Below are 56,618 nucleotides of genomic sequence, written 5' to 3'. Positions count from 1 at the left end.
GTCGAGACTTGCGTGAGAGGGGCCGGGGATGTCCGGCAGACAGCACCGAGAGACTGAGATCGCTCGGCGGATCAGGGCCAGGGGCCTCGCCGCGGGGCGCACCACGGCCCAGATAGCCGATGAGATCCATGAGGCGTGCACTGCGCAGTTCAGCACGACCCGCATCAAGGCGCATCGTCTGGCGTACGGCATTGCGCTCGCCGACGTGATCGAACAGGTGCGCGCCCTGTTCGAACGCGACAACAAGCCGATGCCCGGCATCGGCGAGACGCTGCTGTCGGCGTACGAGAGCGGCTTGAAACGCCCCGGCCCCGAATACCTGCACTATCTGTGCACCGTCTATCGCGTCGAGCCGCTCGCCCTCGGCTACGACGCGCCCTGCATCTGCGGCCACAGCCACCGCGCCCCGAGCGCCGGCATCGAGATCAAGGAGCGCTGCGGGCAGCAGGAGCGCGACCTGACGATCAAGCCGATGGACCCTGAGCCCGACGCGGAGGAGGACGAGAACATCCTCCGGCGCACCCTTTTAAACCTGCTCAACAACGACAGCAAGGGCGTGGAGCTCGACGGGCCGGTGCTGGGGGCGTGCGAGGGCATCCGGCGCAGGATGGACGAGACGCTGGTCTCGGCCACCGTCTCGGCCGCGATGCTCGACCAGTGGGAGGAGGCGACGGTCAGCTTCGGCCGCCAGTACACGACGACGGCGCCGCTGCGGCTGCTGTGCGACGTGCTGCTCGAGCTGAGCGCCGTGCGCACGGCGATGTCCCGCCGCCAGCCGATCGACCTGCAGGAGCGGCTGTGCAGGATGGCCGCCCAGCTCGCCGGCCTGAGCGGGATGATCCTCATCAACCTCGGCGATCACCGGCTGGCCCGCTCGTTCTTCCGCACCGGGCGCACCGCCGCCGACGAGACCGGCGACCGCGCGCTGCGGGCGTGGATCTGCGCTCGCGAGTCGCTCGTCCCCCTCTACTTCGGCGACGCCCGCGAGGCGCTCAACCTCGCGAAGAAGAGCCGCGACATGGCGGGCTCCATGCCGTGCCCCGCGCAGGCCATGGCGCCGGTCGTCGAGGCCAGGGCGCTGGCCGCGATGGCCGCGGGCGAGAACAAGAAGGAGATCGTCGATCAGGCCAAGCGCGCGCTGGCGCGGGCGCGCAACGCGTTCGCCCACATGAAGGCCGAAGACCGCGAGGACGTCGCCTTCGGCTACACCGAAAAGCAGCTCTACTTCTATCAGGGCGACGTGCTCACCAAGCTCGGCCAGACGATCGAGGCGGAGGTCGTGCTCGGCCAGGCGCTCACCAAGTACGAAGACCACATCCTCGACCAGACGCTGATCAGGCTCGACCAGGCCCAGTGCAAGCTGATCGACGGCGAGCTGGGGGAGGCGGTGGCCATCGGCACCCGCGCGCTCAGCCTGGTCGGCGACGAATACTTCACCGACCTCATCGTCCGTCCTGCGCTCGCGCTCGGAGAGGCGCTCAAGGCGGCCGGCGCGCCAGGGGTGGACGAGTACTTCGCGCAGCTTCGACGACCCAGACAGCACCAGATGCAAGGGGGCGATAAATGAAGCTGAGGATCAGGCGCTATCGCTGGTCCGACCTCGACACCCTGCTCGCGCTGCACCGGATCTGCCTCGCCGAGGTGGGCCTGGTGCCGGGAGACGGCGTCTACTACGAAGACGACTTCCCCCGCATCCAGGAGGTCTATCTCGCCTGCGGCGGCGACTTCCTGGTGGGCGAGGTGGGCTCGCGGGTCGTGGCGATGGGCGGTCTGAAACCCATCGACACCTCCACGGCCGAGGTCTGCCGGCTGCGCGTGCATCCCGAATATCAACGGCGCGGTTACGGCGCGGCCATGCTCGCCGCGATCGAGCGGCGCGCCGTCGAGCTCGGCTTCCAGCGGGTGCGCGGTGACACCACGCTGAATCAGGAGGCCGCGCTGGCGCTCTATCAGCGCCGGGGCTGGCGCGAGCTCTCCCGCGAGCGGGTCGGTGAACACACCGTGATCTACGGAGAGAAACGGCTCGTCCCGCGTACCGTAATGGAAAGCTGAACAGCCCCGCTCACATACGACCCCAAACACCCCCTCCTGGGGTCGCCACCTCTGCTTTTCCCGGTGACCATTTCCGGGTCTCCCGGCGTGACATGCCCGCCGGTTCCTTTTAAGGCCGTTCCGCGGCCCCGCCCGACCGGGCCCGATATCTGAGCGGAACGTGTCCGAGACGCCCCCTTCAGCCCTCACGGATGAGGTTGTACGAACCCGCGGGTGAGGCTCTTACCACCGAGGTGTAAGCAACCCTCACCGGCTGCGCCCTGTACATCTGACGTCGCGATTAGTAGTGCCATGCTTTTGCCATGGCAGTCTTGCCCGCTCCCCGCCCCCTACTGGGAGCCGCGCTTCTCTTGTTCGTCAGCGCCGCCTGGGGGTCGGCGTTCCCGCTGATGAAAGATCTCATCCCCCGTTTACCGGTGGAGGATCTGCTCGCCGAGCGGTATCTCATCGCGGGTTTCACGCTGATCGTCATCAGGCCGCGCGGCCTTCGGGGGATGTCGCGCCGCTCCTGGTTTCACGGCGTGATCCTGGGGGTCTTGTTCGGGGTGGGGCAGACGGCGCAGGCCATGGCGCTCAACGACCTGCCGTCCGCGGTGTCGGGGTTCGCCGTGGGGTGCAGCGTGGTCATCACGCCGCTGCTGTCGCTGGTGCTCTTCCGCCAGCGGGTGCCGCGGCGCATCTGGGCGGGGGTGGCGCTCGCACTGGCCGGCATGGGGGTGTTCACGCTCGTACGCGGCATGGACGCCGACGACATGTCCGTGTCCGCGCTGGGGGTCACGCTCCTCGCCGCCGCTCTCTACTCGGGTCACACGCTCTTTCTCGCCCATCTGTCCAAGCGGCCGTCCGGCTTTCCCGCGTACGGTCTGACCACCGTCCAGCTGCTCACCATCGGGGTGCTGACCGGTGGTTTCGCCGTACGCGACGGGGTCAGCCTGCCGGGCGGCCTGACCGACTGGCTGATCCTCGCCCACCTGTCGGTGGTGTCGTGCGCGCTGGGCTTTCTCGCCCGCTCGTACGGGCAGGCCCACGTGCCCGCGATGCCGAGCCAGATTCTCATGTCCACGCAGCCCGTCTGGGTGGCCGCGATCGCGGTCATCTGGTTCGACGAGCCGATGGGCTGGGGGATGGTGCTCGGCGGCGTGCTGATGGGCGGGGCGACGCTGCTCGCGCTGCCCAGGCCCGCAGGGTCGCCGCCGCCGGAGGAGCGGCGCCGCCGCCACCTGCTCTCGGTCGCCCGCAGGGCCGCTCACGTGCTGGCCGAGCACCGCGTCAAGCGCGAGGACCGGCTGCGGCTCAAGAGCGGGCCGGTGCCGTACATCAACAGCGGCGCCTGCACGGACGTCGCGTCGTGCCCCTGGCGGACCCGCTCGCTCAAGGGCGGCGCGGAGCCCAGCCTGGAGCGCCTGCTCGACCGGGCCACCCGCATCGTGCGGGCCAAGAGCTCGCCGGGGCCGGGATGCTGCCAATCGATCACGCTGCTGGGACGGTGCCTGTGCGATCTCATGGAGGATTCCGAGCGGTCTCATACCACACGATTGCAGCGCTGGTTTCGCTCCTAATGGGTTACATATACCATTCGAAAGGCAAGTGCATTTTATCCATTAGCCTCCCACTTAATTCGGATAAATCTTGCTATTCGGTGGGGTGTCCCAATAATGGGTGATTAACCCCGAGTGGAGAGGCACGCCATGAAGCGCATCGTCGTCCGCAAGCCTGGTACCGCGAGGCTCGCAGGGACCTCCAGCGTCATTCACAAGGGGTGACTGAGGAGAGGTCCCACCTCAAGGTCGAGGGCGGACCACCCGCCCAGAACGGGGCCGCGCGGCTGCTGATGCCGATGATCGACGCGCATCGCAGGCCGCGCGGCCCCTACACCTTGGCCGCCGCCCTCCTCGGCCACCTGGTGCCGGCGGCACTGCGGGACGCTCCAGAACTGGTGGCCGCGCACGACATCGAGATCCTGGCCGCCGCGCCCGAGCTGGCCGGCGACGTGCCCGTGCGGCGCGGCACGATCGACGCCGGGCTCTCCGACGAGGAACGCATCCTCGTGCCCGCACCCCGCCGCACGCTGCGGCTGGCCAACGGGATCGCCGAGTTCGTCCGCGACGCCGTGCCGCCCGGGTCGGCCATCGCCGTGTGCAACGCGGCCGCCGCCGACCCCACCGACGCCGAGCTGCTCGACGTGCTGATGCGGCGCGTACCGCCCGGCATCCTGGCGATCACCGTCTACTCCGGCGGCCCCGAACCCCCGCCGGGGCCCAGCGACCCCGAGGAGCTGTGGCCGCTCGTCGATCGCTGCATGCGCGAAGGGTTCCTGCACGCGGCCATCGAGCTGGGCCGGCTGGGCATGGCGCGCACGGAGGCGGGCGGATCCCGCTGGTGGGACTTCGCCCAGCGCACCGCCACCGCGCTCGGCGGGCTCGGGCGCACCGACGAGGCCCGCGCGCTCTGGGACCGCGTACGCGTGGCCGGCCAGGACCCCGCCATGCACGCCGCGGCCGCGTACGGCACCGCCATGCTCGACGCCCGCCACCCCGACCCCGCCCGGCGCGACCTCACCCGCGCCCGCGCCTGGATCAACCTCGCCATCGCCATCTCCGGCCTGCTGCCCGACCCCGCAGAGCGCGCCTTCAAGCTCGGCTTCGACCGCAACGGCCTGGCGCTCGTCGAGCTGCGCGAAGGCCGGATCGACGCCGCGCTGTCCCTCGTCGAATCCGCCATCGAGCTGGCCCGCGAGCTCGGCGCCCGGCACCCCGTACACCGGATGGTGCTGCTGGCCAACCGCGCCCAGTTACTGGCCGCTCAGGGGCGCCACAAGGAGGCCCTGGAGGACTACGCGGCCGCGATCGCTCTCGACCCCGGCTTCCCCGACTACTACCTGGAACGCGGCAACCTGCTCTTCCGGCTCGGGCGGCATGAGGAGGCGCTGGCCGACTTCGAACAGGCCATCGCCGCCGGGCCGCCGCTGCCCGAGGCGTACTACAACCGGGCGGAGCTGCGTACCGTGCGGGGCGACATCGACGGAGCCCTCGCCGACCTGACCCGCGTGATCGAGCTCGACCCCGGCTACCTGGACGCCTACATCAACCGCGCCGGGCTGCTCGCCGCGCTCGACCGCGACGACGCGGCCAGGGCGGACGTCGAAGCCGGGCTCGCCCTCGCACCCGGCAACCCGCACCTGCTCACCGTGCTCGGCCAGCTGGAGACCGCCGCCGGCCGCTTCCCCGAGGCCGCCGCCGCCCTCGGCCTCGCCGTGGAACACGCCCCCGACCTGGCCGCGGCCTGGGGCAACCGTGGCATCCTGCGCTACGCGACCGGCGACCTGGAAGGCGCCCTCGCCGACCTCACCCAGGCCATCACCCTCGACCCTCAGCCCGACCTGTACACCGACCGCGCCATCGTCTTACGCGCCATGGGCCGCCACCCCGAGGCCGCCGCCGACGACCACCGCGCCGCCGCACTGTGACGCCGCCCACGCGTTGACTCGCCGGCAAGGCACGGACCGGAGGCCGCGCCGTGCGCCCACCGCGCTTGCCTGCCCGACATCGCCTCGCGCCGCCCGCCCTCGCCGCGCCTGGGCGACGTCGTCTCGCGCCTGCGGTCGCCTTTCCGCCCTTGTCCGCGAGACCGTTGGCGCGATCCTGTCCGCGCCCGGCGGGGCGGCCCTGCACGGCACCGAGCCCATCGCATCCGTGGGGCGCAGGCGGGGAGGGCCGTCGCCGATTCACCCGTTCTCATGTCCCGCCCCGCTCGGCGTGGGCAGGGCGGCGCGTTCTGCGTGGTGGGAGCATGTAGGGCATGGGGCGGCGAATCGGGCGGGGTGCCGCGGTGTGCGGGGCGCTCGGCGCGTGGTGGTGGGCGAGCGTGCGGCTGGCCTGGGCGGGCGTCGGGTGCGGGGACTGGGGGTGCCTGGTTCCGGCCATCGGCGTGGTCGCCGCCATCAGCCTGGCGCTGCTGGCCGTCGCGGCGTACGCGCTGGACGGGGCGGACGTGCGCCCCGGACGGCGGGTGGCGCTGGTCGCGGCGGGGATGTACGTGGTGTTCAGGCTCGCGGCGGAGCCTTTGCCGTCGTGGACGTCCACGCTCGCGCACCTGGCGGCCACCGGTGCGATGTTCGCCGGGGCGGGTGCGCTGGCGGCGTACGTGACGGAGCCCCGGACGTCGCGTGGAGGGCGGATCGCCGCGATCGCGGGAGTCATCGCGCTGCTTCCCGCCGCTCTGGCGATCACCCTCACCCTGTACGACCTGTGACGAACCCTCTTATCCGTGTACGGCCGACGGCCCGGATGGCGCGGGGCGGGCGGCCGGTGGGTCTACGGTTGGGGCGTGAGCTTCAACGAGTTGCTCGACGACCTCGACCAGAGCGCCGGAGCCCAGGCGGCGGGCATCAGGCGCGGCTACGGCGGGCCGCCCGCCCGTACGGTCGAGGTCAGCTCGGGCTTGACCAGGCTGCGCTGCGCCTCCCTGCTCAAGCCCCTGTACGCGTGGGTGGCGGCCGGCCGCATCGCCGACGCCGAGCGGTGGCGCCGGCATGCCGAGCCCGCGGTGGTCGTCTCGTCCAACGCCGACACGCTCGCCCTGTGGCTGTCGGTCGGGCCCCGCGTCATCCTCGACGACCTGTACGAGCGCACCGGCGTGCGCTGGAGGCCGCCCAACGGCGACCCGTCGCGGTTCGGCTCGGTCGAGGTCGCGGCCGGCGAGGTGGCCGCCGCGTACGCGGTGCTCGCCCAGGCCGCCGCGACCGGCGACCCGGTGGCGGCCGCGGTGCTGGGCTGGATGACGGAGGTGCCGGAGTCGCAGACGTTCGGGGCGCGCCAGGCGGTGGGCAGTGCGGATGCCGCGGTCAAGTGCGGCTGGTACGGCGGCCCCGACGAGACGTGCCTGCGTACGCACGCGGTGGCGGTCGTGCCGCAAGGAGGCACGAGGGTGAGCGTGGTCGTGGCCATGACCGCGCTGCCCTACACCGACCCGTACGAGCGCGAGGTCTACCGCGAGCGGGTCAACACCGGCATGTCCGTGGAGGACCGGCACGAGAAGCTGGCGGGCGAGCTGCTGCGCGGCCTCATGACGCGGACGATGACCGAACTGGGCCACACCGAGCGCTGAGCGTCGAGCCGCGGCCGCCCCGAGCGCCCAGCCCGGAGCCGGGTCAGGCCGGACGCTGAGCGGTGAGTCAGGTTGCGTTGAGCGTGGGGTCAGGTCGAGCGCTGAGCGCGGGGTCAGGTCGGGCGCTGATCGGGGAGCCAGGTCGACGTTGAGCGTGAGGTCAGGCCGGGCGCTGAGCCCGCTTCAGCTCCTCGATGATCTGCGCGAGCTCCGGCGGGTCGACGCCCTCCGGCAGCTCCTCGGCCCACACATGGCCGCGGAAACCGGCGACCTCCTCGTCGGTCAGCGCACTGGGCACCACGGCGGGCCTGGCCTCGTCGAAGCGGGCGAGGTAGAACGGCTCGCGCCGCACGTACCGTACGCCGAGCCAGGTGAAGTCGCGATCGATCTCCACCATGTGCTCCGACACCGCCGCGCCGGGCAGCCCGGTCTCCTCGGTCAGCTCACGCTTGGCGGCCTCCAGCGGGCTCTCGCCGGGTTCGAGCCGGCCGCCGGGCGGCTCGAAGATGTCGATGCCGGCGATCCAGTCGTACCAGTGCATCAGCAGCACCCGGCCGTCGCGGTCGAGGCAGACGACGCGGGCGGCGGGGGTGTCCTGGACCTCGGTCATGCGTCCTCGGCGATCACGAGCGCGAGCAGCCCGGGGAAGCGCTCGTCGAACTCGGCGCGGCGCAGCCGGTTGAGGCGGCGCGCGCCCTCGTCGCGCTGCTCCAGCAGCCCGACGTTGCGCAGGACCGAGAAGTGGTGGCTGAGCGTGGACTTGGCGACGGGCAGGTGGTTGAACGTGCCGCAGGCCCGCTCCCAGTCGGGCACCTCGGCCAGCTCGCGCACGATGCGGCGGCGGATCGGGTCGGCGAGCGCCTCGAGGGCGGCCTGGAGCGTGACCTCGGCGGGCGCGGTGTGGGTGAGCCCGCGGGCCCTGCTCGACGTGGTACGCACGTTCTGTTCCATCTCAGTCGAACATCCTACCTGCGGGTTCACCGCTTCATGGCCCCGTCGGCGATCGCGTCGGCCGCCTCGCCGATGGCCACGCCCACGATCTCCAGCCGCCGCACCAGCTCCCGTTCCTTCATGGCCTCGGCGGACAGCTCGCCGGAGAAGATGCGGGAGATCTCGTACTGGTACATGCGCCGGATGGCGCCGCCCGCCTTCTTCGCCTCCAGCGCGTCCTGGGCGACCACCGAGGGCCGGGAGGTGAGGTTGCGCACGGCGTTCTCCAGGGCGTCGATGCCGACGATGACCTGGTCGAGCAGCGGCGTGAAGCGGATCTGGTCGGGCACCCGGTACAGGTGGGACTCGCGGACGAAGTCGCGCAACGAGTCGAGCACGTCGTCGATCGAGCGCGAGAGCCGGAACAGGTCCTCGCGGTCGATGGGGGTGACGAGGGCGGTCTTGAGCTCGTCGATGAGGCGGGCCCGCTCCTCGTCGCCGAGGTGCTCGATCGAGCGCATCTGCTCGTGCGCGCCCGTTCTGCCGACCTCTCCGCCGATCATGGCCATGGCCAGCCACGCGCCCTCTTTCGTGGCCTCGAGCTGGCCGAGCAGCGCCTCGGACAGCGCGCTGTCCATGCGCCCTGTCATGAGGTCCCGGATCCGCCTCAGTCGTTTCACGTACGCACCCCCACTAACGAGATCGTCACGACAGCCTCACGCCCGCGAATCCCTTCACCAGTAGTGCGAGGCCCCATCCCAGGAGCCCGCTGGCCGGCAACGTCAGCAGCCAGGCCGCCGCGATCTTGCTCGCGGCGTACCAGCGGACCCGCCCGCCGCCTTGCGCGACGCCCGCGCCGATGAGCGCACCGGCGATGGCCTGGGTCATGCTCACCGGCATGCCGGCCGCCGCGGACGCGATCACGGCCGTGCCGGCCGACAGCTCGGCGGCGACGCCGTGCGGGGGCCGCGAGACGATGATCTCGCGGCTGAGCGTGCGGCCGCCCCTGGGCAGCCCGTACATGGTGCCGATGCCGAACAGCAGCGCGACCAGCACCGTGTACTGGACGGGCGCCCCCGTGAACCCGGCCGCGACCATGAACACGGCCAGCATCTTCTGGGCGTCGTTGGCCGCGTACGCCAGCGTCTGCAGCAGGAACCCGGCCCAGTGCCAGCGCCACAGGCCCCTGGCGGTGGTGGCGGCGACCAGCACCCGGATGAGCACCCACGCCAGCAGCCCGCCGACGAAGGGCGCCGCGATGCCGAACGCCAGCACCAGCGCGACCGACCCGCCGGAGACCGGCAGGCCCCAGCCGAGCCCGGCCCCGGTGAGCCCGCCGACCACGGCCAGCGTCAGGCTGGTCGGGCGGCCTTTCGCGCTGAGCACGGTCACCACGATCAGCGCGGCCACGACCGCGATCGTCATCGCGGCGCGCCCGCCGGGGTCGTCGAAGGAGGCCAGCCGGTTGACGAACGTCAGCGCCACCTGGTGGGTGAGCAGCGGCACGGTGGCCACCGCGACGACGAGCACGGCGACCCCGGTCACCGGCCGCACGGTGGGCAGTTTGAGCCCCGTCGCGACCAGCGCACCGCCGTCGTTGACCCCTGAAATCACGGCGAACAGACAGGCCACCACGATCAGTACGACGGCGTCCAAGGAAACGTGCTCCATCTCCGCCCCGCCGGCCTGCGACGAGGCAATTCACGCCACCTACGGTATCGGTCCAGGTTTCAACCGACTTAACTACCCTGGAACAGAACCAACAGCATCACTGCCTCGGGACTTCCCGGGTACCCTCGACGGTGACCGCCCAGCCCGGAGGATCTGACGCTCGGGGGCGGCCCATTGTTCGAAGTCCGCGAGAGTGAAGGCATGACCAGCCCCGCCGAATACATCCTGACGCTGTCCTGTCCCGACCGGCCCGGCGTCGTGGCCGCCGTCTCCGGCCTGCTCGCCGGACACGGTTGCAACATCATCGAGAGCCAGCAGTTCGGCGACAGGGTGGGGCAGCGCTTCTTCATGCGCGTGCAGTTCTCGGCGCCGCTGGGCGAGGACGAGCTCAACGCCGCTTTCGCCGCGCTCGCGCCCGACTTCGCGATGGAGTTCACGGTCCGCGACGTGGCCAGGAGGCCGCGCGTGATGATCATGGTGAGCAAGTTCGGCCACTGCCTCAACGACCTGCTCTACCGGGTACGGTCCGGGACGCTCGGCATCGAGATCGTCGCCGTCGTCTCCAACCACCCTGACCTGCGGCCGCTCACCCAGTCGTACGGCATCGACTACCACCACCTGCCGGTCACCCCCGAGACCAAGCCCAAGCAGGAGGCCGAGGTGATGGCGCTGGTCGAGCACTACCAGGTCGATCTGGTGGTGCTGGCCCGCTACATGCAGGTGCTGTCGGAGGAGCTCTGCGAGAAGCTGGCGGGGCGGGCCATCAACATCCACCACTCGTTCCTGCCGTCGTTCAAGGGCGCCAAGCCCTACCACCAGGCCCACAACCGCGGCGTCAAGCTCATCGGCGCGACCGCCCACTACGTGACCGCCGACCTCGACGAGGGCCCGATCATCGAGCAGGAGGTGGTCAGGGTCAACCACAGCCACTCGCCCGAGGACCTGGTGGCGATGGGGCGCGACGTCGAGTGCCTGACGCTGGCCAGGGCGGTCAAGTGGCACGCCGAGCAGCGGGTGCTGCTCGACGGCCACAAGACGATCGTCTTCCCGCGCTAGGACCGGTACGTCCTGGAGCCCGGCCCTTGAGCTCGGTTCTATAGCCCGGTGTGCCGGGCGAGGAAGGTCAGCGTGTCGGCCCACAGGTCCGCCGACCTGCTGACCGCGCGGGCACCGTGACCCACCTCGGCCTCGTTGCGCAGCAGCACCGGCTTCCCCGAGGCGGAGGCGTGCTGCAGCGCCGCGCACATCTTCCAGGCGTGCAGCGGGTGAACCCGCGTGTCGGACTGGAAGACCGTGAACAGCGTCGCCGGATAGTCCACTCCCTCCTTGACGTGGTGGTAGGGGGAGTAACCCAGCAGCCACTGGAACTGCTCGGGGTCGTCGGCGGAGCCGTACTCGACGTTCCAGGTGGCGCCGAGTCCGAACTTCTCGTACCTGATCATGTCGAGCAGCGGCGCCGAGCAGACCACGGCCGCATACAGCTCGGGACGCTGCGTCAGCGCCGCGCCCACCAGCAGGCCGCCGTTGGAGCCGCCGGAGATGCCGAGCTGCTCCCGCGTGGTGACGCCGGTGGCGATGAGGTGCTCGGCGGCGGCGTGGAAGTCGTCGAACACGTTCTGCTTGTCGGCCAGCATGCCCGCGCGGTGCCACTCCTCGCCCTCCTCGCCGCCGCCGCGCAGGTTGGCGATGGCGTAGACGCCGCCGGCCTCCACCCAGGCCAGGATCGAGGCGGAGTAGCCGGGGGTCATGGACAGGCCGAAGCCGCCGTAGCCGTACAGGATGGTGGGCCGCGGGCCGGACGCCTCACCCGCCGGCGAGATGATCAGCATGCGGACGTCGGTGCCGTCCTTCGAGCGGTAGACCACCTGCTCGGTACGGACCGGCGGCACCTCCACCACGCCCGGCGAGGCCGCCCACAGCGTGGTCTCGCCCGTCCGCGCGTCGTAGCGCTGCACGGTGGGCGGGGTGGTGTTGTCGGTGTAGCCGAACCACGCCTCGTAGCCGCCCTCGGGACGCTCGGCGATGCCGCCGATCGTGCCGAGCCCCGGTGTCGGCACCTCGCCGATGCGCTCGCCGGTCGCCAGGTCGTGCACGGTGATCTCGCTGATGGCGTGGCGGGTCCAGCCCACCAGCATGACCGGGCGCTCCAGGTCGTCGAGGATCGCGAAGTCGGACAGCACCGCCTCGGGGTCCTCGGGGATCAGGTCGCGCCAGCTCTCGAAGCCCGGCTCGGACGGGTCGGTGACGCACACCCGGCCCCGCCGCGCCTCGCGGTCGGTGTGGATGTACAGCTTGCCGTCGCGGCCGAACACCAGCCCGGTCTGCGCGTCCACGCCCTCCTGCACGACCCGCAGCTCGGGCCGGTCGATCGGCGAGGCCATCAGGTCGGCGACCCACAGGTCGTTGCGCGGCGCGGTGCCCTCATGGGCCGAGATCTGCAGCCAGCGGCCGTCGCGGGAGACCGAGACGCCGTAGTAGTTGGTCATCTTCAGGCCCTGCCCGAAGATCATCACGTCGTCCTCGGCGGAGGTGCCGACGCGGTGCAGGTAGACACGGCGGTGGAACTGCCGCTCGTCCTCGGGCACCTCGTGCGCCGGCAGCCGGCGCACGTAGTAGAACGCCTCGCCGCCCGGCAGCCAGGCCACGGGGGAGTAGCGGCAGCGGTCGATCGGCCCCTCCACGCGCTCGCCCGTGGCGACGTCCATGACGTACAGGACCGACTCCTCGTTGCCGCCCACCGAGAGCTGGTAGGCGAGCAGCCGCCCCTCCTTGTCGGGCTGCACCGCGTCGAGCGTGGTCAGCCCCGACGGGTCGATCGCCGTCGGGTCGATCAGGGCGCGCTCGGTGCCGTCCGGCTCGACCACGTAGTAGACGGCGTGCTCCTTGTCGGGCGTACGCCGGGAGAAGAAGTAGCGATCGCCGCGCCAGGCCGGCACCCCCACAGAGCCGGACTTGAGCAGCTCGGCGATGCGGTCCTTGAACCGCTGCTCACCTCGCTCCTGGGCGTACAGCTCGGCCTGCGCGTTCAGCCACCCCTTGGTCTCGGGGCTGTCCGGGTCCTCGAGCCAGCGGTACGGGTCGGGGACGGGGGTTCCGTGCAGGATGTCGACGGTGTCTTCGCGGCGTGCGCTCGGGTACGGCTCTCGCGTCATGGACCGAACCCTACTGCCAACGGGCATGCGTAAAGTGCTGGTCGAGCGGGCATAAAACGTATCGTGCGTCCCACTGGTCATTCCAGGGTGAGATTTTTTGGGGTGGCGGGGACCGCGGTGCAAACGCCAAACTGGGTGACAGGACGGTGCCGTGGTGACCACCCGTCGGGCCGTCCGGCGGAGGTCCATTGTGACGGAAGCACGAGTGCCCCAGGAGGGGTCGATAGCCGGGACATGCCGCGGCATGTCCCCTTTGATACGCGCGCAGTACGGAGAGGCCCGATAATGCGCCAGGTCCTGCTGCTCAACGCCACCTACGAGCCCTTGACCACCTTGTCGCTGCACCGGGCGATCGTCCTGGTGCTGCGGGACAAGGCCGAGGTCGTCCACCGCGACGGCCGCGGCGCGGTGCTGCGCTCCGCGAGCCGCACGCTCGACGTGCCCTCGGTGATCAGGCTCCGCAGATATGTCCGTATCCCCTACCGTTCCCGCATTCCGCTGACCAGGGCCGCCCTCATGCGGCGCGACGACTACCGCTGCGCCTACTGCGGGCAGAAGGCCGAGACGATAGACCACGTGATCCCCCGGTCGCGAGGCGGCACCCACACGTGGGAGAACTGCGTCGCCTCGTGCACCACGTGCAACCACAGGAAGGCCGACAAGTACCTCGAGGAGCTGGGGTGGACGCTGCGCGTGCGCCCCGCGGTGCCGAGGGGCGCCCACTGGCGGCTCATCGGCGCCTCCCTCGTCGGCGACCCGCAATGGGCGCCTTACTTGGAAGCCGCCGCATAAGTCCGGCATAACACCACATTGAGGGTGGAGGCCGCGCCTGACAGCATGGTCAGGCATGTGGACCTTCACCTCGGACGTCGAGGAGTACGCCGCGGTCGCCGAGCCCTTCCTGCTCGGCGACCCGGTCCGCAATACCGTCGCGCTCACGGTGCTGGCCGCTCTGCGCGCGGGCATGCCCGCCAAGGGCGCCCGTTTCGGCTGGTGGACGGTCGACGGCGAGGTGCGCGGCGCGGTCTTCCACACGCCGCCGCATCCCGCCGGGCTCTTCGCGGTGCCCGTGGAGGCGGTCGCCCCGCTGGTGGCCGGGTTCGGCGGCGATCTGGCCGTGGCCGTCGGCCCGCTGGACGTGACCGCCGAGGTCGCCCGGCTGCTCGGCGCGCCCAAGCGGGTGGTCTCCGAGCGGCTCTACCGCCTCGGGACGCTCGCCGTGCCCGACGTCGCGGGCCGGGGCCGTCCCTGCGTGCCCGGCGACTTCCCGCTGCTGGTGAGCTGGTATCACGCCTTCGGCGAAGAGGTCGGCATGGGCGAGGGGGACGAGGTCGAGCGGGTCGCCAGGCGGCTGGCCGGCAGGGAGCTGTTCGTGTGGGAGGCCGACGGCGTTCCCGTCGCCATGGCCGCGCTCTCGCCTGCCTGTGGCGGGGTGTGCCGCATCGGGCCCGTCTACACGCCGCCGTCACGCCGCAAACGCGGTTACGGGGCCGCCGTCACGGCGTACGCCAGCCGTACGGGGAGGGACGAGCGCGGGGCCGAGGTCGTGCTCTTCGCCGACCTGGACAACCCCACCAGCAACGCCATCTACCAGGCCATCGGCTACGAACCGGTCGGCGACTACGCCCATGTCATGTACGCCTGACGCGGTTACCATGGCTGCATGCCGCGTTACGACTTCAGATGCCGCGCCTGCGGCTCCACCTTCGAGGTGTCCCGTCCGATGTCGGCCTCCGACGACCCGGCCGTCTGCCCCGAGGGCCACGACGACACGGTGAAGCTGCTGTCCACGGTCGCGATGACCGGCAGCGCCGCCGCGCCCCGAGCGGGCGGCGGCTGCTGCGGGGGCGGGTGCTGCGCCTCCTAGCCGGTCTCCCGGCCGGTTGTCACTGTGGTCCTCCGGCCGGTCGCCGCTCCGGTCCTCCGGCCGGTCACCGTTCCGGCCTCGCGGCCGGTCATCGCTGTGGTCCTGCGGCCGTGCTCCGGTCGCCGCCGGCCAGCCCGTGGCGGCGGCGACCGCCATCCTCGCCATCCGCTCGACCGTCGCGACGCCCGCCTCCATGGTGGGGCTGCGCTCCGACAGCACGGCGATGACGAGGTCGTGGCCGGCGACGATGAGCCGGCCCACGCTGTTGACCGTCCACAGCCCGCCGTGCTGCTCGGCGGGCAGCCAGCCGTTCTTGAGCGCCGCCTCGCCGCCCGCGGCCGCCGCGCTGACGCCCCACGCCTGCGACGGCTCCACCGACGACATCAGCTCCAGCGCGTAGCGGCGCGCCCGGTCGGGCAGCGGCCCACCGGGTACGAGCAGCCGCTCCAGCACCTCCACCTGCTCCGACGCCCGGCTGCGGGTGTAGCCCACCTCCGTGGCCGCGCCCGGTTCGATGTGTCTGACGCCCAGCCTGCGCAGCGTGCGGGCCAGGCCGTCCGCCCCGCCGACCGCCGCGTAGAGCTCGCGGGCGCAGTGGTTGTCGCTGTGCCGGATCATCTGCGAGACCAGGCGCCGCTCGTACGCGCTGAGCCGCCGGTCCCGCGCCCGCATCAGGAACGCCAGCAGCACGTCCACCTTGGCCACGCTGGCCAGCAGGAACGAGGCGCGCTCCCGAAAGGCGTAGCGGGCGCCCGTGGTGCGGTCGTGGACGGCCAGCGCCGCCCGGCCGGGACGCCCGCGCAGATAGCGCTCAAGCCGCCGGTCGAGGGCCCGCCACACGTCGGCGGGCGGCGCGCTCTCGGCCGGCGCCGGCGCGTGCTGGACGGGGAGGCTCGGGGGCGGCGCCGCCTCCTTGGTCCCGGCACTGCCGGGGAGGGCGAGCAGCAGGGCGGCGAACAGCGACAGCTCCCGTACGCGCATGTGCGGGAGCCTGCCAGCCGCCACTTCAACGGCCGGGACGTCGCAGGTCAAGCCCCGGCCAGATCTCGCGCCGCGCCCAGGGGTGACCGGGTGTTACGCGGCGTTGGACGCGCGCCGCTTGCGGCGCTGGAACGGCAGGAAGCGGTCGGCGAGGTGCGGCCTGGACGGCGTCAGCGTCGGCTCGACCGCGATGATCCGGTCGAACCTGAACGCCCTGATCGCCCGGCGCATCCGGCACACGCCGACGAGGTACCAGTATTCGCGGTGCACCAGGCACGTCACCGGCTCCACGTCACGGACGGTCACGTGACCGGAGGCGTCGCGGTAGTGCAGGCGGACGTTGAGCCGGCTGGTGATGGCGTCGGCCATGAGCCTGGCCCGCGCGGCGACGTCGGCGGGCAGCGGCTCGGTGAGGGTCGTGAGCGTGGTGGCGATGACGTCGTCGTCGAGGTCGAGGTGCTGGAAGGCGTGCTGCAGGCCACGCCGTGCGGTGACGGCCTGCGGCCCCGCCCCGAGGTGGGCGAGGGAGAGAGCGAGGGCGGCGATCTCGGCGGTCGTCAGCGGGCGGGAATCGTGCTTCACGACTGTCGTCATACCCCAACAATAGAGATGACCGCCGACAGTTTTCGAAAGTCTGTCCGGAAGGACAGTCCTCTCATCAGGCGCTGCAGGAAGGGTGGTCCACAGCCGGTCCGGCCGGAGGCGCGGCAGGTCGAGCGGGATGAGGCCCGCGCGGAAGGCCAGGACGAACGACGAACGGTTCCGAGCCGGACGCCACGACCGCGTTCATGGAAGAACCCCCGCCGGAGGGCGGCGGGGGTTCGTTCCGTCAGAGGTCAGCGGGAGAGCTGCGAGAGGTCGCGAGAGGCGCCCGTGGAGGCGGACGTCGTCATCGCCGCGTACGCCTGCAGCGCCGCGCTCACCGGCCGGTTGCGGTCGCGCGGACGGTAGCCGCCCAGGTCGGCCAGCAGCCGCTCGCGCCGCCGCGCCAGCTCGTCATCGGAGACCCGCAGCTCCAGGGTCCGGTTGGGGATGTCGATGTCGATGATGTCGCCGTCCTCGATCAGCGCGATCGCCCCGCCCTCGGCCGCCTCGGGGGAGGCGTGGCCGATGGACAGACCGGAGGTGCCGCCGGAGAAGCGCCCGTCGGTGATCAGCGCGCACGCCTTGCCCAGGCCCTTGCCCTTGAGGAAGGACGTCGGGTAGAGCATCTCCTGCATGCCGGGGCCGCCCTTGGGGCCTTCGTACCGGACGATGACCACGTCGCCGGCCTTGACCCGGCCGCCGAGGATGCCGTCGACGGCCTGCTCCTGCGACTCGAACACCACGGCGGGGCCGCTGAACTTCCAGATCGACTCGTCCACGCCGGCGGTCTTGACCACGGCGCCGTCGCGGGCGATGTTGCCGTACAGGACGGCCAGGCCGCCGTCTGCGGTGTAGGCGTGCTCGATGTCGCGGATGCAGCCGTTCTCGCGGTCGAGGTCGAGGGTGTCCCAGCGGTTGTCCTGGGAGTACGCCTTGACCGTGCGGACGTTGCCGGGCGCCGCGTGCCACAGCTCGACGGCCTCGGGCTTGACCGACGGCGAGCGCACGTCCCAGGCGGCCAGCACGTCGCCGAGCGTGCCGCCGGCGACCGTGTTCACGTCGCGGTGGATCAGCCCGGCCCGGTCGAGCTCGCCCAGGATGGCGGGGATGCCGCCGGCGCGGTGAACGTCCTCGACGTGGTACTTCGCGGTGGCGGGGGCGACCTTGCACAGGCACGGCACCCGCAGCGAGAGCTCGTTGATCTCCTTGAGCCCGAAGTCGACCTGCGCCTCGCGGGCGGCGGCCAGCAGGTGCAGGATCGTGTTGGTCGAGCCGCCCATGGCGACGTCGAGTGCCATCGCGTTCTCGAACGCCTCGCGGGTGGCGATCGAGCGCGGCAGCACCGACTCGTCGCCGTCCTCGTAGTAGCGGCGGGTGGTCTCGACGAGCTTCCTGCCGGCGTCCTCGAAGAGCTGCTTGCGGGCCTTGTGGGTGGCCAGCACGGTGCCGTTGCCGGGCAGCGCCAGGCCGATGGCCTCGGTCAGGCAGTTCATCGAGTTGGCGGTGAACATGCCGGAGCACGAGCCGCAGGTCGGGCAGGCGTTCTCCTCCATCTGCAGCAGCTCGGCGTCGGAGACGGAGTCGTCGGCGGAGGCGATCATGGGGTCGATCAGGTCGAGCTTCTTGCCGGGCGTCTTGCCGGCCTCCATGGGACCGCCCGACACGAAGATCGTCGGGATGTTCAGCCGGAACGCCGCGAGCAGCATGCCCGGCGTGATCTTGTCACAGTTGGAGACACAGATCAGCGCGTCGGCACAGTGGGCGTTGACCATGTATTCGACGGCGTCGGCGATCAGCTCGCGCGACGGCAGCGAGTAGAGCATGCCGCCGTGGCCCATGGCGATGCCGTCGTCGACCGCGATCGTGTTGAACTCGCGGGGGATCGCCCCGGCCTCCCTGATCGCCGCGGACACCACATCGCCCACCTCGCGCAGATGCACATGACCGGGGACGAACTGCGTGAAGCTATTGGCCACCGCGATGATGGGCTTGCCGAAATCGCTCCCGGCTACGCCGGTCGCCCGGAGCAGGGCCCGGGCACCGGCCATGTTCCTGCCATGGGTGACTGTACGTGACCTGAGGGCGGGCATTGGCGCTTCTCCCATCGCTTAGTGAGTCTTCACATGGTACGACCACCGCCCGGTAAATGAGACGACTGTCCAGACGGCGGACAGCCGTTATCCGATCGTGCCCTTCAAGATCGACGAGGCCATGACAAGCGGCCGCCCGCCTCGGAGAGCGAGGCGGGCGGCCGGTGACGTCAGCGGGGGATCGCGGGGATCCCGGCGGAGAGCAGGGGCTCGCCGAAGGGGCGTGGGGGGATCAGTCCTCGCCGTAACGCGGGGGCAGCACCTGCGCGGCGATCTCGTAGATGCGGTCGATCTCGGCGGCGGTCAGCGCCCGCTCGCGCTTGGTGATCCACTTGCGAGCCCGGTGGCCCTCGTAGACGTCCACGTCGCGAATGGTCATGATCTTCCATGGGACCGCGGGGCCGTAGATGGCCAGCGACGGCACGACCGAGATCTCGCGGCCGAACTTCTCGCTGATCAGCTTGCTGGCCTCGGACGCCTCCCACTTGGCCTCGGAGAGCCGGTCCTTCTTGTCGAACGGGCCGTGGAAGAGCTTCTTGCCCATCTGCACGCGTACGGGCAGACGGCGATCCCACTTCTCGGAGTCGACCGCGTAGACGCCCGTGGGACCCACCACCAGATGGTCGATCTGCGCCTCGCTGCCCGGAATCGCCCGGGCGTGCAGCGTGCGGTAGCCGCTGCGTTCGAGTCTGCGCAACTGCGCTTCGGTGCGGCGCTCGGCCACCGACGTGCGCCGCCACGCGGGCACGGACGAGTTGGACCGCGAACGGTAGATCGCCTCCGCGATGGCCGCGATCACACCGGCGGTCACTCCGATCCGCCAGTCGCGCACGAGGAAGCCCACCACGATCGCGACGGCCACGCCCAGCAGGACGCGGTTGCGCAGGCGGCGGACCCGTGGTTGCTGCAGCAGGCTGAGCACGGACGCGCGCTCGACCGGCGCGTACGTGGAAGTGGGCGCCGAAGGCTTCGCAGCGGCGGTCTGCTCGCTGCTTTCTGGCCGGTCGCTCACCCAGATGGGCGAGGTGTTGTGACCGTCTTCACGCTGGTTGTCGGAGTCCACGCAACTCACCGTAGCCCGGGGTTTCAATCGATTCCTAGTGTTGCCGCGTCCATAGTTTTATGGCCCGGCTCATCGTGTTCCACGCAGGTTTTCGGGGTATGTCTTCTGTTCTTCTCTAGAGATGCCCGAGGGGTCCGAACGTGCCTGAACTCCATGAGCTCTCCGCGCTCGATCAAGCCCGCTCCATCCGTTCGCGCGACATCTCACCCGTCGAGCTCACGCGCCACTACCTCGACCGGATCGAACGCATCGACCCGGGCATCGGAGCGTACGTGACCGTGACCGGCGAGCAGGCACTCGACCAGGCACGACGCATGGAACGCGAGCTGCCCGACGGACCGCTCGCCGGAGTGCCCGTCCCGGTGAAAGATCTTAACCTGGTGAAGGACGTTCCGATCGGTTTCGGCTCGGCCACATACCGTGACTTCGTGGCGCCCGTGGACGACACCATCGTCGTACGCCTGCGCGAGGCCGGCACGATCATGCTCGGCAAGACCGCCACGCCCGAGTTCGGCCTGCCCTGCTACACCGAGACCGCGGTCGGACCGCCCGCCCGCTCCCCGTGGGACTTGCGCACGTCGGCGGGCGGATCCAGCGGGGGAGCCGCCGCGGCCGTGGCCGCCGGGCTCGCCCCCGCCGCCCAGGGCAGCGACGGCGCCGGCTCGATCCGCATCCCCGCCTCCGTCTGCGGCCTGTACGGCATCAAGCCCACGCGCGGCCGCATCAGCTTCGCCCCGATCATCCCCGACCTGGCCGGGCTGTCCACCAACGGCCCCATCGCGAGGACCGTCGCCGACGCCGCCGCCCTGCTCGACGTCATGGCGCACAACATGCCCGGTGACCTCTACCTGGCGCCGCCGCACGAGGGCACGTTCCTGGAGTGCGCCCGCCGCGAACCCGGACGGCTGCGCATCGCCCGCTACGCCGATCCCGTCGTGCCGGAGGCGGAGGTCCATCCTGAGGTGCTGCTCGCGTACGAGGAGGCCGCCAAGACCCTCGCCGACCTCGGCCACGACGTCGTCGAGATCCCCCGGCCCTTCGGCCCCGAGCTGGTGCCCGCGTTCGTCACCCTCTGGTACGCCTTCGCCTGCATGCACCCCGTACCCAAGGAGAACGAGCACCTGCTGCGGCCGCTCACCCGCTGGCTGCGCGAGCGCGGCGACGCCACCACCGCGCCCGACTTCCTCCAGGCGCAGGCACGGCTCCAGCTCGCCACCCGCGCCGCCCTGGAGATCACGAACGCCTACGACGCCGTCCTCACCCCGACCGTCACCCAGCCGCCGCGCCCCGTCGGCTGGTTCGAGGACGTGCACGATCCCGAGGAGACGTTCGAGCGGATGAAGCGCTTCGCCGCCTTCCCCGCCATCTACAACGTCACCGGCCAGCCCGCCGTGAACCTCCCGCTCCACTGGAGCGCCGACGGGCTGCCCATCGGCGTCATGCTGGCCGGCCGGATCGGCGGCGAGGGCCTGCTGATCTCCCTGTCGGCCCAGGTCGAGGCGGCCAAGGGCGGCTTCTGGGGCGACCGGCGGCCACCGATCTGGTGAGACACCCGCGCCGGGTCTGGCCGGACTCAACGGTGCGGTCTACGGTCATGGCATGAACAGCGCGGCAGAGATCCTGCTCGTCCTCATCGGGGGGTCCATGGGGCTGTTCGTTCTGATCAGCCTGCTCGTCCTGGTGCCCGGACGCGGCGGGCCCCGCCCCGACCGCTCCGGCCCCGTCTGGCTGGGCGGTCCCTCCAGGAGCGAACGCGGAGTGAGCACGTCCGGCGTGGTGCTGGCGGACCGGGTGCCGCAGTGGGCCGAGACGCCTGAGCACGACTGGCGCGCCCTCGCCGAGACCGCCGAACCGAGCGGCCGCGTCGGCGGCGCCTCAGCGGGCTGGTGAGGCGGCCGTGCGAGGACTGACCGCCGCGCAAGCCGGGTCGCGGGGAGGTGCCCGATGCGGGGACTGACCGCCGCGCAGGCCGACGACATCAGGCAGGCGCTGCACACCGCCGAGCGTCGCAGCGGCCTGCGCTTCGCCCTCTACCTGGGCGAACCCGCCGGCCCGCGCCGCCACTTCGCCGAACGCCTGCACGCCGCGCTCGGCCCCGAGGCCCCCGACGCCGTGGTCGTCTTCGTCGACCCGGCGGGGCGCGGCCTGGAAATCGTCACCGGCGAGAACGCCAGGCGGCGGCTCAGCGATGCCGCCTGCCGCCTCGTCGCGATGTCGATGGCCACCGCGTTCAGCGTGGGCGACATCGCCGGCGGCCTCCTGTACGGCGTCGCCGCCCTGGGCGAGCAGGCCACCGCCCGCCGCTGACCTCGGTCGCGTACCGCCGCGCCGGGAGCGGCAGGACGGCGGCGAGGAGGGGACGGCGAGGAGGGGACGGCGAGGAGGGGACTCAGAGACGTTCGAGGAGGGTGATGATGTGCTTGCTGACGCCCTCCAGCAGCCTCGACGGCTCAATGGGGGAGTCGGCGATCGCCGAGAACAGCGACGGCAGCCCCGGCAGCGGGAACCCGTCGTCCTTCAGCGCGGCCGCGCCCACGGCGTTCTTGTCCAGCGTGGCCCGGCTGCGCTCCCAGGCGTCCAGCACCTCCTCCGGCGACGGCACCCCGAACCCGTGGCCCACCGGCGCCGCGTGGCGCAGCCGTACGAGCGGGGTGTCGGCGAAGGCCAGCGCCGTACGGGCCCGCGTCTCCAGGCCGGCCCGCGCCTCGGGATCGATCCAATCCATGGCCGTGCAGGGGTTGCGGCAGGTGGCCACGCACACCGCCAGCGCCCCGGCCACCTGGCTGTGCTGCCGGTCGAAGTACGCCCGCCACCCCTCGGCGGGCTCCACCGACACGCGCAACGTACGGTTCGTGGCGGACTGCTCGGACTTGGTGTGATCGCACTCCCGATCCCCGATCACCCCGAACCTGCTCCCCACCGCGCTCAGCCCCTCCGGCCACTTCGCCGGGTCCCCGGCGTGGCCGAGCTGCGGCTCGAACGCCAGCAGCGGCAGGTACTCGCTGGCGATGTGCACGGCCGCGATCATCGGGCTGAGCTCGCGCCGGTCCCACCGGGCCGCGATGACCTCCAGCAGCAGTCCGTACGCGGGCCGCAGCGACTCCAGGGCACCGCGCGGCTGCTGGCGCGGGGTCTGCGGCATGTGGCATGCGCGGGCCTGCCGCCGCAGGTCGGCGGGCACCGCGCGGGCCTCGGCCGCGAAGTCCTCGGCGTCGAGCGAGAGCAGCCGCTGCCCGAACTCGCACACGTCCGCGATCTCCGCGGCGGATACGAGCGCGCCGAGATCGGCGAAGGCGTAGCGGCGGGCGAGGGCGATGAGCAGGTCACGAGTCGAGTCCACGCGACGACTTTCTCACGTTCGGCCGACGATTACGGAAATGAACCCCTTCTCGCCGCGACCCGAGCGTGGAACGCCCCGGCCGAGGCGCGCCGGAACCGAACGCGGGAGCCGCCGCAGCGGCGCCCGTCAGCACAAGCCGAACTGGCGCTACGGCCACCAGCGGGCGGAGGTCAGGGGCAAGGGGCGCGGATGCACTGGATCTTGCCGGGCGGCTTGCCGATCGACGGCTCCGCGGTGGGCTCCTCCGGCCCGGGCGTCAGCGTCGGCTGCTCGTCCGTCGGCTCGGGCTCTGGCTCGGGCTCGGAGGTCGTGGTGGGCGGCGACGTGGGCGTGCGGGTGGGGGTGGTGGGCTCCACACTGGGCTGCGGGGCGGTGGGCACGGGCGACTTGACGGACGCCGTCGGCTTGGGGGTGTGTGAGCGTTTGACCGGCTGCGTCGTAGGCCGCTTGGTGCCGGCCGTCGGCGTGGGCGGCTCGATGTCGACCGGCGTGCCGAGGAAGGTGGGCGGCGAGACGGTGGCCCCGCCGCTGGTCGGCTCGGCGGGACGCCACCACACCCACCCGGCCATGACGGCCGTCACGAGCACGGCGACGGCCATGGTGAGCCCGGCCCGCAGGGCCTTGTTGCGCCGCCGCGGCGCGGGCAGCTCGCGCGGCGCGCTGAGCGCCCTGCGCGCCGCCTCGGCCATCTGCGGCGCGGACTGCCAGCGCGCCTCGGGCGACTTCTCCAGCGCCCTGGCGACGACCTGCCGCGGCCCCGGCGGCACGCTGTCGGGCAGCCGGGGCACGGGCGAATTGAGGTGCTTGAAGATGATCTGTACGGGGGTGTCACCCTGGAACGGCAGCTGCCCGCTCAGGCACTCGTACGCCACCACGCCGAGCGCGTAGATGTCGACGGCCGGCGTGACGTCGCTGGCGGTGGCCATCTCGGGCGCGCAGTAGCCGGCCGAGCAGAGCATGGTGCCGGTCGCGGTGAGGTTGCCCGCCGAGGCCGAGTGGGCGATGCCGAAGTCGGTGAGCACCACGCCGCCGCCGGCCCTGACCATGAGGTTGGCCGGTTTGACGTCGCGGTGGACGATGCCCTGGGCGTGGGCGGCGGCCAGCGCGTCGGCGACCTCCGCGACCAGCCGCATGGTGGCCTCGACGCCGAGCGGTCCGCGCCGCAGCACGCGGTCGAGCGACTCGCCCTCGACGTAGGCCATCACCAGGAAGCTGACCCGCCGGCCCTCCACCTCGCAGACGCCGTAGTCGTAGACGTCGACGACGCCGGGGTGCCGCAGGGTGGCCATGGCCCTGGCTTCGTTCTGGAAGCGCTGGATGAAGGTCGGGTCCTCGCTGAGCGCCGGCATCAGCACCTTGACCGCGACCGTGCGGCCGAGCACGGTGTCGTCGGCACGCCAGACCTCGCCCATGCCGCCTCCGCCGAGGCGGTCGCCGAGCACGTAGCGGTCGTTGAGGGTGGTCCCCGGGCCTAGCACTGTTCGAGGCTAACACCGCTGCCGCGGCGACACCGTCAACTCCGTGTAGCCGGTAGGCCACCGAGACCTACCGGCTACACCGATGAGACCCGATTCAGGCCGAAGCGGCGTCCTTCTCCCGGTTGCGCAGGGCGCGGCCGACGCCGTCGGCGCCCTCCAGGACGAGCCGGCGCAGCGCCTGCGGCGGCTGGGCGTCGTCGAGGAAGCGCTGGGCGGCCTCCACCGTGGCCGGCTCGATGAGCAGCGCGGGGAAGCAGCCCGTGGCGAACGTCGACGCCTGGTCGAACGTCCACTCCTTGTAGATGCGCCCGACCTCGGCGAAGTACTTCTCCCGGTACGGCGCGAGCAGCTCCACGTGGTGCGGGTCCTGGAACCCGGCGATGGTGGCCCTGGCGATGTGGTTGGCCAGCTTGCCGCTCACGATGCGCTCCCACGCCGCCGCCTTGGCCTCGGCCGTCGGGATGGCGGCCCGGCACGTGGCGGCCGAGCGCTCGCCGGTGGCGGTGGGGTCGCGGCGCAGCTCGGCCTCGATGTCGTCCGCGCCGCGCCGCCCGCCGGAGACCAGCGCCTGCAGCAGCGTCCAGCGCAGGTCGGTGTCCACGGCCAGGCCCTCGGGCACCGAGGTGCCGTCGAGGATGTCCTGCAGCAGGTCGAGGTCGGCGGGCGAGGTGGCGACGGCGGCGAACGCCTGCACGAACGCGAGCTGGTGGTCGGAGCCCGGCTCTGCGGCGGCGATCAGCTTGCGCAGCTCGGTGGCCAGCAGCGCCAGGCCCTCCGCGCGCCAGGCCGGGTCGGCGTACTGCTGCACGGCCTGGCGGGCCTGGCGCAGCACCGCCTGCAGGACCGTGAGGTCGCTGACCGTGGCGACGCCGGAGACGACGAGCCTGACGTAGTCGCGGGTGGACATCTCGCCGTCGCGGGTCATGTCCCAGGCCGCCGACCAGCACAGCGCGCGCGGCAGCGACTCGGTGAACTTCGCGATGCCGCCGTCGACCAGCGTCCGCAGCGAGCGCTCGTCGAGGCGGATCTTGGCGTAGGTGAGGTCGTCGTCGTTGAGCAGCACCAGGTCGGGCTGCTCGGCCCCGACCAGCTCGGCCACCTTCGTACGGGCGCCGACGACGTCGAGCTCGACCCGCTTGGTCCTGGTCAGCTCGCCGTCGGCGAGCTTGTACAGGCCGATCGCGATGCGGTGCGAACGCAGCGTCGGGTAGTCGGCGGGGGCCTCCTGCAGCACCTCGAACGAGGTGAAGCGGCCGTCGGACACCTCGAACTCCGGCCGCAGCGTGTTGACCCAGGAGGTCTCCAGCCACTCCTTCGACCAGGAGGACAGGTCCCGGCCCGAGGTGCGCTCGAGGGCGTCGAGCAGGTCCTTCAGCTCGGTGTTGCCCCAGGCGTGCTGGGCGAAGTAGTCGCGTACGCCGGCCAGGAAGTTGTCCAGCCCCACGTACGCGACGAGCTGCTTGAGCACGGAGGCGCCCTTGGCGTACGTGATGCCGTCGAAGTTGACCTCGACCGCCTGCATGTCGGGGATGTCGGCGGAGATGGGGTGCGTCGAGGGGAGCTGATCCTGGCGGTAGGCCCAGGCCTTCTCCACGTTCGCGAACGTCGTCCACGCGCCGCCGCCCCACCGGGTGGCCTCGGCCTGGGCGAGCACCGACATGTAGGTGGCGAACGACTCGTTGAGCCACAGGTCGTCCCACCAGCGCATGGTGACGAGGTCGCCGAACCACATGTGGGCCATCTCGTGCAGGATCGTCTCGGCGCGCCGCTCGACCAGGGCGTCGGTGACGCGGGAGCGGAAGACGTAGTCCTCCAGGAACGTCACGCAGCCCGCGTTCTCCATCGCGCCCGCGTTGAACTCGGGCACGAAGAGCTGGTCGTACTTGCCGAACGGGTAGCGCACGCCGAACACCCGGTGGAAGAAGTCGAAGCCCTGCCGGGTGACCTCGAGGATGTTGTCGGCGTCGAGGTGCTCGGCCAGCGAGGCGCGGCAGTAGACGCCGAGCGGGATGCCGTCGTGCTCGGAGGTCACCTTGTGGTACGGCCCGGCCACCAGCGCGGTGATGTAGGTGGAGATGGCCGGGGTGGGCGGGAACTCCCACCGCTTGGCCGCCTGCACCGTGCCGTGCTTGCCCTTGTGCTCGGGCAAGTCGGTCACCGTCTCGACGGCCGCGTTGGAGACGACCTCCCAGTCGGCGGGGGCCAGCACGGTGAGCTTGAACGCCGCCTTGAGATCGGGCTGGTCGAAGCACGCGTACATGCGGTGCGCGTCGGCCGTCTCGAACTGGCTGTGCAGGTAGACCTTCTGGTCAACCGGGTCGACGAAGCGGTGGAGTCCTTCGCCGGTGCGCATGTAGGTGCAGTCGGCGTCGATGACGAGCTCGTTGCTCTCGGCCAGCGACGGCAGCGGGAAGCGCCCGCGTTCGGCGTCGTAGGCCGACACGTCGAGGTCCTCGCCGTTGAGCGTGACCCGCCTGACGTTGGCGCCGTGCAGGTCGATGAAGGTGGACGACCCAGGAGCGGTGCTGGTGAAGCGGACCTTCGTGACGCTCTCGAAGCGCTCGTCTCCCTCGGTCAGGTCGAGTGCCACGTCGTACGACTCGACCGTCAGCAGCCGGGCGCGCTCGCGAGCCTCGTCCCGGGTCAGGTTGCCTGCCAACTTGTGCTCCTTTTCACCACTTCGTCGGGGTTGTCGGTATCCTGCCACGCCGGGAATAGGACCCGAACCACCTCAGGTTACGGGCTGACATGACAGAGAAGATTCCCGTGGACCTCTGGTTCGACCCCGCGTGTCCGTTCGCCTGGATCACATCGCGGTGGCTGCTCGAGGTCGAGAAGGTCCGGCCGATCGAGCCGCGCTGGCGGCAGATGTCGCTGTACTTCCTCAACGAGGAGAAGGACGTCCCCGCCGATTACCTTGAGCGCGCCGCGAAGGGCATGGGCTCCGTACGGGTCATCGCCGCGGCCGCCGCCAAGCACGGCGAGGAGTACATCGGGCGGCTCTACACCGCCATCGGCACCCGGCTGCACAACCAGGGCCTCGGCAAGGAGCCCGAGCGGCTGCGCGAGGTCATCGAAGACTCGCTCGACGAGGTCGGCCTCGACCGTTCGCTCGCCGACGAGATGCGCTCGGAGGAGTGGGACCCGGCCATCCGCGCCTCCCACGAGGAGGGCATCGGCCTGGTCGGCGAGGAGGTCGGCACCCCGATCATCCGCGTCGGCCAGAACGCGTTCTTCGGCCCGGTGATCACGAAGATCCTGCGCGGAGAGGACGCGGGCAAGCTCTGGGACGGCGTCCTCCAGGTCACCCAGTACGACGACTTCTTCGAACTGAAGCGCACCCGGACCAAGCGTCCGCAGTTCGACTGACACTCCGGGAGCAGAAAAGTCGGTCGCGGTGTAAAGGGGCTTATCCCTGATTATGGATGAGCCCTCGCGTCCAGGGCCCGGTCGCTGTCAGTATGGGGTCATGCGTCAGCTGTACATCGACGGCTCCTGGACCGCATCGGCTTCCGCCGAACCCATCGAGGTCGTGAACCCGGCCACGGAAGACGTCATCGACCATGTGCCCGCCGGCACCCCCGACGACGTCGAGTCGGCCGTGGCCGCGGCGCGGCGCGCCTTCCCGGCGTGGGCGCGCACGAGCCCCGCCGAGCGGGGCAGGCTGCTCGCCGAGGCGGCGGAGCTGCTGAGACAGCGATCGCATGACATGGCCAAGACGATCGCCACCGACATGGGTGCGCCGCTGGGGTTCGCGCTCAAGGTGCAGACGCTCATGCCCGCGACCGTCCTCGCCTCCTACGCCGAGCTGGCGGAAAGCCACCAGCGCGAGACGCGCACCGGCAACTCGCTGGTGGTCAAGGAGCCCGCCGGCGTCGTCGCGGCCATCACGCCGTGGAACTATCCGCTGCACCAGATCGTGTGCAAGGTCGCGCCCGCGCTGGCCGCCGGCTGCACGGTGGTGCTCAAGCCGAGCGAGGTGGCGCCGCTCGCCGCGTACGCGCTGACCGAGATCTTCGACGAGGTGGGACTGCCGCCCGGCGTGTTCAACCTCGTCAGCGGCCGCGGGCCCGTCGTCGGCGAGGCCATGGCCACCCACCCCGACGTCGACATGGTCTCCTTCACCGGCTCCACCGCCGCGGGCCGCAGGGTGGCCTCGCTGGCCGCCGAGACCGTCAAGCGGGTGGCGCTCGAGCTCGGCGGCAAGTCCGCCAACGTCATCCTGCCCGACGCCGACCTGCCGCTCGCGGTCAAGGTCGGCGTGGCCAACTGCTTCGTCAACGCCGGGCAGACCTGCTCGGCCTGGAGCCGCATGCTCGTCCAGCGCGACCAGTACGACGAGGCCGTGCGCCTGGCCGTCGAGTACGCCCGCGGCTACCGCGTCGGCGACCCCTTCGACGACTCCACCAAGATCGGCCCGCTGGTGTCGGCCGCCCAGCGCGACCGGGTCATCCGCTACATCATCCGGGGCGAGGAGGAGGGCGCCCGGCTGGTGGCCGGCGGCACCGAGCGGCCGCACGAGCGCGGCTACTACGTCGAGCCCACGGTCTTCGCGGGCGTGGAGCCGGGCATGACGATCGAGCAGGAGGAGATCTTCGGCCCGGTGCTGTCGCTGATCCCGTACCTCGACGAGGACGACGCCGTCAAGATCGCCAACGGCACCCGGTACGGCCTGGCCGGTGCCGTCTGGGCGGGCACCCAGGAGCGCGCGCTCGAGGTCGCCGGCCGCCTGCGCACCGGTCAGGTGTCGATCAACGGCGGCCGCTTCAACCCGATGGCCCCCTTCGGCGGCTACAAGCAGTCGGGGCTGGGCCGCGAGCTGGGCGAACAGGGCCTGGAAGAATTCTTCGAGATCAAGGCCCTGCACCTCTGACCGGCGTCCCGCGCTGCCTCATGCGCCCCCACGCCGCGAAGCGGCCTTGCGCCTCTCGCAGCAGCGCTCCGCCTCAGAGCGGGGCTGCGTCTGCGAGTGGCTCTGCGCCTCTGGGCGGTGCTGCGCCTCCGCGCGGCGCTCCTCCTCTCACCGGCTCTGCGCCCTCATCACAGGGACCTTGCGCCCCTGCTGGTGTCGGCCCCGCCGGGTTGCCGGGCGGCCCGGCCGGTCGGCACGAGCGTTTCAGGCGCGCAGCCGCCCGTGCCGCCGCGGTGGGCTCAGACGAGCAGGCCGCCCGTGGCCAGGATGTTCTGGCCGGTCACCCAGCGCCCGTCGGGCCCGGCCAGGAACGCCACCACCGCCGCGATGTCGTCGGGCCTGCCGAGCCGCCCCAGCGCGGTCATGGCAGGCGTGCGCTCCAGCGCCTCGGGCGGGTTGGCCCCGCGCAGCATGTCGGTGTCGGTGGCGCCGGACGAGACCGCGTTGACCGTGATGCCGCGCCCGCCGAGCTCGCGCGCGGCCACCTTGGCGAACTGCTCGATCGCCGCCTTGCTGGCGCAGTAGAGGGCCAGGGTGGGCGCGGGCACCTGGGTGTTGAGCGAGGAGACGTTGATGATCCGCCCGTTGTCGCGCATCACCCGGCCCGCCCACTGGATGGCCAGGAAGACGGCCTTGGTGTTGACCGCGAACACCCGGTCGTAATCTTCGTTCGTGATCGCGTCGATGGGCTTTTGCGCCTCGGCGGTGGCGGCGTTGTTGACCAGGATGTCGAGGCCGGGCAGCCGCGCCTCCGCCTCGGCGAACAGCCGCCGCAGGTCCTCCTCGTCGCCCACATCGGCGCGTACGGCGTGTGCGCCCGTTTCCTTGGCGACCTGCTCGGCCGCCTCGTCGGAGCTGCGGTAGCAGAAGACGACGTCGGCGCCGTCGGCGGCCAGGCGCTCGACGATCGCCTTTCCGATGCCTCTGGCGCCGCCGGTGACCAGCGCGCCCTTGCCGGAAAGTACGCTCATGCCGCCCAAGCTACGCCTGAAGCAGGATCGTCCGGGCCTCGGTTCGCGGCAGGCGATCAACATAGAGCTTGCCGTCGAGGTGGTCGGTCTCGTGCTGCAGGCAGCGGGCCAGCGAGCCGCGGGCCTTGAGCCGTACGGGCCGCTGCAGCCGGTCGAGGCCCTCGACGGACACGCCCGCCGCGCGGGCGACCGGAGCGTAGAGCGGCTTGCCCGTTCCCCGGTCGGTCACCGACAGGCAGCCCTCCTGGTCGATCACCTCTTCAGAGTCGTCGACGGTCAGCACCGGGTTGATCACGTGTCCCCTGCGCCCGGCGATGTCGTAGACGAACAGCCGCCGCGACACGCCGATCTGCGGGGCGGCGAGACCGACGCCGTTGACCGCGTACATGGCCTCGAACATCTCCTCGATGAGCCTGCGCAGCTCGCGGTCGAAGTCGGTCACCGGCTCCGCGGGCGTGCGCAGGACGGGGTCGCCGATGGCCCGGATCTCTCGCATGGGTCTTGCTCTCGCTTCCGTGTAAGGACTGGATGCGGCTAGGAGTCCTTACTGTAGCGGCCGCAACCCTTCATCGGGGGCTGTGAAAGACTGGAACCGTGCGTGTCTACATCGGTGCCGACCATGCCGGCTATGAGCTCAAGAACCACCTCGTGTCCTGGCTGAAGGACCATGGGCACGAGGTGACCGACTGCGGTCCCTTCGTCTACGACGCCGAGGACGACTACCCCGCGTTCGTGCTGCGCGCGGCCGAGGGCGTCGCGGGCGACCCTGGCAGCCTGGGCATCGTGATCGGCGGATCGGGCAACGGCGAGCAGATCGCCGCCAACAAGGTGCGCGGCATCCGCGCCGCCCTGGCCTGGAGCGAGGAGACGGCCAGGCTGGCCCGCGAGCACAACAACGCCAACATCGTCAGCGTCGGCGCTCGCATGCACTCCATCGAGGACGCCACCAGGTTCGTGGAGGTCTTCCTCTCCACGGCGTTCTCCGGCAGTGAGCGTCACAGCAGGCGCATCGCGCAGCTGACCTCCTACGAGACCATCGGCCAGCTGCCCTCGCTGCCGTCGTAGTCAGCCCTTGCGCTTGCCCTCGCGCCTGGGCATCTCATCACGCAGGGGCCGCCGGTCGGCGGCCTCCTGCTGCTGCTTCGACGGTCTCGACACGTCGCGGGCGCGCATGGCGACCACCGGCGTGATCTGCAGACTTTGCAGTGCCATGACTTCGAGCCTACGCCAGGATCCGGCGCCGGTCGCGGGACCGGCGCCGGGAAACCGGCCCTAGAAGACCGGCCCTAGAAGACCAGCCCCGTCCACGGCTTCGGGCTCCACGACATCGCCGTGGCGAGCCTGCGCACGGTGCCCGCGGTGTGCTCGCGCAGCAGGCCCGCGTGAAGCTGCTCGGTGAGCAGGCCGTCGCCGAGGTAGGCCGAGCCGAGCGAGGCCACCGGCAGCGTGACGTCCGGCTCGTCGTCCACCGGCTTGCACTCGGCGCCCGACAGGTCGGCGGTCAGCCGCCAGCGGCCCGCGTTCCACGGGCACACGTCGTCCTCGACCTCGATCACCGCGTCCACCGGCGCCGAGTACGACCGCGCCGACAGCGCGCGGTCCACCTCGACCAGGCGCACCCACAGCTCGTCGGACCAGCGGGCGCGGACCTGGCGGTGGTCGGCGAGCAGCGCGAGCAGCGGGTCGTCGGCCGGCCTGCCGTAGGTCTCGACGCGGGTGACCAGGTCGCGGTCGAGCACGCTGCGCCACAGCAGCGCGTAGGCGGCCGGGTCGGCCGCCTCGATCTCGCCCAGATACAGCGTGCCCGCGGGGAGGTCGTTGTCGTCCCACGACGCCTTGATGCGGAACAGCGCGTAGCCGCGGACACCCTGGTCGTCTTCTGCCAGGATCGAGCGCAGCGGGCCGTGGCCGTTCTGATCGGGCTCTTCGTCGGCGAAGATCTCGTCCCAGATCTCCCGGCTGCGCACGTAACGGCCCGGGCGCTGGGTGACGACGGAGGCGAACAGCTCCTCCAGCTCCGCACGCACCTCGGCGGGCTGCGCCACCCTGAGCCGCAGCGACGGGTCCTTGGGAGCGTTCGGCACGAACGCCGAGCGGTGGGTGTCGATGCGGAACGGCAGGTTGGTGGACGCCCTTCCGTACCCGTACCGGCCGTAGATGACCGACTCGGAGGCGTAGAGCGCGGCCACGGGCTCGCCGCGGTCCCGGATGTCGGTGAGCTGCCTGCGCATGAGCGAGGACAGCACGCCGCGGCGGCGGTGCGAGGGCAGCACGGCGACGGCCGTCACCCCCGCGACGGGCAGCTGCCCGCCTGGCACCGTCATCGTGAAGCTGAAGATGGAGGTGACGCCGGCCATCTGGTCGCCGTCGAAGGCGGCGAGAGTACGGTCGAACTCGGTTCGAGCCTTGTTCCGCTCAAGAAGAGCGGGATGCGGCGTCCAGCCGAACGCCTCCTGGAGCACCCGGTTGAACGCCGGCCACTCCGACTCGTCTATCGGACGGATCGGGTACGTCATTCATCCACGGTAGGAGCGGGCAAAGGGGTGGGGCCACCGAATTATCCCTGCTTAATGATCAAGGCGTTGGTCAAGTGGGCTGCCCAAACACGGGTCAGACCGATACAGTCAGGCCCATCATGAGTTCCCGTCCGGCGCCGCTGATCCCGCCACGGGTCCGCGCCGCCTTGGTGCGGGTGCCGTTCTTGGTGCATGTCGTTCGGTTTGTCCGGCGCGTGCTGATCGCCCGCGACCGTAACCTGCTCATCACGCTCACCGTGCTGGCGCTGGTGATCGGGTTCCTCGCGGCCGAGGTCTCCCACGAGTGGTTCTCGCCTTCGCTGCTCATCCTCGTCACGCTCGTCGGCGGGCTCCAGCTCCGGCTGCGCAGCCTGGTCAAGCTGCTGGTGGGCGTCGGTGCCGCGCTCGGCTACATCGCCGTCAATCTCGGCGTCGGCCGGATCGGGCTCGGGCTCGGCGTGACCATCCTGTTCACCTCCGTGCTCGCCGTGCTCATGGCGCGCACCCGGGGCAAGCTCGGCGTGCAGGGCCTGCGCGGCGACGCGATGCTGCTGGAGCTGCGCGACCGGCTGAAAAGCCAGGGCGAGCTGCCGCCGCTGCCCAAGGACTGGGGCGCCAAGGTCGTGCTCAAGCAGGCCGGCGGCTCGTCGTTCGGCGGCGACTTCCTCGTCTCGATGCGCGACGGCGACACCGTCGAGATCGCGCTGGTCGACGTCTCGGGCAAGGGCGTCGACGCCGGCACGCGGGCGCTGCTGCTGTCGGGCACGTTCGGCGGGCTGCTCGGCTCCGTCGACGACTTCCTGCCCGCCTGCAACGCCTACCTGCACAGGCAGCGAGCCGACGAGGGCTTCGTCACCGCCGTGCACCTGCGACTCGACCTCGCCACCGGCGACTACACGATCACCTCGGCCGGGCATCCACCGGTGGTGAAGTTCGACGCGGGCACCGGCAACTGGCAGGTCGCCTCCGCCAAGGGCGTCGTGCTCGGCGTCGTACCCGACCTGCACTGCGAGCCCGACAGCGGCACCCTGCGCAAGGGCGATGCGCTGCTGCTCTTCACCGACGGGCTCATCGAGCAGCCGGGCCGCGACATCGACGCCGGGCTCGACCGGCTGCTCGGCGAGGCGGAGCGGCTGCTGCCCTCCGGCTTCCGCGACGGCGCAAGAGCCCTGGTCAACGCCATGGTCTCCGGCCACAACGACGACTGCGCGCTGGTGCTCATCTGGCGCCCGTGACGTTTCACACGGGACGAGTCGTGACAGCGGTCACTGGCGACGCCCGCCGTCCGCTTGAGATCCTCTAGGGGGTCGGGCCCCCGGCGGAGCGGCGCGGCTCCACCGGGGCCCGTCACGACACTCTCCCGCGCGCCGGACCGCTCACAGCCAGCCGCAGTCGCTCGCGATGCGGACCGCGTCGAGCCGGTTGCGCGCGCCCGTCTTGCACATGATGCGCGACAGGTGATTGCGCACGGTGCCGACCGACAGGAAGAGCTGGTCGGCGATCTCCGTCGAACGCGCGCCGCCCGCCGCGATGCGCAGCACGTCGAGCTCACGCCTGGTCAGCGGGTTGTCGGCGCAGCGCAGCGCGGCCACCGCCAGCTCCGGCTCGATCGCCCGCCGGCCCGCGGCCACCTGGCGCACGCCCTCGGCCAGGCGCTCGGGGCGTACGCACAGGCTCATGAACCCCAGCGCGGGACCCGCCAGCGCCTCGCGCACCTGCGCCGGGTTGGGCGAGGCCGACAGGATCAGCACCCCGCACCGGGGCGCGTGCTCGGCGAGCAGGTCGCGCGCCGGCGGCCCGGGAAGGTCGAGATCGACGACGGCCACGTCGGGATCGGCGCTCTGCGCCGCCAGGACGACCTCGTCGGCGTGTCCGGTCTCGGCGACCACCCGCATGTCGGGCTCGGCCCCGAGCGTGGCGAGCAGACCACGGCGCACCAGCGGCAGGTGCTCGGCGATCAGTATGCGGATCAAGACGCCCCCCTCCATCGTCTCTTAGGGTGATCGTCTGATCGCAAACTGTCAATGCTTGTCAAAAGCGGTAAGCCGTAAGGCGTGGCGAGTTCGACTACTCTGGGGCTGTCGGACCTAATCGTCTGTCCCAATCGTCTGCCGGGAGCGCGCCTAGATGAACTGGCTTTACGCCGTGGGGATCATCCTGTTCCTCCTCGGTCTGATGGTCTCCATCGCGCTGCACGAGCTCGGCCACCTGGTCCCCGCCAAGCTCTTCGGCGTCAAGGTCACCCAATACATGGTGGGCTTCGGCGGCACGGCGTGGTCCCGGCGCAAGGGCGAGACCGAATACGGCATCAAGTGGATCCCGTTCGGCGGCTACATCCGGATGATCGGCATGTTGCCGCCGCGTCCCGGCGACGACCCCCGCAAGGTGCGCAGCACCGCCACAGGGCCGTTCCAGGGGCTGATCGAGTCCGCCCGCGACGCCGCGCAAGAAGAGGTGCGGCCCGGCGACGAAGACCGTGTCTTCTACCGCAAGAAGTGGTGGCAGAAGGTCATCATCATGTCGGGCGGCCCGGCGATGAACTTCGTACTCGCCTTCGTCTTCTTCAGCATCCTGCTGGTCGGCATCGGCCTGCCCACCTGGGCGCCGATCGTCTCGCCCGACACCAACACGTGCGTGATCCCCATCAGCGAGCAGCGTACGCAGTGCGCGCCCGGCGACAAGCCGACCCCCGCCGCGCAGGCCGGCATGAAGCCCGGCGACAAGCTCGTCACCTTCGACGGCAAGAAGATCGGCTCGTGGGAGGACGCCACCAAGCTCATCCGCTCCCACGGCCCCGGCCCGGCGAAGATCGGCATCATCCGCGACGGCAAGCCGATGACGCTCGACGTCACGCTCATCGCCCAGGACCGGCCCAACCTCGAAGACCCGTCGAAGATCGACAGGAACGTCGGCTTCCTCGGCGTGCTGCCCACCGAGGTGATGCAGAAGCAGAGCATCGGCCAGGTCATCGGCTACATGGGCGACCTGTCGGTCCGGGTCGCGGGCTCCCTGCTCAACCTGCCCAACAAGATGGTCGGCGTCTGGCACGCCGCCTTCTCCGGCGAGGAGCGCGACCCCGAGGGCCCGGTCGGCGTCGTGGGCGCGGGCCGCATGGGCGGCGAGATCCTCGCCTCCGACCTGTCCACCGAGAAGAAGATCGCCATCTTCGTCAACCTGCTGGCCGGCTTCAACCTGGCGATCGGCATGTTCAACCTGCTGCCGCTGCTGCCGCTCGACGGCGGCCACATCGCGGGCGGCCTGTGGGAGGGCATCAAGCGGGCGTACGCCAAGATCATGCGCCGGCCGGAGCCCGCGTACGTCGACATCGCCAAGGTGTTGCCGGTGACGTACGCGGTGGCCATCGTCATGATCATCATGGCCGGTCTCCTCGTGTACGCCGACCTCGTCAACCCGCTCACGCTGACCAACTGACCCGGCTGCCGCCGCTGCGCTGAGGCGGCGAGGGAGGGAGCACCGGCCGCCGATGGCGCGCGGGCTTTCCAGGCTTTCCGGTGGGATCAGCCGAACGGCCGCGGAACGCGGCCGTTGCACAGCAGCCCGTCCACGAGGACCGCCAGCATGTGCTCCACACCGGCCCGGTCGGCGGCCGACTGCTCGCCGGCCCAGGCGACACCGGCGGCCAGGTAAAGGACCTGCGAGGCGTCGATGTCATCCCGGACGGCGCCGCCGCGCTGGGCCGTCGCGACGAGTTCGTACGCAGCGGCGCGCATGGCATGGCAGGCCGAGTACAGCGGCGACGTTTCGTCGTGGAGCACGGTGGCGACGCTCGCTGCCAGCCCTCGATACGTCATGAGGTGGTTGACGAAGAGCTTCAACCAGGCCACGAGCGCCTCCCCTGGTGAGTGCTCAGCCTGAAGCCTGGCGGCCTCGGCGGCGAGGGCTTCGTAACGGTCGTCGAGTACGGCCGCCACCAGAGCCTCGCGGGTGGGGAAATGGCGGTAGAGCGTACCTGAACCAACGTTGGCGTCGCGGGCGATGTCATCGAGCGAGGTCTCCACGCCCGCGCGCGCAAACGCTGCCCTCGCCGCAGCGAGCAGCCTTTCCCGATTGCGCTGCGCGTCTGCCCGCATTGCACGCGATGCCCTCTTGTCGCCCATTGCTCCCTTCCGCTCGAACGATTGTAGCGGGGACTGTCTCCGGATACGGTCAGTCTTACCGGAGATAGTCCCCGGATGGCGGCCGTCGTGTGGCAAGGAGGCTACGGCAGTGATCGCAGAAGTGAAGGCGAAGCTGGGACGCGTGGGAGTGTGGCTTGGTGGACGCCGCTTTCATGACACCCCGGTCGAAAGCTGGCGCCACGCGGTGCGGCGCATTGAGCAACTCGGGTATGGCTCGCTATGGGGGCCTGAAGGAATCGGCGGCAAGGACGCCTTGGCCAACGCAGGCATTCAACTCGCCGCGAGCAGGCACTTGCTGATCGGTACCGGAATCGCCAACATCTGGGCGCGTCATCCCGCCACAATGCAGGGCGGCGCCGCGACGTTGGCCGAGGCCTACCCCGGACGGTTCGTCCTCGGAATAGGCGTCAGCCAACGGCTTCTGGTCGAAGCCGGCGGGCTGGACTACGGCCGTCCACTCAACGTCATGCGGGACTATCTCGACGAGATGGACCAGGCGATGACGCGCAACCCGCCGGCTGCGCCGTTCGTCCGGGTGTTGGCCGCCTTGCAGCCTCGCATGGTGCAACTGGCCCGCGACCGCACCGACGGCGTCCATTCGTATGCGGCCCCGGTCGAACACACCGCGCTCGTCCGCGAGGCCCTGGGGAGCGACAAGTTACTCATCCCCGAACAGGCGTTCGTCATCGAACCCGATCCTGAGCAAGCCCGTGCCATCGCGCGGCGGTACCGAGGCAAGACCAGCTCCGATTCGCCGTACGCGCGCAATTGGCTACGTCTCGGCTATGGCCACCAGGACATGGCCAACGGAGGAAGCGATCGGCTGGTCGACGCGCTGGTCGCGTGGGGCACCCCGGACGCCATCGCCGCGCGTGTTCAAGCGCAACTCGACGCCGGCGCCGACCACGTGCTTGTCCATCCCCTCGCAGATGACATGTCCACGGCCATCGAGCAACTCGAACACCTTGCGTCTGCATTGCCTCCTGGATGGGGGTGAGGCTGTCAGTTCAGGCGACCCAGGGCCCCATCGCGGACCCGGCACTCCGAACGCTCAACCGCATAGGGGCCGCCGGCGCAAACGCCGTCTCGATTCGTGGATGTACATCACCAGATGCGATATCCCCTGGTCATCCCCTGGTCATCCCCTGGTTTCAGTTCATCGAGATGTGCACGTGGTCGTAGTGGTTCTCGGTGATGCTGCCGCGGTCGGCCATGGCGCGCCAGCCGGTGCCGGAGTTGATGCGCTGCTTCCAGATCACATACTTCACGCCGAGCTTGTCCTTGTTCTGCAGCGCCCACTCGGCGATGCGGTCGCCGAGCGCGTTGTTGGCGGGCGTCGGCATGGTGCCGCCGGTGCTCATCATGAAGTCGCAGGCGCGGCCGAGCGGGTGCTCACCGCTGGAGCCCGCGCGGAAGCAGCCCACCGTGTACGGCAGCGAGAAGTTCTTTTCGATCTGGGCCTTCATCAGCCGCGTACGCGGGGTGATGTTGTCGGGGCCGCCGGGCAGCTCGGGCGCCCAGGTGCCGTTGGACCTGCGGCCCGTGGCGACCGGCACCAGGTCGCGCAGCTTCTTCTCGATGTCGCTGATGACGCCTTCGGCCTCGCGGCGCTGCTTCGCCACCTCGGCCGCGTCCTTCTTGATCTTGGCGGTCAGCGCGGCGGCCTCATCGCTGGCCTTCTTGCGCTCGTCGCGGGCCTTGGCGACGCTCGCCACCATGGCCTGCTGCTCGGCGGTGAGCTGTTCGAGCAGGGCCGCGGTGCCGGCGTCGCCCGGCATCATGAAGCCGGGCAGCGACGGGTCGATGTTCTGGTAGCGCAGGCGGGCGATCTCGGCGACCCGCTGCTCGGCGGCGGCCAGGGTCTGCTCGGCGGCGGCCAGCCTGGCCTGCGCGGCTCTGGCGGCCTCCTGTGCCTTGGCCAGCTCGACGCGCTTGAGGTTGTACTTCTCGATGAGCTTGTCGACCTTGCTGTTCAGCTGCTTGAGCTGAGCGCGGAGCTCGGACTCTTTCGGTTTCGGGGCGGCCGTCGCCGCGTGCGCCGGGAGGACGGCGATGGCGGCGGCGGCGATGAGACCGATGGCAAGTTTCGCGGGGGACGAAGCCGCCACGTATGAGTTCCTCTCCCTCTGCCGGCCGGGTTAGCTGACGGGTTCGGGCATGGGAGTCGCTCCCTACCGCCGTAGCGGATTCACCCCAAGGTGCGGTTGGGTCCCCGGCTCCCGGGCGACGCGCCCAGGATTAGGCGGGCATCAGCCGCGTTACGGCCGATGCATATGGGGATATTAGTGGTAGATCATGAGTCATGCGACCTTAAGTAGAAATCTATTAGTGATCGATCTGTGATCGGATCATGCGCGCCGCTTCCTCGGGCCGCACGTCGTTCACGAACGCCCCCATCGCCGACTCCGAGCCTGCCAGGTACTTGAGCTTGTTGGGCGCCCGCCGGATGGAGAACAGCTCCAGGTGCAGGTATGCCAGATCGCGCCCCGTACGCACCGGCGCCTGATGCCAGGCCGAGATGTACGGCATGACGACCCCGAACAGCCCGTCGAACGCCCGCAGCACCGAGGTGTAGAGCGGCGCGAACGCGGCGCGCTCGGCGTCCGTCAGCGCCGCCAGGTCCGGCACCTGCCGGTGCGGATAGATGTGCACCTCGAACGGCCAGCGCGCGGCGGCCGGCACGAAGGCCGTCCACAGCTCGTTCGAGGCGACCACCCGCGTGCCCTCGGCCCGCTCGGCGGCCAGCACGTCGGCGAACAGGTTCCCCGGCCCCTTGTAGCGCTCGGCGGCTCCGAGCTGCAGCTTCGTCCTGGGCGTGACGTACGGGTACGCGTAGATCTGGCCGTGCGGGTGCGCGATGGTGATGCCGATCTCCGCGCCCCGGTTCTCGAAGCAGAAGACCTGCTCGACGCCCTCGATGCCGGACAGCTCCGCCGTACGGTCGGCCCACGCCTCCATGACCAGCACCACCTGCTCGTCGGAGAGCGCGGAGAAGGAGGAGTCGTGGTCGGAGGTGAAGCACACGACCTCGCACCGCCCCACACCCGGACGGACCTCGCTCAGCCCGCCCACGGCCTCATAAGTCCCGAAATTTCCGGAGAAGGAGGGGAAGCGGTTCTCGAACACGACCACGTCGTAGTCGTACGAGGGGATCTCCGTCGCGCGCTCGTCCGACGACGGGCACAGCGGGCACTCGGCCGTGCCGCCGGTCGGCAGGAACGTCCGCGTCTGCCGGTGCCCCGCGATCGCGATCCACTCCTCGGTGAGCGGGTCGTAGCGCAGCTCCGAGGCCGGCGGCCGGGGGTCGAGCCGGCGGCGGTCGATCGCGCTCCTGTCGGCGTCGTCGCGCCGGTCGTAGTAGATCAGCTCCCGGCCGTCGGCGAGATGGGTGATGGTGCGCTTCACGACGAGCCCTCCGCGATGATCAGTTCGCCGGCCCGTTCAGCCAGCTCCGTACGTGCTTCCTCCGGCAGGCCCGCGTCGCTGACGACCACGTCGGCCTCGTCCAGCTCGGCGATCGTGCTGATGCCCACCGTGTTCCACTTCGTGTGGTCGGCCGGGACGACCAGCCGGCTCGCCGCCGCCACCAGCTCCCTGTCGGTCTCCGACTCCAGCAGGTTGGGCGTGGTGAACCCGGCCCGCACGCTCATGCCGTGCACGCCGAGGAAGAGCGTGTCGACGTGCAGGCGGCGGATCGCGGCCACCGCGACCGGCCCCACCAGCGCGTCGGACGGCGTGCGCACGCCACCCGTCAGCACGACCGTGCGGTCGGCGCGCGGGTTGCGGTGGAAGACCTCGGCGACCGGGATCGAGTTGGTGATCACGGTCAGCTCGGGCACGCCGATCAGGTGGTGCGCCAGCGCCCACGTGGTGGTGCCCGCCGACAGCGCCACGGCCGTGCCGGGGCGTACGAGCATGGCCGCACGCTTGGCGATGGCCTCCTTCTCCTGCTGCTGCCTGGCCGACTTGGCGGTGAAGCCGGGCTCCTCGGTCGAGCCGGGGCCCAGTGCGGTGGCTCCGCCGTGCACCTTCTCCAGCAGGCCGCGCTCGGCCAGCACCTCGAGGTCGCGCCGGATGGTCATGTCGGAGACGCCGAGTTCGCGTACGAGGTCGGCCACTCGCACGCCGCCGAGCCTGCGGACGCGTTCGAGTATCGCCTGCTGACGCTGCTGTGCGAGCACACCTGCTCCTTCCAACACATTCCACCAAATTATGACATGGACATGTTGGGGAATGTTAGTTCGTGCGGAGCGCTTGCGCTGGTCACCGTGTGGGGAGACGTTGAGTCAGAAGCAGTGCCGATCACCGGGAGGCGACCTATGGCAAGGCGCGCACGCAAGGCCAGGGCACGCAAGAAGAAGAAGGCGAACCACGGAAAGCGCCCCACCGCGCGATGACGAACGGCAGGGTGGCCGCCGCCGATCGCGGTCACCCGCCCGCCTAACCAGGCAGTTCCGTGAGCGCCTGGTCGATGCGCTCCTGCGGCAGCATGTAGTCCTCCAGCTCGTCCGCCAGATACCGGTCAAAGGCGGCCAGATCGAAGTGCCCGTGACCGCACAGCGCGGTCAGGATCACCTTCTCCTCGCCGCTCTCCTTGCACCGCAGCGCCTCCGCGATGGTCTCCGCCAGCGCGTGCGTGGGCTCGGGCGCGGGCAGGATGCCCTCGGTCCTCGCGAACCGTACGCCCGCCGCGAAACACTCCCGCTGCGACCGGGTCACCGCCGTGAACAGGCCCAGCTCGTACATGTGCGACAGCAGCGGCGACATGCCGTGATAGCGCAGGCCGCCCGCGTGAATCGGGTCGGGCACGAACGAGTGGCCCAGCGTGTGCATCTTCAGCAGCGGCGTGAACCCGGCCGCGTCGCCGTAGTCGTAGGCGTACACGCCGCGCGTGAACGACGGGCAGGCCGCCGGCTCGACCGCCCTGAACTCCGTCTCCAGCCGCCCCGCCAGCTTCTCCCGCAGGAACGGGAAGGCCAGGCCGGCGAAGTTCGAGCCGCCGCCGGTGCACCCGATCACCAGGTCGGGCATCTCGGGAAGCTGCGCGAGCGCCTCCTCGCCGATGACCGTCTGGTGCATCAGCACGTGGTTGAGCACGGAGCCGAGCGCATACCTGGCATCGTGGTTCGCGGCGGCCACCTCCACCGCCTCGCTGATCGCGATGCCCAGGCTGCCCGGCGAGCCGGGGTCGTCGGCCAGCACCTTGCCGCCCGCCTTGGTGACGGGGGAGGGGCTTGCGTGCACGGTCGCGCCGTACACCTGCATGAGAGAGCGCCGGTACGGCTTCTGGTCGTAGGAGGCGCGCACCATCCAGATCCGGCACTCCACGTCGAACTGCGAGCAGGCGAACGCCAGCGCCGAGCCCCACTGTCCCGCGCCCGTCTCCGTGGTGAGCAGCCGCACGCCCTCGCGCGCGTTGTAGTACGCCTGCGGCACCGCCGTGTTCGGCTTGTGCGAGCCCGCGGGCGAGACGCCCTCGTACTTGTAGTAGATCCTGGCCGGCGTGCCCAGCGCCTTCTCCAGCCGCCGGGCCCGCATCAGCGGCGTCGGCCGCCACAGCCGGTAGACGTCGAGGACCTCCTGCGGGATCGGCACGAACCGCTCGCCGCTCACCTCCTGCGCGATCAGCTCCGCAGGGAACAGCGGCGCGAGATCGTCGGGGCCCACGGGCTGCCGCGTGCCGGGATGCAGCGGCGGCGGAGGCGGCTCCGGCAGGTCCGGAACGATGTTGTACCAGTTGTTGGGGATCATCGCCTCAGTGTGCGCCGCCGCGTGCCCGCGTTCCAGTACCGCCCGGCATCAGCACCGCGAGCCGCGCCGGATGGTCCGACCGCACCACCACGTCCGCGCTGTGCTGCGGGGCGGCCTCGCGCTCGTACCGCTCGTACGCGGGCAGCCGCCACCGCTCCTCCTCCTGCGTGCCGCGTTCGAGCGCGCCCGGCGACAGCCACAGGTGCACGCTCACCTCGAACGCCAGCCCCCGCCCCAGCAGCAGCGTCCCGTCGACCAGCACCACCCCGCCGGGCGGCAGCTCCTCGTACGGCAGCCGGTACGCCCGGTCGATCGCGCTGTTCCACAGCGCCGGCAGCACCCGCCCCGAACCGCCCGGCTCCAGCGGGTCCAGCACCTCCCGGCGCAGGGCCTTCACATCCAGCCAGTCGTCGTAGAAGGCGTCGGGGTCGGTCCTGCCGAACTCCAGCCGCAACGACGCGGGCCGCAGGAAGTCGCCCGCCGACACCCGTAGCACCGGCCGCCCGCGCAGCCGCACCGGCGCGACCAGCTCGTCGGCCAGCGCCGCTGGCCGTGCCGCGGGCGCGCCGTCCACCGCCACCCGGACGTACGAGCCGGGCGGGCGGTCACAGATCAGCTCGGCCAGCTCCTCGACGAGAGCCTCACGGGAGATCGGTCGCGCACGCACCCCACCCAGCCTACGAGCGTGGCGCATCGGGACGGAAAGGACGGCATCCGGTGTTCGCCCGGCGCGGAAGACGCGGAAGGCCAGGCTCCCCGGTGTGGGGGTTGACCTGGCCTTTCCGTCTCTTGGAGCGGACGACGGGAATCGAACCCGCGTAGCTAGTTTGGAAGACTAGGGCTCTACCATTGAGCTACGTCCGCGCGAACCGGTCGAACTCTGGTCTAGACTTCATCCGGTCGTCAGAGCGTAAGCGTACCGGAGTCCTGGGGCGCTTGCGCAACCGGCGAGACGGGGCGTGGCGCAGCTTGGCAGCGCGCTTGCTTTGGGAGCAAGAAGTCGCAGGTTCAAATCCTGTCGCCCCGACCAGCGCAAAAGGCCCTTCCCGAGCCGGGAGGGGTCTTTCGCCTAATTGGTGAGTGATTGAGCCTCGACGGCGCGAACATGTGGTCCATCGCCACAGCGCCGGGCCTGGGGTACCGGCCAAGCCTGCTTCCGGCGGACGGCTTCGTCACTGCGGTGCCGCTGTGGCCGACTCGCCGCCGAGATCTCCCCAGGTGGCACGCTGTTGTCCGAGATCATTTACACGAAGCTTCGGGGCAATCCCCGCAGCGCCACGGGGTGGTTCGAAAGGCCTTGTACGCTGGCGAGCCTTCTCCCCACAGGCGTCGCTCAGAGTTGGCGATGTTCCGCTCCGTTCGATCACTAGGCCAGGGCCCGCTCAGCCGCGCGGCTTGGGCAGGGCCTGGTGATCTGCGCGGTGTGGGTATTGGGAGAGCAGGTCACCGCGACTTCCGGCGCCGACGAGCTAGGGACTGTCTCGCCCAGGCCGGGTTGACACAGTGGTCGAAGCACCGCCTACCTGGTTCACAAGCGATAACGGAGTAGACCCACAGATGCGCCAGGTGGTACGCCATGAAGGCCGGAGTAGCCGAATAGGGCCGATGAGTTCGAAGGATGCCTTGAGGTTGCGCTCCGATCTGGGGTGACCGTCGCGCAGTACAGTTGCTGCTCATTGCAGCGCTTGGTGGGAGGACGGGCTGGCTAGAGTCATGGTGCTCAGGGTGGACGCGTTCTCGGAGGCGATAGCGTTCTCCACCCGCTCCACGAGCGTCTTGAACGCCGAATCGTCATTGAGACCCTCATAGACCCCTGTACGGGTCTTGTAATGGAACAGCTCGTGGCCGAGTGCTTGCTCGGTGGATCGATAGTTCTTCCACTGCTCCCTGTAGTGGTACACGCTCTCCAGTGAGACCAGCGTCACGACCATCAGGCTGATCAGCGTGGTGGCGATGTCGATGAAGGGAAGGTCGATGTTCACGAGCACAGGGACGACTGCTCCTCCGACCACAGCCAAGGTACTGAGCCGGAGGTGAAGGGCTTTGGCCTTGATCGCCTTGCGGTCGTACCAACCCCTGTACTGTTCTAGGCGCTGTTCGATGTACTCGGTCGGTCCGAGCGTCGTGCCCATCTGAGGCGGTTCCGCTGACGAGGAGGACGGGTCTCCTGGCATGCTCTAACCTCCCGCACGCTTCGGATCGGAGTGGCACGCACCCTTATGTGCAGCCCCAAGCTGAGGACTGGCGCGGGTGATCTTATTGGTCGGCGATGTCGCTTTGCCAGCTGAGTGACTGACTGTGTAACGGTCCAGGCGTACAGGTGTGGACATGCGTGACCGGGTCGGGCCATGCTCGCAGGGCGAAATGCGAACTGGGCCGACGAGCACTACGACCACATCGACAGGCTGCGCCTGGCCGGTCTCGGCGTTCCCGTGCACGTACCCGGGGGAGCGCGCCTCCAGGGTCTCGACGTCGTCGGGCACGCCACGGGCGAGGAGTTCGACGCGGCGGGTTTCCACGTCAGGACGGTGGGCGGGCGGCACGCGATCGTCTACGGCGACAGCCCCGACTGCCCCAACCTCGGCTACGTCGTCGACGACCGCCTCTACCACCCCGGCGACTCCCTCGACTCGCCCGAGCCGTCGCGCCCGAGCGGGCGTTCGGCATCCACGACGGCCAGATCAACGAGCGCGGCCTGGAAGCCGTCAACCATCGGCTCGCCACCGAGACCGGCGGTGTCTGCTCGTGGCTGCCCCCTGGTGGCGTCGCCCCGTGAGCATGCCCGCCCTGAGCATGCCCGTCCTGAACATGCCCGTCCTGAACATGCCGGGCCTGCATGCCGGGCCTGAGCAGAAGGGTGCATTTACCTGCACTTCATCGGGTAGCCAGCGCGATTCCCCCCGCGCGTCCGCGTCCTTAGCGTCGGACGTACCGAATCAAGGGGAGGCAGATCATGGCGATAGCACCGCAAAGCCGCACCACCGGCAGGGTCGCGCACGTCGCTCTGTGGGTTCTGCAGGTCGTGCTGGCCGGGTTCTTCGTGATGAGCGCACTGGGGAAGTTCACCGGGGCCGAGCCGGCCAAGTCCACGTTCGAGGCGATCGGGTGGGGTGACTGGTTCCGCCATCTGACCGGCGTCCTGGAGGCGGCGGGGGCGGTGGGGCTCGTGGTGCCGCCGCTGGCCGGGCTGGCCGGGCTGGCGTTGGTGGCGCTGACCGCGTGCGCGGCGCTGACGGAGTGGCTGGTGCTCGGGGGACCCGGCGTGCTGCCGCTCTCCGTGCTCGTGCTCTGCGCGGTGATCGCATGGGGCCGCAGGGACTCGACGAAGCGCCTGTGGTCGCTGGTCTCGAGGCGCTGAGGGGCATCATGGCGGCCATGGACCTCTTCGACGGCGATCCCATGGCCGAGCCGCTGACCTACCCGGGCCGGATCCCCGAGGGCTCCGGGGTGCTGGACGGAGACGCGTACGTGCCGCTGCGGCCCCACGGCCGGCCGGAGACGTGGCGGGCAGGGGAGGGGACGCTCAGCGGGCTGCTGGCGGCGCGGGGGTGCGCGCCGCTGCACGCCCGCCACCGCGTGATCGCCGTCGGGTCCAACGCCGCGCCCAGCCAGGTGCGCAGGAAGTTCCTGAATCACGGGGTACGCCCGGTCGTCCCCATGACGGTCGCCGACGTGCCGGGCATCGCTCCGGGCGTCTCCGCACATGTCAGCAAATGGGGGTATGTGCCCGCCGCGCCGGTGCCGGCCCCGGGGGAGACCGCCAGGCTGTTCGTGCTCTGGCTCGACGAGCAGCAGCTCGCCGCGCTCGACCGCACCGAGCCCAATTACGTACGCCGCCCGCTCGCGCACTCCGTCACCCTGGAGGGCGGCACCCGCCTGCCGCCTCCGTTCGTCTACGAGGGCAGGCACGGCTGCCTGAGGGACTCGGACGGCGACGGCCGCCCGCGCCGCCTGACCGCCCAGCGCACGCTGATCGGGTCGCTGCTCGACGGCTCCGCCGCCCTGCGCCGCCTGTGCGGCGACACGCCCGAGAAGTTCGTGGCGAACGTCAGGCACGACGCCGTACGCGCGGCCGCCTACAAGATCCTCCAAAGCCACTTTCGCGCCGAACAAGATGACATATCGGAATAAGGTCGGTCGGCGTGATCGACACCCGAACCGTTCCGCCCCTGACCGGCGACGAGCGGACCATGCTGACCAACTGGCTCGAATGGCACCGCGCCACTCTCGCCGTCAAGTGCGCCGGCCTCACCGACGAGCAGTTGCGCCTGCGCTCGGCGGAGCCCTCGGCGATGTCCCTGCTCGGCCTGGTCAGGCACATGGCCCACGTCGAACGCGTATGGTTTCGCGTCGTGCTCGACGGCGAGGCCCTGCCCAAGCTCTGGGACAAGGACCGCGACAACGACGCCGACTTCAAGGAGGTGGACACCGCCTCGGTGAAGGAGGCGTTCGACGTGTGGCAGGAGGAGATCGAGCGCGCCCGCGCCATCTCGGCCGCCAAGCCGCTCGACGCGGTGGGAGACCGTAAAGGGCGCGAGTGCACCCACCGCTACATCCTGGTGCACATGATCGAGGAGTACGCCCGCCACAACGGTCACGCGGACCTGCTGCGCGAACGGATCGACGGCGTCACCGGCGAGTGAGCCCGCCTTCGAGACCCGCTCAGGCGTCGGCGCGGAACAGCGCCCAGACCGCCTTGCCGCCGCGCGCCAGCGGGTCCCAGCCCCAGCACTGGCTGTAGGTCTCGACGATGTAGAGCCCGCGCCCGTTCTCGGAGATGAAGTCGGGCTCCTTGGGCGTCGGCACCTCGTCGCTCGGGTCGGCCACGGCCAGCAGCACGTGCGGCGCGACCCGCATGAGCAGCAGCTCGATCCCGTGCCGGCCGCCTGCGTACATCGCGTACCTGACCGCGTTCGTGACCAGCTCAGAGACCACCAGGGCGGCGTCGTCGCTCAGCTCGTGCAGGCCCCAGCGGCGCAGCGTGTTGCGGGTGACGTCCCGCGCGGTCTTGACCGAGTCGGCCTGAAAGGGCAGCGGGCACGAGGTGGTGTAGGGCTTGCCACCCGTGAACAGGTGGTCGAAGCCCACCTCACGGGTGATCTGCAGGCAGTCGGCAGTGGCCAGAGGGTCCTCCACCATGCTGCCGATACCTCCCCGTAAAGCCTTGGTCAGTGCATGTATGGCCCAATATGCACTAAGCCATCATGGGTCACGAACGCGGCAGCTGCAAGACCCAAATGCACGTGCAGGTGCAATGTGCAACCGCAAGCGGCGTTTCGGGGTCATAGGTATCCGAATCGGACACCACGCTGAGACCTTGTCATACCTGGCGGTGTGGTGTCACTGTGTGTGCGGACCTTGATAGGAGGCAAAGTGACGCAGAACCAGCCGGGTTCCGGGCCGACGGCGCTGCGCATCCTCCTGGGCTCCCAGCTGCGCAAGCTCAGGGAAGCGAAGAACGTCACTCGCGAGGAGGCCGGCCACATCATCCGCGGGTCGGAATCCAAGATCAGCCGGATGGAACTCGGCCGAGTGGGGTTCAAAGAACGTGACGTGGCGGACCTGCTGACCCTGTACGGGGTGGTGGATGAGGAGGCTCGCGCCGCGGTGCTCGACCTGGTCGCCACCGCCAACGAACCGGGCTGGTGGCACCGGTTCAACGACGTCCTGCCCACGTGGTTCCAGGCGTACGTCGGCCTCGAGGAGGCCGCGACCAGGATCAGGACCTATGAAGTCCAGTTCGTGCCGGGACTGTTGCAGACCAAGGAGTACGCAAGGGCTGTGGTGACCGCCGGGGCGGCGGGCATCGGGGCGGAGGAGATCGCCAGGAGGGTGGACCTCCGTCTGGAGCGCCAGCGGATTTTCGACAAGCCCGACGGACCCGTCTTCTGGGCGGTGATCGACGAGGCCGCGCTGCGGCGGCCGATCGGCGGCGTCGAGGTGATGAGGGCGCAGATCGAGCACCTCATCGACCTCATGCGCCAGCCGAACATCACCATCCAGATCATGCCGTTCAGCTACGGCGGGCACAGCGCGGAAGGGGGCGCGTTCAGCATCCTGCGCTTCGCCGACACCGACCTGCCGGACGTCGTTTACGTCGAGCAGCTGGCGAGCGCGCTCTACCTGGACAAGCGTGAGGATGTGGACCGATACACCGAGGTGATGGAGCGGTTGTGCGCCGTCAGCACCACCCCGGATGAGACGATCGAGCTGCTGAGGACGATCGCGGACGAGTTCTGATCGCGTTTTCTCAAAGCGGTGGCGTCGTGGTTGGGTATGCATCTGCCCTAGACTGGCCATCGGCGTTGGATGCCGCCGTGGCGGAGCATGCCCAACACCGCTCATGTGGGCGCGGCGCGTGAGCCGTACCGAATGGACGCGCCCGCGATCACTCGTAGCTTGATCAAGGAGACCATTCCGTGAAGACCGCTGTCGAGGAGCTCAGCCCGACCCGGGTCAAGCTCACTGTCGAGGTGCCGTTCGACGAGCTGCGCCCGAGCATGGATGCGGCGTACAAGAAGGTCGCGCAGCAGGTGCGCGTCCCCGGGTTCCGGCCTGGCAAGGTTCCGGCCCGCATCATCGAGCAGCGCTTCGGCCGGGCGGTAGTGCTGGAGGAGACCCTCAACGACGCGGTGCCCAAGCTGTACGGCCAGGCCGTCGACGAGGTCGACGTGTTCCCGGTCAGCCAGCCGGACATCGAAGTCACCAAGATCGACGACGGTGAGCAGATCGAGTTCACCGCCGAGGTCGACATCCGGCCCAACTTCGAGGTCCCCGACTACCAGGGCATCGAGGTCACGGTCGACTCCGCCGAGGTCTCCGACGAAGACGTCGACGCCCAGCTCGACGCGCTGCGCCAGCGGTTCGCCACGCTCACCGGCGTCGACCGCCCCGCGGCCAACGGCGACTTCGTCGTGATGGACCTGCGCGCCGAGATCGACGGCGTCAACATCGAGGAGCAGCAGGCCAACGAGGTCTCCTACGAGGTCGGCGCCGGCTCCGTGCTGCAGGGCCTCGACGACGCGCTCCAGGGCATGTCCGCCGGCGAGGAGAAGAGCTTCAAGACCGAGCTGGTCGGCGGCAAGAACGCCGGCGAGGAAGCCGACGTCATCATCAACGTCAAGTCGGTCAAGGAGAAGGTCCTCCCCGAGCTCGACGACGAGTTCGCCCAGCTCGCCAGCGAGTTCGACACGCTCGACGAGCTCAAGGCCAGCATCCGCGAGCAGGCCCGCCGCAACAAGCTGATCGACCAGGTCGTGCAGGCTCGCGAGAAGGCGCTCGACGCGCTGCTCGAGAAGATCGACATTCCGATCCCCGAGAGCGCGCTCAAGGCCGAGATCGACGCCCGCAAGCACAACCTCGACCACCAGATCGCCGAGAGCGGCCTCAGCCGCGAGGCCTTCTTCCGCCTCTACCAGACGACGGAGGAGGAGCGCTTCGCCGAGTTCGAGAAGAACTCCGCGCGCGCCATCAAGGTCGGCTTCGTGCTCGACAAGATCGTCAAGGCCGAGGAGCTGGGCGTCTCCGAGCAGGAGCTGACCAACTTCGTCGTGCGCCGCGCCATGGAGATGGGCGTCCAGCCCAACGACCTGGCCAAGCACCTCGCCGACAACGACCAGCTCACGCTGGCCATGGTCGAGATCGTGCGCGACAAGGCCAAGTCCGTCCTGGGCGACGCCGCCAAGGTCGTCGACACCGACGGCAACGAGGTCGACCTCAAGGCCATCTACACCGAGATCAACGGTGAAGAGGTCGTTCAGGAGGAGAGCGAGTCCTCCGAGGAGGCCAAGCCCGAGGCCTGACGCCTCACCCGGCTTCGGAAAGCCCCCGGGGACGGTCCCGGGGGCTTTCCCATGCCCGGTCGGCCGTGACCGGCGCTGAGAGAGCCCAGCACGCATCGTGGGCGCGCGGGGCGTACGAGAGCCGACTCGGGCACGTGACGCTCTCAGAAGCCGTCTCAGCGCTCCCAGCGCCCCGCCCGCGTCCCCGACCCTGCGTTCCGCAGGGGCTTATACCTCGTACGGTCACGAAAGCCGCACGCGAGGACAGCCGCCGCGCCGCCCGAACCTGCGCCGTCAGCGAACAGCGCCAGGGACCGGGCATGAGCTGTAGGCGGCGCGCGTTAAGGTCACAAGCAAAGCCAATCGATTACGACGCATCGGAAGGTGACGCTGTGACCAGCCCGCCGACCTTCTATCAGCCTGAGTCTCGAGGCCGTGAGAACGGCTCCGCCTTCCGGCTTGAGGACCAGCTCTACCAGCGCCTGCTCCGGGAGCGCATCATCGTGCTCGGGCAGGAGGTCAACGACGAGATCGCCAACCGCATCTGCGCCGAGCTGCTGCTGCTCGCGGCCGACGACCCCGAGCGCGACATCACGCTCTACATCAACTCGCCCGGCGGCTCCGTCAGTGCCGGCATGGCCATCTACGACATGATGGAATACGTGCCTAACGACGTGTCCACCGTGGTCATGGGCATGGCGGCATCGATGGGGCAGTTCCTGCTCACGGCCGGGGCCAAGGGCAAGCGTTACGCTCTGCCGCACGCCCGGGTGATGATGCACCAGCCTTCCGGCGGCATCGGCGGTACCGCCGCCGACATCGCCATCCAGGCCGAGCAGATGCTTTATGTGAAGAAGACGCTGGCCGAGCGGATCGCCTACCACACCGGGCAGCCGCTGGAGCAGATCGAGGCCGACTCCGACCGCGATCGCTGGTTCACGGCCGAGGAGGCCAAGGACTACGGCTTCATCGACCACGTGGTGCGCAGTGCGCGTCAGGTGCCCTCCGCGGGCCCGGTTTCCTAGGGGGAGCTGACATGAACATCCAGAGCCGTTACGTTCTCCCCTCCTTCGTCGAGCGCACGTCGTACGGCGTGAAGGAGATGAACCCCTACAACAAGCTCTTCGAGGACCGCATCATCTTCCTCGGAGTGCAGATCGACGACGCGTCGGCCAACGACGTGATGGCCCAGCTGCTGACGCTGGAGTCGCTCGACCCCGACCGTGACATCAGCATCTACATCAACTCGCCCGGCGGCTCCTTCACCGCCATGACGGCGATCTACGACACGATGCAGTTCGTCCGGCCGGAGATTCAGACCGTCTGCCTCGGCCAGGCCGCCTCCGCCGCGGCCGTGCTGCTGGCCGGCGGCACCCCGGGCAAGCGGTTCGCGCTGCCCAACGCCCGGGTGCTGATCCACCAGCCGTCCACCGAGGGCGGTGGCCAGGGAAGCGACATCGAGATCCAGGCCCGCGAGATCCTGCGCATGCGCACGCTGCTCGAGGACATCATCGCGAACCACACGGGCAAGACCTCCGCCCAGATCCGCAAGGACATCGAACGCGACAAAATTCTCAACGCGGTCGAGGCAAAGGCGTATGGTCTGATCGATGACATCATCCCGTCCAGGAAGAAGCGAGCTCAGGCCGTCGCTTCCTAGACGAGACGTGACGCACCGGGGCGCTGCCCGATAGGGCACGTTCCGGTGCGACTCGCCGCTAGGGGGCTCACTGAGGGCCCAGAAGACGGTAACGTCGAAACCTGAGCGGTTCGGCCTAGTCCGGAGGATGTCCGGAGACACTGCTCTCGTGAGCAGGGCGGTCCCACGCAAAGGAGTATCTGGGGTGGCACGCATCGGCGACGGGGGAGACCTGCTGAAGTGCTCTTTCTGCGGAAAGAGCCAGAAGCAAGTCAAGAAGCTCATTGCCGGTCCAGGCGTCTACATCTGCGATGAGTGCATCGATCTCTGCAACGAGATCATCGAGGAGGAGCTGAGCGAGTCCTCCGAACTCAAGTGGGACAACCTGCCCAAGCCGAGGGAGATCTACGAGTTCCTCGACGCCTACGTCATCGGTCAGGACAAGGCGAAGAAGGCTCTCTCGGTAGCGGTGTACAACCACTACAAGCGGGTGCAGTCGGGCGACCGGGGCAGAGACGACGGTCTCGAGCTGGCCAAGAGCAACATCCTGCTGCTCGGGCCCACGGGCTCGGGCAAGACGCTGCTGGCGCAGACGCTGGCGAAGATGCTCAACGTGCCCTTCGCCATCGCCGACGCCACCGCGCTCACCGAGGCGGGATACGTCGGCGAGGACGTCGAGAACATCCTCCTCAAGCTCATCCAGGCCGCCGACTACGACGTCAAGAAGGCCGAGACCGGCATCATCTACATCGACGAGGTCGACAAGATCGCCCGTAAGAGCGAGAACCCGTCGATAACGCGCGACGTCTCCGGCGAGGGCGTGCAGCAGGCGCTGCTGAAGATCCTGGAGGGCACCACCGCCTCGGTTCCTCCGCAGGGTGGCCGCAAGCACCCGCACCAGGAGTTCATCCAGATCGACACCACCAACGTGCTGTTCATCTGCGGTGGTGCGTTCGCCGGCCTGGAAAAGATCATCGAGTCGCGCATCGGCAAGAAGGGCATCGGCTTCAACGCGATCATCCGGTCGAAGGAAGAAGTCGACACCGCCGACATCTTCGCCGACGTGATGCCGGAGGACCTGCTGAAGTTCGGCATGATCCCCGAGTTCGTCGGCCGGCTCCCGGTCATCACCTCGGTGCACAACCTCGACCGCGAGGCCCTCATCCAGATCCTCACCGAGCCCCGCAACGCGCTGGTCAAGCAGTACCGCAAGCTGCTCGAGCTCGACGGCGTGGAGCTGGAGTTCACCGACGGCGCCCTCGAGGCCATCGCCGACCAGGCGATCCTGCGCGGCACCGGCGCCCGCGGCCTGCGCGCCATCCTGGAGGAGGTGCTCCAGTCCGTCATGTACGAGGTGCCCTCCAGGCAAGACGTCGCCAGGGTCGTCATCACCCGAGAGTCGGTGCTCGAACACGCGATCCCGACCCTCGTACCGCGCGACCAGCTCGCCGCCAAGCAGCAGCGCACCCCGCGCGAGAAGTCGGCCTGAGCGCCGCCTCCGGCAGCGCAGCCGACACCGCCGGCGCCCCGTGGTCATAAACCATGGGGCGTTCCGCTTTTCCGTCTCCCTAGAATTGGATGCTGTGACAACGCCAGAGCTGCCCACCCAATACACACCGGCCGACGTCGAGACCCGCAGCTACGAGCGCTGGGTATCCGAAGGCTACTTCCGCGCCGACCCGGGCAGCTCGCGCGAGCCGTACACCATCGTCCTGCCGCCGCCCAACGTGACGGGCGTGCTGCACATCGGCCACGCACTCGACCACTCCATCCAGGACGCGCTGACGCGCCGTGCCCGCATGCGCGGCTACGAGACGCTCTGGCTGCCCGGCATGGACCACGCGGGCATCGCGACGCAGAACGTGGTCGAGCGTGAGCTGGCCAAGGAGGGCAAGTCCCGCCACGACCTGGGGCGCGAGGCGTTCGTCAAGCGCGTCTGGGAGTGGAAGGAGGAGTCCGGCGGCCGCATCCTCGGCCAGATGCGCAAGCTCGGCGACGGCGTGGACTGGTCGCGCGAGCGGTTCACCATGGACACCGGGCTGTCGCGGGCCGTACAGACGATCTTCAAGAAGCTCTTCGACGACGGGCTGATCTACCGCGCCGAGCGCATCATCAACTGGTGCCCGCGCTGCCTGACCGCACTCTCCGACATCGAGGTCGAGCACAGCGAGGACGAAGGCGAGCTCGTCTCCATCCGCTACTCCGACGAGATCGTGGTGGCCACCACCCGCGCCGAGACCATGCTCGGCGACACCGCCGTGGCCGTCCACCCGTCGGACGAGCGGTACGCGCACCTGATCGGCACCATGGTCGAGGTGCCGCTGACCGGCCGCATGATCCCGGTGGTCGCCGACGAGCACGTCGACCCCGAGTTCGGCACCGGCGCGGTCAAGGTGACGCCCGCCCACGACCCCAACGACTTCGAGATCGGCCGCCGCCACGACCTGCCGTCGATCGCCATCATGGACGAGCGCGGCGTGATCACCGCGCACGGGCCCTTCGAGGGGCTCGACCGGTTCGAGGCGCGTCCCGCGGTGGTGGCCGCGCTGCGCGCCGAAGGCAAGATCGTCGACGAGAAGCGGCCCTACCTCCATTCCGTCGGCCACTGCTCGCGCTGCAAGACGGTGGTCGAGCCGCGGCTGTCGCTGCAGTGGTTCGTCAACGTCGCGCCGCTGGCCAAGGCCGCCGGCGACGCCGTGCGCGACGGGCGTACCCGCATCCACCCGCCGGAGATGGCCAAGCGTTACTTCGACTGGGTCGACGACATGCACGACTGGTGCATCTCGCGCCAGCTCTGGTGGGGCCACCGCATCCCGGTCTGGTACGGCCCCAACGGTGAGGTCGTCTGCGTCGGCCCCGACGAGGAGCCGCCCGCCGGCTACGTCCAGGACCCCGACGTCCTCGACACCTGGTTCTCCTCGGGCCTGTGGCCGTTCTCCACGCTCGGCTGGCCCGACCGCACGCCCGACCTGGAGCGCTTCTACCCGACCTCGGTGCTGGTGACGGGCTACGACATCCTGTTCTTCTGGGTCGCCAGGATGATGATGTTCGGCCTGTACGCCATGGACGGCGAGCCGCCGTTCCGTGTCGTCGCGCTGCACGGCATGGTCCGCGACCAGTACGGCAAGAAGATGTCGAAGTCCTTCGGCAACGTGGTCGACCCGCTCGACTGGGTCGAGCGCTTCGGCGCCGACGCCACCCGCTTCACGCTGCTGCGCGGCGCCAACCCCGGCGCCGACGTCGCGGTGAGCGAGGAGTGGGCGGCAGGCTCGCGCAACTTCTGCAACAAGATCTGGAACGCCACCAGGTTCGCCCTGATGAACGGCGCCGCCGTGGGCTCGCTGGAGGGCGCCGAGCTGACGGCGGCCGACCGGTGGATCCTGTCGCGGCTGCAGTCCGTCATCACCCAGGCCGACGCGGCGTTCGAGGAGTTCGAGTTCGCCAAGGCGTCCGACCTGCTCTACCACTTCGCCTGGGACGAGGTGTGCGACTGGTACCTCGAGCTGGCCAAGATCCAGCTCGCCGAGGGCCTTGAGCACACCCGGCTGGTGCTCGGCCACGTGCTCGACGCGCTGCTGCGGTTGCTGCATCCGCTGGTGCCGTTCGTGACCGAGGAGCTGTGGCGGGCCGTCACCGGCGGCGAGTCGATCGTGATCGCCCCGTGGCCCACGGCCGACCCGCGCTACACCGACCCGGCCGCCGAGGCGGAGATCGAGGCGTTGCAGGAGCTGGTGACCGAGGTCCGCCGGTTCCGCTCCGATCAGGGGCTCAAGCCCGGCCAGAAGGTGGCCGCGCGGCTCGGCCTGTCCGGCACGCCGCTGACCGGCCAGGAGAGCGCCATACGCGCGCTGCTGCGCCTGACGGAGCCTGGGGAGTCGTTCAGCACCACCGCGCGCCTGACGGTGAGCGGTGTGACCGTTGAGCTCGACACCGCCGGCGCCATCGACGTCGCGGCCGAGCGCAAGCGCCTGGAGAAGGATCTCGCCGCCGCCCGCAAGGAGGCCGCGCAGGTGGCCGCCAAGCTGGGCAACGAGCAGTTCATGGCCAAGGCGCCGCAGGAAGTGGTGGCCAAGGTCAAGGCACGTGCCGAGCAGGCGTCCGCGGACATCGAGCGCCTTGAGGCACAGCTCGCCGCTCTGGGCGTTTAGACCGTACGGTCGCCGGGAAGGTCCATCTGTTACCGGAGATGGACCTTCCCGGTCCCAGAGGCTGGTAAAGTTTTGAACCGCAGGGCCGCCCGGCCCTGACATCCCAGTGAACGAACCCCGATCTTCGGGTTGCGTCCGCCGTGCGGTTGGACAAGAGCCGAATGTTGGAGTAAGTTTGAAGGGTTGCCTCGGAGAGAGGCGAGTCCGGAAGATCCCGGAACGGGCGGTTTGACAAGATTCGTCCGGATCGGGTAATCTGGAGTAAACGAAGTGTGCGCCTCGCGCACCAGGGTCTCCCAAGGATTCTGGTGCGGATGTACGCGTCCGTTTCTTGAGAACTCAACAGTGTGTTAAAAGCCAGTGCATGATGCATTACCCCGTCATGTTTCCATGACGTGGATTCCTTTTAGTTGGCATCAATGTTGTTGATGCCGGCTGGGATTGTT

Annotated in this window: 53 protein-coding genes, 2 tRNA genes, 1 pseudogene and 1 riboswitch; of the genes and pseudogenes, 30 read left to right on the top strand and 26 right to left on the bottom strand. The window is 70.0% G+C overall.

Going from position 1 to position 56,618, the window contains the following annotated elements; all coding sequences use genetic code 11:
* Positions 1-205: 205 nt before the first annotated feature.
* The 6 genes from AB0K67_RS12940 to AB0K67_RS12915 all read left to right on the top strand — a co-directional run bounded on the left by AB0K67_RS12940 (position 206) and on the right by AB0K67_RS12915 (position 7,158).
* Entirely contained in the window at positions 206-1,567 is a 1,362-nt protein-coding gene (locus AB0K67_RS12940) for an XRE family transcriptional regulator (RefSeq protein WP_364057794.1), read from the top strand.
* On the top strand, positions 1,564-2,052 hold the full coding sequence (locus tag AB0K67_RS12935; RefSeq protein WP_364057791.1) for a GNAT family N-acetyltransferase: 489 nt from the start codon (positions 1,564-1,566) through the stop codon (positions 2,050-2,052). Before AB0K67_RS12940 ends, AB0K67_RS12935 begins: the two co-directional genes overlap by 4 nt.
* 302 nt (positions 2,053-2,354) lie before the next feature.
* Positions 2,355-3,611, top strand: a complete 1,257-nt coding sequence (locus tag AB0K67_RS12930) for a DMT family transporter (protein ID WP_364057788.1) — start codon at positions 2,355-2,357, stop codon at positions 3,609-3,611.
* Between the two features lie 200 nt (positions 3,612-3,811).
* Positions 3,812-5,518 carry a tetratricopeptide repeat protein gene (locus AB0K67_RS12925; RefSeq protein WP_364057785.1) on the top strand — a complete coding sequence of 569 codons (1,707 nt, stop codon included), beginning with the start codon at positions 3,812-3,814 and terminating at the stop codon, positions 5,516-5,518.
* A gap of 332 nt (positions 5,519-5,850) precedes the next feature.
* Entirely contained in the window at positions 5,851-6,303 is a 453-nt protein-coding gene (locus AB0K67_RS12920) for a hypothetical protein (protein ID WP_364057782.1), read from the top strand.
* 75 nt (positions 6,304-6,378) lie between these two features.
* Positions 6,379-7,158 carry a hypothetical protein gene (locus AB0K67_RS12915; RefSeq protein ID WP_364057779.1) on the top strand — a complete coding sequence of 260 codons (780 nt, stop codon included), beginning with the start codon at positions 6,379-6,381 and terminating at the stop codon, positions 7,156-7,158.
* Positions 7,159-7,318: 160 nt separating this feature from the next.
* Here the strand turns inward: AB0K67_RS12915 and AB0K67_RS12910 are convergent, their stop codons facing one another.
* From AB0K67_RS12910 to AB0K67_RS12895, 4 genes are all read right to left on the bottom strand, one after another.
* Positions 7,319-7,768, bottom strand: a complete 450-nt coding sequence (locus tag AB0K67_RS12910) for an NUDIX domain-containing protein (RefSeq protein ID WP_364057776.1) — start codon at positions 7,766-7,768, stop codon at positions 7,319-7,321.
* The gene (locus AB0K67_RS12905; RefSeq protein ID WP_364057773.1) at positions 7,765-8,109 is read right to left on the bottom strand and encodes an ArsR family transcriptional regulator; all 345 of its coding nucleotides are present in this window, start codon (positions 8,107-8,109) and stop codon (positions 7,765-7,767) included. The genes AB0K67_RS12910 and AB0K67_RS12905 overlap by 4 nt, the downstream gene beginning before the upstream one ends.
* A 26-nt stretch (positions 8,110-8,135) precedes the next feature.
* Positions 8,136-8,726 carry a DUF47 family protein gene (locus AB0K67_RS12900; protein WP_364057770.1) on the bottom strand — a complete coding sequence of 197 codons (591 nt, stop codon included), beginning with the start codon at positions 8,724-8,726 and terminating at the stop codon, positions 8,136-8,138.
* Between the two features lie 67 nt (positions 8,727-8,793).
* Complete coding sequence (locus AB0K67_RS12895) at positions 8,794-9,744, bottom strand: inorganic phosphate transporter (protein ID WP_364057767.1); 951 nt, start codon at positions 9,742-9,744, stop codon at positions 8,794-8,796.
* Between the two features lie 216 nt (positions 9,745-9,960).
* Between AB0K67_RS12895 and purU the strand changes: the two genes are divergently transcribed.
* Complete coding sequence (gene purU / locus AB0K67_RS12890) at positions 9,961-10,815, top strand: formyltetrahydrofolate deformylase (RefSeq protein ID WP_364057764.1); 855 nt, start codon at positions 9,961-9,963, stop codon at positions 10,813-10,815.
* A 38-nt stretch (positions 10,816-10,853) separates the two neighbouring features.
* On the opposite strand, the gene AB0K67_RS12885 is transcribed toward purU, so the two are convergent.
* Positions 10,854-12,911 (bottom strand): prolyl oligopeptidase family serine peptidase, encoded by a 2,058-nt coding sequence (locus tag AB0K67_RS12885; RefSeq protein ID WP_364057761.1) that lies wholly within the window; start codon positions 12,909-12,911, stop codon positions 10,854-10,856.
* Positions 12,912-13,196: 285 nt separating this feature from the next.
* On the opposite strand from AB0K67_RS12885, the gene AB0K67_RS12880 reads away from it, so the two are divergent.
* The 3 genes from AB0K67_RS12880 to AB0K67_RS12870 are packed head-to-tail and all read left to right on the top strand — an operon-like array spanning position 13,197 to position 14,778.
* Positions 13,197-13,703, top strand: a complete 507-nt coding sequence (locus tag AB0K67_RS12880) for an HNH endonuclease (RefSeq protein ID WP_364057758.1) — start codon at positions 13,197-13,199, stop codon at positions 13,701-13,703.
* A 55-nt stretch (positions 13,704-13,758) separates the two neighbouring features.
* Entirely contained in the window at positions 13,759-14,556 is a 798-nt protein-coding gene (locus tag AB0K67_RS12875) for a GNAT family N-acetyltransferase (protein ID WP_364057755.1), read from the top strand.
* A gap of 18 nt (positions 14,557-14,574) precedes the next feature.
* Positions 14,575-14,778 (top strand): zinc ribbon domain-containing protein, encoded by a 204-nt coding sequence (locus AB0K67_RS12870; RefSeq protein ID WP_364059533.1) that lies wholly within the window; start codon positions 14,575-14,577, stop codon positions 14,776-14,778.
* A 225-nt stretch (positions 14,779-15,003) separates the two neighbouring features.
* Here the strand turns inward: AB0K67_RS12870 and AB0K67_RS12865 are convergent.
* The 4 genes and pseudogenes from AB0K67_RS12865 to AB0K67_RS12850 form a co-directional block, all read right to left on the bottom strand.
* Positions 15,004-15,450: pseudogene (locus AB0K67_RS12865) on the bottom strand (serine hydrolase); the annotation flags it as partial.
* A gap of 402 nt (positions 15,451-15,852) precedes the next feature.
* The gene (locus AB0K67_RS12860; protein WP_364057752.1) at positions 15,853-16,353 is read right to left on the bottom strand and encodes a WYL domain-containing protein; all 501 of its coding nucleotides are present in this window, start codon (positions 16,351-16,353) and stop codon (positions 15,853-15,855) included.
* A gap of 242 nt (positions 16,354-16,595) precedes the next feature.
* Positions 16,596-18,434, bottom strand: coding sequence for a dihydroxy-acid dehydratase (gene ilvD, locus AB0K67_RS12855; RefSeq protein WP_364057749.1), 1,839 nt, complete (start codon positions 18,432-18,434; stop codon positions 16,596-16,598).
* Between the two features lie 232 nt (positions 18,435-18,666).
* A complete protein-coding gene (locus tag AB0K67_RS12850; RefSeq protein WP_364057746.1) occupies positions 18,667-19,497 on the bottom strand; it encodes a nuclease-related domain-containing protein in 831 nt (276 codons plus the stop codon).
* A gap of 140 nt (positions 19,498-19,637) precedes the next feature.
* Between AB0K67_RS12850 and AB0K67_RS12845 the strand changes: the two genes are divergently transcribed.
* The 3 genes from AB0K67_RS12845 to AB0K67_RS12835 are packed head-to-tail and all read left to right on the top strand — an operon-like array spanning position 19,638 to position 21,804.
* The gene (locus AB0K67_RS12845) at positions 19,638-21,044 is read left to right on the top strand and encodes an amidase (protein WP_364057743.1); all 1,407 of its coding nucleotides are present in this window, start codon (positions 19,638-19,640) and stop codon (positions 21,042-21,044) included.
* 52 nt (positions 21,045-21,096) lie between these two features.
* Positions 21,097-21,387, top strand: coding sequence for a hypothetical protein (locus AB0K67_RS12840; protein ID WP_364057740.1), 291 nt, complete (start codon positions 21,097-21,099; stop codon positions 21,385-21,387).
* A 54-nt stretch (positions 21,388-21,441) separates the two neighbouring features.
* Positions 21,442-21,804 carry a TPM domain-containing protein gene (locus AB0K67_RS12835; RefSeq protein ID WP_364057737.1) on the top strand — a complete coding sequence of 121 codons (363 nt, stop codon included), beginning with the start codon at positions 21,442-21,444 and terminating at the stop codon, positions 21,802-21,804.
* 82 nt (positions 21,805-21,886) lie between these two features.
* On the opposite strand, the gene AB0K67_RS12830 is transcribed toward AB0K67_RS12835, so the two are convergent.
* The 3 genes from AB0K67_RS12830 to pepN all read right to left on the bottom strand — a co-directional run bounded on the left by AB0K67_RS12830 (position 21,887) and on the right by pepN (position 26,974).
* On the bottom strand, positions 21,887-22,837 hold the full coding sequence (locus tag AB0K67_RS12830) for a hypothetical protein (RefSeq protein WP_364057734.1): 951 nt from the start codon (positions 22,835-22,837) through the stop codon (positions 21,887-21,889).
* A 170-nt stretch (positions 22,838-23,007) separates the two neighbouring features.
* The gene (locus AB0K67_RS12825) at positions 23,008-24,315 is read right to left on the bottom strand and encodes a protein kinase (protein ID WP_364057731.1); all 1,308 of its coding nucleotides are present in this window, start codon (positions 24,313-24,315) and stop codon (positions 23,008-23,010) included.
* Positions 24,316-24,409: 94 nt separating this feature from the next.
* Positions 24,410-26,974 (bottom strand): aminopeptidase N, encoded by a 2,565-nt coding sequence (gene pepN, locus AB0K67_RS12820; RefSeq protein ID WP_364057728.1) that lies wholly within the window; start codon positions 26,972-26,974, stop codon positions 24,410-24,412.
* Between the two features lie 89 nt (positions 26,975-27,063).
* On the opposite strand from pepN, the gene AB0K67_RS12815 reads away from it, so the two are divergent.
* Entirely contained in the window at positions 27,064-27,684 is a 621-nt protein-coding gene (locus AB0K67_RS12815; RefSeq protein WP_364057725.1) for a disulfide bond formation protein DsbA, read from the top strand.
* 100 nt (positions 27,685-27,784) lie between these two features.
* Positions 27,785-29,188, top strand: a complete 1,404-nt coding sequence (locus AB0K67_RS12810) for an aldehyde dehydrogenase family protein (RefSeq protein ID WP_364057722.1) — start codon at positions 27,785-27,787, stop codon at positions 29,186-29,188.
* A 278-nt stretch (positions 29,189-29,466) separates the two neighbouring features.
* On the opposite strand, the gene AB0K67_RS12805 is transcribed toward AB0K67_RS12810, so the two are convergent.
* Entirely contained in the window at positions 29,467-30,198 is a 732-nt protein-coding gene (locus tag AB0K67_RS12805; RefSeq protein WP_364057719.1) for an SDR family oxidoreductase, read from the bottom strand.
* A 10-nt stretch (positions 30,199-30,208) separates the two neighbouring features.
* Positions 30,209-30,694 (bottom strand): peptide deformylase, encoded by a 486-nt coding sequence (gene def / locus AB0K67_RS12800; RefSeq protein ID WP_364057716.1) that lies wholly within the window; start codon positions 30,692-30,694, stop codon positions 30,209-30,211.
* Positions 30,695-30,792: 98 nt separating this feature from the next.
* Between def and AB0K67_RS12795 the strand changes: the two genes are divergently transcribed.
* Positions 30,793-31,263 carry a ribose-5-phosphate isomerase gene (locus AB0K67_RS12795; protein ID WP_364057713.1) on the top strand — a complete coding sequence of 157 codons (471 nt, stop codon included), beginning with the start codon at positions 30,793-30,795 and terminating at the stop codon, positions 31,261-31,263.
* Here the strand turns inward: AB0K67_RS12795 and AB0K67_RS12790 are convergent, their stop codons facing one another.
* Positions 31,264-31,410, bottom strand: coding sequence for a hypothetical protein (locus tag AB0K67_RS12790; protein ID WP_364057710.1), 147 nt, complete (start codon positions 31,408-31,410; stop codon positions 31,264-31,266).
* A gap of 74 nt (positions 31,411-31,484) precedes the next feature.
* On the bottom strand, positions 31,485-32,714 hold the full coding sequence (locus AB0K67_RS12785; protein WP_364057707.1) for a GNAT family N-acetyltransferase: 1,230 nt from the start codon (positions 32,712-32,714) through the stop codon (positions 31,485-31,487).
* Positions 32,715-32,833: 119 nt separating this feature from the next.
* Here AB0K67_RS12785 and AB0K67_RS12780 point away from each other — a divergent pair, with 119 nt between their 5' ends.
* The gene (locus AB0K67_RS12780; protein WP_364057704.1) at positions 32,834-33,949 is read left to right on the top strand and encodes a PP2C family protein-serine/threonine phosphatase; all 1,116 of its coding nucleotides are present in this window, start codon (positions 32,834-32,836) and stop codon (positions 33,947-33,949) included.
* 141 nt (positions 33,950-34,090) lie between these two features.
* Here the strand turns inward: AB0K67_RS12780 and AB0K67_RS12775 are convergent, their stop codons facing one another.
* The gene (locus AB0K67_RS12775; protein WP_364057701.1) at positions 34,091-34,687 is read right to left on the bottom strand and encodes a response regulator transcription factor; all 597 of its coding nucleotides are present in this window, start codon (positions 34,685-34,687) and stop codon (positions 34,091-34,093) included.
* 154 nt (positions 34,688-34,841) lie between these two features.
* Between AB0K67_RS12775 and AB0K67_RS12770 the strand changes: the two genes are divergently transcribed.
* Entirely contained in the window at positions 34,842-36,146 is a 1,305-nt protein-coding gene (locus tag AB0K67_RS12770; RefSeq protein ID WP_364057698.1) for a site-2 protease family protein, read from the top strand.
* Positions 36,147-36,232: 86 nt separating this feature from the next.
* Here AB0K67_RS12770 and AB0K67_RS12765 read toward each other — a convergent pair whose 3' ends face one another.
* On the bottom strand, positions 36,233-36,832 hold the full coding sequence (locus AB0K67_RS12765; RefSeq protein ID WP_364057695.1) for a TetR/AcrR family transcriptional regulator: 600 nt from the start codon (positions 36,830-36,832) through the stop codon (positions 36,233-36,235).
* 109 nt (positions 36,833-36,941) lie between these two features.
* On the opposite strand from AB0K67_RS12765, the gene AB0K67_RS12760 reads away from it, so the two are divergent.
* Positions 36,942-37,850, top strand: coding sequence for a TIGR03620 family F420-dependent LLM class oxidoreductase (locus AB0K67_RS12760; protein ID WP_364057692.1), 909 nt, complete (start codon positions 36,942-36,944; stop codon positions 37,848-37,850).
* A 154-nt stretch (positions 37,851-38,004) separates the two neighbouring features.
* On the opposite strand, the gene AB0K67_RS12755 is transcribed toward AB0K67_RS12760, so the two are convergent.
* The 6 genes from AB0K67_RS12755 to AB0K67_RS12730 all read right to left on the bottom strand — a co-directional run bounded on the left by AB0K67_RS12755 (position 38,005) and on the right by AB0K67_RS12730 (position 43,468).
* A complete protein-coding gene (locus AB0K67_RS12755) occupies positions 38,005-38,961 on the bottom strand; it encodes a hypothetical protein (protein ID WP_364057689.1) in 957 nt (318 codons plus the stop codon).
* A 5-nt stretch (positions 38,962-38,966) separates the two neighbouring features.
* A riboswitch (cyclic di-AMP (ydaO/yuaA leader) is annotated at positions 38,967-39,108 on the bottom strand.
* Positions 39,109-39,178: 70 nt separating this feature from the next.
* Complete coding sequence (galT, locus tag AB0K67_RS12750; protein WP_364057686.1) at positions 39,179-40,258, bottom strand: galactose-1-phosphate uridylyltransferase; 1,080 nt, start codon at positions 40,256-40,258, stop codon at positions 39,179-39,181.
* Complete coding sequence (locus tag AB0K67_RS12745) at positions 40,255-41,034, bottom strand: DeoR/GlpR family DNA-binding transcription regulator (protein WP_364057683.1); 780 nt, start codon at positions 41,032-41,034, stop codon at positions 40,255-40,257. The genes galT and AB0K67_RS12745 overlap by 4 nt, the downstream gene beginning before the upstream one ends.
* A 259-nt stretch (positions 41,035-41,293) precedes the next feature.
* Positions 41,294-42,604 (bottom strand): TrpB-like pyridoxal phosphate-dependent enzyme, encoded by a 1,311-nt coding sequence (locus AB0K67_RS12740; RefSeq protein ID WP_364057680.1) that lies wholly within the window; start codon positions 42,602-42,604, stop codon positions 41,294-41,296.
* Positions 42,605-42,608: 4 nt separating this feature from the next.
* Positions 42,609-43,271, bottom strand: a complete 663-nt coding sequence (locus AB0K67_RS12735) for a uridine kinase (protein ID WP_364057677.1) — start codon at positions 43,269-43,271, stop codon at positions 42,609-42,611.
* A gap of 123 nt (positions 43,272-43,394) precedes the next feature.
* Positions 43,395-43,468 (bottom strand) — tRNA-Gly (locus AB0K67_RS12730).
* An 89-nt stretch (positions 43,469-43,557) separates the two neighbouring features.
* Between AB0K67_RS12730 and AB0K67_RS12725 the strand changes: the two genes are divergently transcribed.
* A tRNA-Pro gene (locus tag AB0K67_RS12725) sits at positions 43,558-43,634 on the top strand.
* Positions 43,635-44,277: 643 nt separating this feature from the next.
* Here the strand turns inward: AB0K67_RS12725 and AB0K67_RS12720 are convergent.
* A complete protein-coding gene (locus AB0K67_RS12720; protein ID WP_364057675.1) occupies positions 44,278-44,736 on the bottom strand; it encodes a DUF4231 domain-containing protein in 459 nt (152 codons plus the stop codon).
* Positions 44,737-44,952: 216 nt separating this feature from the next.
* Between AB0K67_RS12720 and AB0K67_RS12715 the strand changes: the two genes are divergently transcribed.
* From AB0K67_RS12715 to AB0K67_RS12700, 4 genes are all read left to right on the top strand, one after another.
* The gene (locus tag AB0K67_RS12715; protein WP_364057672.1) at positions 44,953-45,453 is read left to right on the top strand and encodes a hypothetical protein; all 501 of its coding nucleotides are present in this window, start codon (positions 44,953-44,955) and stop codon (positions 45,451-45,453) included.
* A 104-nt stretch (positions 45,454-45,557) separates the two neighbouring features.
* Entirely contained in the window at positions 45,558-45,962 is a 405-nt protein-coding gene (locus tag AB0K67_RS12710) for a DoxX family protein (protein WP_364057669.1), read from the top strand.
* Positions 45,963-45,979: 17 nt separating this feature from the next.
* A complete protein-coding gene (locus AB0K67_RS12705) occupies positions 45,980-46,735 on the top strand; it encodes a hypothetical protein (protein ID WP_364057666.1) in 756 nt (251 codons plus the stop codon).
* Positions 46,736-46,794: 59 nt separating this feature from the next.
* Entirely contained in the window at positions 46,795-47,247 is a 453-nt protein-coding gene (locus AB0K67_RS12700; RefSeq protein WP_364059530.1) for a DinB family protein, read from the top strand.
* Positions 47,248-47,266: 19 nt separating this feature from the next.
* Here AB0K67_RS12700 and AB0K67_RS12695 read toward each other — a convergent pair whose 3' ends face one another.
* The gene (locus AB0K67_RS12695; RefSeq protein WP_364057663.1) at positions 47,267-47,743 is read right to left on the bottom strand and encodes an ATP-binding protein; all 477 of its coding nucleotides are present in this window, start codon (positions 47,741-47,743) and stop codon (positions 47,267-47,269) included.
* Between the two features lie 234 nt (positions 47,744-47,977).
* Here AB0K67_RS12695 and AB0K67_RS12690 point away from each other — a divergent pair, with 234 nt between their 5' ends.
* From AB0K67_RS12690 to AB0K67_RS12665, 6 genes are all read left to right on the top strand, one after another.
* Positions 47,978-48,844 (top strand): helix-turn-helix transcriptional regulator, encoded by an 867-nt coding sequence (locus tag AB0K67_RS12690; protein ID WP_364057660.1) that lies wholly within the window; start codon positions 47,978-47,980, stop codon positions 48,842-48,844.
* Between the two features lie 179 nt (positions 48,845-49,023).
* Complete coding sequence (gene tig, locus AB0K67_RS12685; protein ID WP_364057657.1) at positions 49,024-50,406, top strand: trigger factor; 1,383 nt, start codon at positions 49,024-49,026, stop codon at positions 50,404-50,406.
* A 371-nt stretch (positions 50,407-50,777) separates the two neighbouring features.
* The gene (locus AB0K67_RS12680; RefSeq protein WP_364057654.1) at positions 50,778-51,410 is read left to right on the top strand and encodes an ATP-dependent Clp protease proteolytic subunit; all 633 of its coding nucleotides are present in this window, start codon (positions 50,778-50,780) and stop codon (positions 51,408-51,410) included.
* Between the two features lie 11 nt (positions 51,411-51,421).
* Entirely contained in the window at positions 51,422-52,045 is a 624-nt protein-coding gene (locus AB0K67_RS12675; RefSeq protein WP_364057652.1) for an ATP-dependent Clp protease proteolytic subunit, read from the top strand.
* Positions 52,046-52,229: 184 nt separating this feature from the next.
* On the top strand, positions 52,230-53,513 hold the full coding sequence (clpX, locus tag AB0K67_RS12670; protein ID WP_138691280.1) for an ATP-dependent Clp protease ATP-binding subunit ClpX: 1,284 nt from the start codon (positions 52,230-52,232) through the stop codon (positions 53,511-53,513).
* A gap of 94 nt (positions 53,514-53,607) precedes the next feature.
* Positions 53,608-56,172, top strand: coding sequence for a valine--tRNA ligase (locus AB0K67_RS12665; protein ID WP_364057648.1), 2,565 nt, complete (start codon positions 53,608-53,610; stop codon positions 56,170-56,172).
* Positions 56,173-56,618: the final 446 nt, after the last annotated feature.

This window comes from Nonomuraea sp. NPDC052634, assembly GCF_040678535.1.
Taxonomy (GTDB): Bacteria; Actinomycetota; Actinomycetes; order Streptosporangiales; family Streptosporangiaceae; genus Nonomuraea; species Nonomuraea fastidiosa.
This window is presented reverse-complemented; position numbering and strand designations above follow the sequence as displayed.

Bases quoted from the DNA above. Each gene is read 5' to 3' on its own strand.
- AB0K67_RS12920 (WP_364057782.1), top strand. From the start codon at position 5,851: ATGGGGCGGCGAATCGGGCGGGGTGCCGCGGTGTGCGGGGCGCTCGGC.
- AB0K67_RS12880 (WP_364057758.1), top strand. From the start codon at position 13,197: ATGCGCCAGGTCCTGCTGCTCAACGCCACCTACGAGCCCTTGACCACC.
- purU (WP_364057764.1), top strand. From the start codon at position 9,961: ATGACCAGCCCCGCCGAATACATCCTGACGCTGTCCTGTCCCGACCGG.
- AB0K67_RS12860 (WP_364057752.1), bottom strand. From the start codon at position 16,353: ATGACGACAGTCGTGAAGCACGATTCCCGCCCGCTGACGACCGCCGAG.
- AB0K67_RS12910 (WP_364057776.1), bottom strand. From the start codon at position 7,768: ATGACCGAGGTCCAGGACACCCCCGCCGCCCGCGTCGTCTGCCTCGAC.
- AB0K67_RS12720 (WP_364057675.1), bottom strand. From the start codon at position 44,736: ATGGGCACGACGCTCGGACCGACCGAGTACATCGAACAGCGCCTAGAA.
- AB0K67_RS12700 (WP_364059530.1), top strand. From the start codon at position 46,795: ATGCTGACCAACTGGCTCGAATGGCACCGCGCCACTCTCGCCGTCAAG.
- def (WP_364057716.1), bottom strand. From the start codon at position 30,694: ATGCGAGAGATCCGGGCCATCGGCGACCCCGTCCTGCGCACGCCCGCG.
- AB0K67_RS12785 (WP_364057707.1), bottom strand. From the start codon at position 32,714: ATGACGTACCCGATCCGTCCGATAGACGAGTCGGAGTGGCCGGCGTTC.
- AB0K67_RS12835 (WP_364057737.1), top strand. From the start codon at position 21,442: ATGCGGGGACTGACCGCCGCGCAGGCCGACGACATCAGGCAGGCGCTG.
- AB0K67_RS12705 (WP_364057666.1), top strand. From the start codon at position 45,980: ATGGACCTCTTCGACGGCGATCCCATGGCCGAGCCGCTGACCTACCCG.
- AB0K67_RS12885 (WP_364057761.1), bottom strand. From the start codon at position 12,911: ATGACGCGAGAGCCGTACCCGAGCGCACGCCGCGAAGACACCGTCGAC.
- AB0K67_RS12935 (WP_364057791.1), top strand. From the start codon at position 1,564: ATGAAGCTGAGGATCAGGCGCTATCGCTGGTCCGACCTCGACACCCTG.
- ilvD (WP_364057749.1), bottom strand. From the start codon at position 18,434: ATGCCCGCCCTCAGGTCACGTACAGTCACCCATGGCAGGAACATGGCC.
- AB0K67_RS12780 (WP_364057704.1), top strand. From the start codon at position 32,834: ATGAGTTCCCGTCCGGCGCCGCTGATCCCGCCACGGGTCCGCGCCGCC.
- AB0K67_RS12840 (WP_364057740.1), top strand. From the start codon at position 21,097: ATGAACAGCGCGGCAGAGATCCTGCTCGTCCTCATCGGGGGGTCCATG.
- AB0K67_RS12695 (WP_364057663.1), bottom strand. From the start codon at position 47,743: ATGGTGGAGGACCCTCTGGCCACTGCCGACTGCCTGCAGATCACCCGT.
- AB0K67_RS12770 (WP_364057698.1), top strand. From the start codon at position 34,842: ATGAACTGGCTTTACGCCGTGGGGATCATCCTGTTCCTCCTCGGTCTG.
- AB0K67_RS12810 (WP_364057722.1), top strand. From the start codon at position 27,785: ATGCGTCAGCTGTACATCGACGGCTCCTGGACCGCATCGGCTTCCGCC.
- AB0K67_RS12715 (WP_364057672.1), top strand. From the start codon at position 44,953: ATGCTCGCAGGGCGAAATGCGAACTGGGCCGACGAGCACTACGACCAC.
- AB0K67_RS12790 (WP_364057710.1), bottom strand. From the start codon at position 31,410: ATGGCACTGCAAAGTCTGCAGATCACGCCGGTGGTCGCCATGCGCGCC.
- AB0K67_RS12815 (WP_364057725.1), top strand. From the start codon at position 27,064: ATGACAGAGAAGATTCCCGTGGACCTCTGGTTCGACCCCGCGTGTCCG.
- AB0K67_RS12765 (WP_364057695.1), bottom strand. From the start codon at position 36,832: ATGGGCGACAAGAGGGCATCGCGTGCAATGCGGGCAGACGCGCAGCGC.
- AB0K67_RS12710 (WP_364057669.1), top strand. From the start codon at position 45,558: ATGGCGATAGCACCGCAAAGCCGCACCACCGGCAGGGTCGCGCACGTC.
- AB0K67_RS12900 (WP_364057770.1), bottom strand. From the start codon at position 8,726: ATGGACAGCGCGCTGTCCGAGGCGCTGCTCGGCCAGCTCGAGGCCACG.
- AB0K67_RS12905 (WP_364057773.1), bottom strand. From the start codon at position 8,109: ATGGAACAGAACGTGCGTACCACGTCGAGCAGGGCCCGCGGGCTCACC.
- AB0K67_RS12740 (WP_364057680.1), bottom strand. From the start codon at position 42,604: ATGATCCCCAACAACTGGTACAACATCGTTCCGGACCTGCCGGAGCCG.
- AB0K67_RS12870 (WP_364059533.1), top strand. From the start codon at position 14,575: ATGCCGCGTTACGACTTCAGATGCCGCGCCTGCGGCTCCACCTTCGAG.
- AB0K67_RS12805 (WP_364057719.1), bottom strand. From the start codon at position 30,198: ATGAGCGTACTTTCCGGCAAGGGCGCGCTGGTCACCGGCGGCGCCAGA.
- AB0K67_RS12875 (WP_364057755.1), top strand. From the start codon at position 13,759: ATGTGGACCTTCACCTCGGACGTCGAGGAGTACGCCGCGGTCGCCGAG.
- AB0K67_RS12675 (WP_364057652.1), top strand. From the start codon at position 51,422: ATGAACATCCAGAGCCGTTACGTTCTCCCCTCCTTCGTCGAGCGCACG.
- AB0K67_RS12930 (WP_364057788.1), top strand. From the start codon at position 2,355: ATGGCAGTCTTGCCCGCTCCCCGCCCCCTACTGGGAGCCGCGCTTCTC.